This is a genomic window from Nocardia sp. NPDC050408 (genome assembly GCF_044458905.1).
In the GTDB taxonomy this organism is placed as follows: Bacteria; Actinomycetota; Actinomycetes; order Mycobacteriales; family Mycobacteriaceae; genus Nocardia.
The window spans coordinates 1-57671 of sequence record NZ_JBITIL010000002.1; the positions used below are offsets into that span (position 1 = coordinate 1).

A 57671-nucleotide genomic window follows, 5' to 3' on the forward strand; every position below is an offset into this window, starting at 1 on the left:
GGCATCACAGACTCCAGCCTGACAGGTTTGCTCGTCGTTCCGTGGCTCGAATGCCTACGATGCGGGCAGGTGCTGGATCGCGTCCATGCATTGGAACCGTGGGGCGATCTGCGGTACCTGGCTGCCTACTACACCGTCCGGCATCGTGCCGCGTCGGACGCTGCCCCCGAGATCTTCGACGGGGCGGACCTACACAGCGCGTTCGAGTTGCTACTGACCTGTAGCTGACCGCGCCAATGACCTCGATTCGGCTACCGCGTGTTCGACAAACCCACGCCGATCGCAGATGCGAGAGTTCCCCAGCGCAGCCACGCGAATAGCGCACGGTCCATGAAGGGCTCTTTGGTGCACGCGAATGTCTTACGCCCTTGGTCCCATCTCGACGTGCCGGGAGCCCACGTCACCCGACTGTCAGTCGCGATGTAGATCGAAACTGTTCTGCGCGAATCTACACCGGCCCATACGACTACGGACGTCATGCACCTACCGTGACATTCGGGACCGATGGACCGCACTCTTGCCGGGCAACTCCTGGGACCGGTCCAAGCCGATACGAGGTGTCCCTGCGGAGGAGTTTCACCTCCGCACCCAGGTCATCGGGTGGCCGGATTACATAATCCGGCCACCTCTCCTCCGATGTGATCGGACCACGCGAGCGCTATCGGACATCGACCGAACGATGGCTCACGAGAACCGATCTCGGACCGCTCGACGCGCTACACGGCCCTACTGCGCCGCCCGTGTAGGGACTCTCGCGGTCGTGGACCGCCCATCAGGCCCGCGAGGTCCTGGAGCGCGTCGACGCTGTTCGGTCGGGTCATCGACGGCGATCCAGGCAAGCATCGCAACGGTGATTCGGTGCAGGGCCAGGCCCGTGGTCGAGGACAGGCCAGTTCGATCAGGGATTGAAGCGCGGTGGCTCCTACCTGACCGACGCCCCCGGCACCGAGCACGAAGGCCGGTCTGCCGCCGGTGTAGCCCGGCGCCGCGCGTCGCGATGCGCACTATCGGGTGCAGCAGACTCCACACCGACTCCCTATGCCAGCGCGCGAGCGCACCAGTGGCAGTGGCGATCCGTTCTCATTGAGGTACGCGGCGATCCTCCGACAAGACAGCCCACGTTCGTGCAGGACCAGCAAAAGTTCCAGCAGGCAGTCACCGACAGTGATCATCGAATCGGCCGATAGCGCACCACCGCTGATCGCGCCTGTTGGCTCCGCGAGTCCACAGACCGATCGCTGCGTGGCGCGGGGTACCGAGTCCGAAGAAGTCGCCGATCACGTCGGCGCATCGATGCCGCCGTCAGAATGTGGCGATCGGGTTGACCGGGCTGCCGGACGTACCGGCGAAGCGGATCGGCGCGACTGCGAGGTGGAAGTCCCACTGGCCGAGCTCGGCGGCCGTCGTCGCACACGCCTCCAGGTCGCAGTTGTCGAGCAGCCACAGACCCATCGCGACGAGACCCACGGTGTGAACCGGCATCGCCATGTCGTCATACCCTGACGGCTGAACGTCCTGGGGGGTGTCAGCGCCGATCAGCGCGACCTCCCGTTCATGCAGCCACGGCAGACAGGACGCGTGCCACCCGGCCTGCGTGAAACCGCGGGTCGCACCGGCCTCGTGCCGGACGCGGCCATAGCCGGTCCGCAGCAGTACCGCATCGCCGGCTCGTACCCGCACCCCTTGGAGACGCTCGGCCTCCTCGAGATCTTCGGGAAACACTCCCTGCCCCGGTTCCAACCACGGCACATCGCGGACCTTCGCAATGTCCAGCAGGACACCACGCGTGACGATCCCGTTCGCCGCCGCCGTGACGGCCGCCCACGCCGATCCCGTTACGGCGTCGACCAACGAGTGCGACCGCCCGTTGTACATCGTGCCGTCCCAGAAGATGTGGCACGGCGAGTCGACGTGGGTAATGGTGTTGCCGTGGAACAGGATTCCGAGCCGTTCGTTCGAATAGCCCCAGTGCCGGTCGTTGCGGAATCCGGGCAGCGGCATGTTCTCGGCACCTGGCATGTCGGCGGCGCACGGGCACGTCGTGGTAGACCGCTCCATCTCCTCCGGCACGGCAACCTCCCATGCGCACGACACGCTCCTGCCGTGGCGCACGGCCCGAACCGCCGCTAGCCGGACGTCGTCGGTGATGTGGTTGAGCGTGCCGAGCTCGTCGTCGTTACCCCACCGTCCCCAGTTCGACAGCGTGTTGAAGTACCCGAGCACGTCGTCCTGTGTGGGCATCGGCCGCCCTGCCGTCATCCACCATCAACTCCTCCGGTCACGCGGTTCGCGGCGCTGCGGGCGGGGTATCCCACCTTCCCTCTCGACATATCAAGGCCGCTGAACTGACATGACACTAGATCAGTGGGCCGGGACTGCAAATCCATGACTCTTCCTAATTCGGTGATGGTGATCGAATCTCGTTTCGCCCCAGCAGATTTCGGCGCAAGTAACCCAAATCGACCCCGAACTCGGAACGGTTCGGAGGACATGCGGGTTTGCTGCAAATGAGTATCAATCCGTACCGCTGCAGCCCGGCCGCAAAAGTACCAATTGGTTCGCACGGTTCCGGTCATTCCTCGGACGTCTGCCATAACCTTCGGCTGGGTGCGCGTCGCCGCGAGACGCGGGCTCAGCCATGGTGGGGTCCTTGGTTCATCTCGTAGGCGCCGGACAGCGCGGCGACACGCTGCCAGATGAGGTCGAACCGCTCCGCGTCAACGACGGGTCTGCCGATTGCTGCCAGAATGAGCTGCTGCTGGGCCTCGGTTGTGGAGGGTTTGTCGTGCAATCCGACTGCCGCAGCGTTGAAGTCGCGGACCAGTACGTCGAAAATCTGGTCCACCAGGTCGGCGTCGACGCCGACGATCTCGGCTTGTTCCAGGATCAGCTGCCCGTACACGACCAGCGTGAACAGTTCGGTCAGGGCGAGCCCGAAGTCGAGATCGCCCTGCTGGGCGGCATTCGGGGCGGCCTCGCTGAGCAAAGTGACCAGGTGTTCGGCCTGTGCAGTGAAGCGGGCCACGTTCGGGATAGCGGCCGATGCGGCGTATACCGCGCGCCAGTCGTGGAACCGGACCGTCGCCAGTCCGCGAGCGGGTCCCTGGCGAAACAGGAACTCGTCGTCGGCGGCATCGAGCCGGGTGGGCACTGGCGGGTAGGGCTGTGGGTCGAACAGGTAGGCGGGCATGAACTTCGCGATCAGCGCCAGGTTCACCGCGACGGTTCCCTCGAGCTTGGGCAGCCCGTCAACGTCTATCTTCGCGAGCAGCAGATACTGGTCCTTCTCGAAACCCTTGGCGGCCACGATCTCTGATAGCAGCGCGACCACCTTCTGCGCCTCGCTGGTCACCTTCATCTTGGTGATCGGGTTGAACAGCAGGTACCGGCGATCGTCGGGGTTCGCGGTGCGGAAGTAGTCCACCGCGCGGTCGGCGAACAGCCGCATCCCGATGAGTCGGGCGTAGGCGTCGATGAACTGGCGGCGTACGTGCGGGAAGTCGGTGACGGGGTGCCCGTACAGAATCCGGTTGTGCGCGTGGGTGATCGTCTCGTACAGCGCGTGGGTCGCCGTGCCGATACCGCCGAAGCACAGGTTGAACTTGCCGATGTTAACGGTGTTCAGCGCCGCGTTGAACGCATCCTGGCCGGTGTGCAGGATGTCCTGCGCGGTGACCGGGTAGTCGTGCAGGGTGAACTCGGCGACGAACATCTGCGCCGAGACGATGTTCTTGTCCACGTGGAAGTTCGGGTGCCCGGAGTCGGCGTAGAAGAACACGTATTGATCGGGGCCCTCGATTCCGGCCAGGCGCCCGAACACCGACACGATGCTGGCGCAGTTACCGTTGCCGATGTAGTACTTCGACCCGCTTGCGCGGTACCCCCCGGCACCGTCGGGGGTCAAGACCATGTCTGTGGAGTAGATGTCGGCGCCATGTTCCTTCTCGGAGAGGCCGAACGCGGCGACACCGCCATCGGCAAGGGCGCGCGCCGCCCGGGCGCGGGCCGCGTCGTTGCCGCTCTGCCACACCGGGCCCAACCCGAGCACGGTGACCTGCCACGGATACCAGTAGTTGAAACCGTAGAAGCCCAGGATCTCCGAGAGGGCCGCTACCCGCGCGGTGTCCCACCGCTTGTCCGGATCGCCGGCGCCGTCCCGCGCGGGGGTCAGGAACGTCGCGAACAGGCTCTCCTTGTCGACGAACTCCAGAAAATCGGCAAAGAAGACCTTGTCGTGATAATCCTGGGTCAGCCGCTGCTTGCCGCGGTGTTCGAACCAGTCGATCGTCGCGCGCAGCAGCCGCCGCGTCTCTGGATCGAAATGCTCCGGGGCGTACTTCACCGGATTGAGCAACAACTCGTCGCATGCTGACATCATCAGTGTGTCCTTTCTGTCGAGTCCTGGATTGTCCGCACATCGCATGCGGTCACGGTGGGTCGGGTGGGTAGGCCGGTGATCATCGGAGCCAGGGCGCGGCGCAGGCAGTCGCTGGTCGATTCGTCGGTGTTCAGGTCGATGGCGTAGCGCGGGGAGGAGTACGCATGCGGCGAACAGGCGTACTACGCTCTCGCGGCCCGGTCGGGATCTGTGGCGCGCGGTGCAGTCGGCCTTCGCCTTGCACACCGTCGGCGACCAGCGTGCTGCCCAGCCGCAGCAGTGCCGCGTCGTCGGCCAGACCTGCGGCGATCAACTCGCCAGACTCCAGCAGAGTGCGGGAGAGGACGGTTCGTGCGATGCGGATCGCACTGGCGAACGCCTCGACGATCTGCTCGGTGGGGGGCTGGGCACTGGCCATGGACTCCGTGACACGCGCGATAATGCGGCGGCCTTCGCGCGCCATCTTCGCGGTCACCAGAGCGTGGCGGTCCCAGAAGCGGCGGTAGCCCGTGACCCGGCTGACTTTCGCCCGGCGGGCCACCCGCTCAGTGGTCAACGTCGAACTCCTCGGTCGCGCTTCGGGATGAGATGCCAACCTACAAACGGCCAGTGTCGGTCAACAAGGCCTTCCCAGCCCTGCGCGATGTGCTGCGAGCACATCCAGTGCGCTTGGGCTACTGATCAGTGGGGCGATGAATCGGGCAACACCGAGGGCCCAGCATGTCGCACACAAGTAGAGCGGCGTGCAGTCCGACTTTGATCGTTGCGGGCCTGCCCGGCACGACGCACCCTTTGACCTGCACCGCCGATCACGGCGACGCCGTGCGGATACCGCGCCGCTCGACTCGCCGCCGCGGGGAGCGAGGTCAGCTTCCTGGCTCGCGGTCGGCGGGAACCTTGCCGAAAGGTGCTGTCGCATTCGGGAGTTGCTCCTCGGACCCAAGCGCTTCAACGAACTCGGTGCGAAGCTGCAGGCCGCCGGACGAACCGCCTGACGAGTCGCTCCGTCGGCTCCAGGGGGTCGGCGTCGTGGCGAAGGCATCCAGCGGTGCCTACATGTTGACCGAGTTCGGTGAGGGGCTGCGGGCGCCCGTCATCGGCTTCGGTCTGTGGGGACTCGGTCTGATGTCAGAGGGAATCGAGCCGGAAACTGCCCGACCCGACATGGTCGCGCTCTGTATGACGGGAGCGGTCTCCCCGAATCTGCTGTCGGGCCTGAACCTCGAGTGCGTTGTACACACTCCCGAGGTCTCCACGATGAGCGTTCGCGAGTCTGCGCTGTCGGTGGCGTCCGGGGAATCACAGTCGGAGTCGCCGATCAGGCTCCACTGTTCGTCCGCAACCTTCATCGCGTTGACCATGGGCACGCTCACCTTGGCGCAAGCTCGGCTGGGCCGGTGACGCCCGCGTGCTGGGCAAGGGCGCAGGCCTTCCCAAGTTGTTCACGGCATTCGCGGCCACCACCTGGGAGTTCAAAGCAGCTCTCTGAGCCTGATCTTGCATGCGAGTCCTCGGTGGTTTCGCCACAATGGTTGGCACACCGGACTTTTCCCACGCTCTGGCCGACGAACAGCTCGCCGATGCGGTACTCGAACAAGGCATCAACGATGTGTTCATCGGAATCTGCGCCGGCGCTCTGCGTCGTTATCTCAGCGAATTCCATGAGGTGCCGCAGGAGAGCCTCGTGGCCGGAACGCCGGTCTCGGTTCGTCGCGCGGGGGACGGTCGCGGTAACGCGGTCGCTATGGTCATTGCGAAACTGTTCACCGATATTGCCGACCCGATCGACCGGATCAAACTGGTCAGCCGGTCGACCACGCTCGCCAAGCAGAAGTTCTATGATCTGCCGCAGGTGGTCGGCGATTACTACGGAGTGTTGACGAACGGCCCCTTCATCCTGCAGAACATCATCGGAATTGCGGGCCGCTCCCGGCCACCCTTCAATCTGGTGATGTCCAATGTCCCAGGTCCGCTGGAACCGCTGTATCTGTGCGGTGCACGGGTGCAGGAGACCTATCCGATTTCGTTGCTGGCGCACGGACAGGCGCTCAACATCACCGTGCTCTCCAGTGCCGGGCGGTTCAACGTCGGGTTCGTCGGCTGCCGAGATCGGCTACCGCACATGCAAAGACTCGCGGTCTACACAGGCGAGGCGTTGGATGAAATTGAGGCCATGCTCGGACTCGTCGTGCCGGAACTCCAGGAAGCGAAGTAGTCCGTTGAGACGGGACGCTGCCCGGCCACAGATCGGGCAGCGTCCTCTACTGGGAGGGCCTATTGCCCGAGGAATTTCAGGGCCACGGTGACCAACACTTCGCGATTCTGGAGGATGGCGCCATGTCCGGCGTCGGCGTACAGCTCGGTTGGGCGCACGAACTCTGCTCCGCGATTTATGCACCCGCCTGCACCTCTCGGCTGTCAAGCAAGTTCGGTCAGGACGGATCTGCCGAGCCAGTGGCAGGCCCGCAGTGCGATTTCGATGTCCAGCCGGTGTAATTCGATACGGCGGCAGATTTCCTCCTCGGCTCGGCGAACCCGGTAGAGCACCGAATTGCGGTGGAGGGCGAGTTGCTGGGCCGTGGCGGTATAGCTGCTTCCGCTCAGGAGGAATGCGCGCAACGTTTCCCGAAGACGGGCGTGCGATGGGTCATCGAGCGCGAGCCGGCCCAGCGTCTCTGCAACCCACGCCTTTGTGGCTGGGAGATCGTCGCAGAGCGGAGCGATGGCGCCGATCTCGGAGAAGGTTGCCACCATGGGCACGTCGTCCGCCGCGGCGAGCATGACCTTGTATGCCTGACGCGCCTGCTGATGGCTCCGGCGGAATGCGGAGATACCAATGCCTGCTTCTCCCGCCGCGACTGAGATTCCCGCCGCGAGCTTTTGCACCGCTTCCATCAGATTCCCACGGGTCGGGGTGTGTGCGAGAGGTAGCCAGGCCCAGCCGGTTCCTTGATCACGTGGCAGGAACAAAGGGCGCTGGGCGCAGCCGAGCTCGTCGGCGAGGTCGTTGGTGAATCGGGCGAGGTTGGCGACATACGTGCCTGCCTGCTCGGCGAGTGGGGACCAGACAATCAGGGATAGGTGTCTGCGGTGTGACAAGCGGTAGCGGAGTGTGGTTTCGACGCCGGCGAGGTCATCGGGCTCGGAGTCGAGCAATTGGAGGATGAGCGCCTCGCGCGTCGCGTTGCGGTCCTGCAGCCACCGATCGCGTTCCTCTTCATAGGCTTCGAGAACCTGTTCGGTCACGCTGTCGATGTAGGCGAAGTTCGCCGTGGCGAGCCGGCGGGCGACGGCGGCAACCAGTTGCGGGTCACTGACCTTGGTCTCGACGATTGCCAAGGCATGCTGCAGAGCCGTGTCCTGGGCAAGCCGGTACGCACGGACGAGCGCCCGAACCGGAATGCCGTGCTGGGCAAGACGACGGGCGTACTCGGTGGCTGCGGGCGGGGCCTCCGCAGCGCCGATGTCGGCACCGTACTGAAGAAAAGGCAGCACGGTTTCGACGTTGCCCTCGATGCTCGCGATCAACAGTTTGTCGAGACCCGCATCGCCGCGCAATTCCATGATCTCGCGCGAAAGCCGTTGGTAGAGCTTGCGAACCAAGGTTCCACGGCCGTGGCTGAGCTCCTCGCCGACCGCTGCCACGCAAGTTGCGGTCAGTGCCTCTAGGTCCAGCGATCCGTTTTGCATCAACTGATCAGCGCTCGGCCGACTGGTAGGCGATGACGGCCGGCGGCATATCTTTCCTTTCAGAGGGTGATTTCGCGCTTGAGGATTTTCCCGGTCGGACCCTTCGGAAGTGTGTCTACGATGTGGACCTGGCGCGGGTATTTGTATGCGGCAACGCGCTCCTTGACGAAGTCGCGCAATTCTTCAGCGGTAACAGTGGCACCGGGTTTGAGGGCGACGGCGGCACCGACTTCCTCGCCGAGTTCGCCATGGGCCACACCGAGCACCGCCGCCTCGGCGATATCGGGGTGCTCGTAGAGCACCTCTTCGATTTCACGTGGATACACGTTGTAGCCGCCGCGAATGATCATGTCCTTCTTGCGGTCGACGATGAAGTAGTTGCCGTTCTCGTCTACTCGACCGAGATCGCCGGTGTGGAACCAGCCGTCGATGATGGTCTCGGCTGTCTCCTCGGGCTTGTTCCAATAACCCTTCATGATGTTGTCGCCACGGATCACGATCTCACCGATGGCACCGTCTGCTACGGCGCGGCCATCGTTGTCGACCACCTTCAACTCGACACCTCGGACCGGAGTTCCGATGGAACCGGGGACACGGGTCCTGTCGGGGTGAGCGAAACAAGCGGCGGGCGAAGTCTCCGACAGCCCGTATCCTTCGAGCAGAACACACCCGAACTGCTTCTCGAATGCGTGCAAAACCTCAACCGGCAGTGCGGATCCGCCGCTGACACAGACGCGCAGCGCGCCGAGATCGACGTCGGCCGCGCCCGGTTGGTTCAGCAACGCCGAGTACATCGTCGGCACTCCCCCGAAGATCGTCACCCCATCCCGGACCAGAATTTCCAGAACTTTGGCCGGGTCGAACCTCGGCAGCAGTGTCAGCGTCGCGCCCACCCGCACAGCGACGTTCAACCCACATGTCTGCCCGAACACGTGGAACAGCGGTAGCCCACCGAAAATCACGTCCTCGGAACGCGCGTGAATCAGTGTCTCGGCGCACACGTCTACATTGCCCGCGAGATTGGAGTGAGTCAGCTCCGCTCCCTTCGGCTGACCGGTGGTGCCCGAGGTGTACAGGATTACCGCGGTGTCATCGGGTTGGCGATCGACCATGATGTCGCGCGGCTCGGTGGCCATCACCCGATCGAGAAACGCAATCGGATCAACCGTGATCACGCTAGCGCCCGTCCGCTCGGCACCTGCGGAGGCTTCGGCGTCGAAGCCCTGCCAGACAAAAATGATCTTGGCACCGGAATCGCGCAGATAGTAGGCGACTTCACGCTCTTTGAGCAATGGGTTCATCGGCACGACGATTGCCCCGGCGCGCAGGATGCCGTAGTAGAGAGCGGCGAACTGCGGGACGTTCGGGAGCATGATCGCGACCCGATCCCCCACCGCGACATCGTATTCGGCCAGTATCCCGGAGACCCGCTGACTGAGCGCTTCCAGTTGCGCGTACGAGATGGTTACTTCATCGAGTCGAATCGCGATTTGAGCCGAGTGGTTGCGCGCGGTGATCACGAGATTTTCAGCAAGGTTCATCAGCTATTTCCTTCTTCGGATATCAGACGGGCGTGATGTCGGAGATCAGCCATTGGCCGTCGACCTTGGTCATGCCGACTCGAATTCGGCTGCCATCCAGGCGAGGTCCTTGGTATTTGGTGCTCGAGGTCTCTTGGTTGAGAAATAGCAGCACTGTGACTTTGTCGGCGGCCGCGGTGACGATCGACGATTCGACAACCTTCGCCGTGGTGATGATCGAATCTCGGTGGGCGATGGGGATGATCACCTTCGAACTGAGTTCGGCGAAATCACTCCGGAACTTGCCGGTCAGATTGTCTGTGCCCCTAGGGAATTCGGTGTCGATCGTATTGAAGTTGTACGACAGCACGGTGGAGATCTTCGATCGCGCCGATTCCTGAGCGGACTGCGCGGCGGCCGTTGTCGCTTTGTGCTGCGAAACGCTGCGTCCGAAGACAACCGTCGTGGTGGTCGCCGCGCCCAGCAGCAGCACCAGTACGACAAAGGTGGTGATCGTCGTCCGCTTGTTCATCGTCGACAGGCGCCGGAACCAGCGTTGTGGGAGGCGCTGTCGCGACCCGCCCGCCTGTGCCGAGGACTCGGCATTGTCGAGTTCTTCCAGGTCGAGTTCTTCTACATCGACATCGACCGCGTTGTCGGTGGCGCCGGCGGTCATGCGACGAACTCCACGTTCGAGACGAGCCATCGGCCGCCGGTGTGGTCGAGAGTCATCTTCATGCGGTAGACCCGCTGCTGTCCCTCGGGGGCTTCGGTGTTCTTAACCGTGGAAGTAACCGCTGTCAGCACGGTGGCCTGGCTGTCATTGATCGCGACGATCCCGGCTTCCTTGACCTCCCCGGTGGATTCGACGTTGCCGTTGCGCAGCACCGTGACGAAATTGCCGGAGATCTTGTCCCATTGGTCACGGAACGATCCGGTCGAATCGGCGGCGATCGCCCCGAGATTCTTTTCTGCCGAGGCATGATCGAGCGTGATCAACTGGACGGCAATGCGGCGGGCAGTGTCGAGTACGGCATGGTCGCGGCTGTCGTCCTGTTGGTTGTGCCGGACATCGAGCCACAGCTGCATGCTGACGCCACCCAACGCCACCACGGCCGCGGCGAGAACGGCGATAGCCCATACCCGCCATGACGGACCCGGACGTGACCGCGGTTCCCCCACTCCGGAGTCGGACGCGACCTCGGCCACGTCTACTTGATCAGCAGTGATTGCCATCCCTGGTACTCCTTTGCTTGGGTGACCGATTGGGCCGAGTGCCCAAGGACATAGGTGATCCCGTCCGGTCCACGGAAAGTCCCGTCGTATTCCGCATACGGGGTGGTGATCGCCGCCGGGGTGGAAGGGGGTGGCATCGGGGCGGGAACGGCCGGCGCGGCTTTGCCGGGATCGGAGAGTTGCGGAGCCGCGCCCGGTGCGGGATCACCGGGATGGGCGAGCATCCCCGGCCAGGTCGAGGGCAGTCCGCCTGGGCAATTCGCCACCTCGGCGGTACGGACCGTGGGATCGCTGGCGCATGGAAGGTTTCGGGCGCCGCGGACCACCTTCGGGTTATCGGGGGAAATGCGGCAATAGTTGTTGGCGGACACCTCGGCGGGACCTGTATCCGAGGGGTCGCGGCGGACGGTGCCCTGGTAGCCCTCCGTGCACGGTGGTGAGTTCTCGGTGTTTCCCAGTTTGACGTCCAGTGGGATCTGCGCGCCCATGGTGTCACCGTTCGTCTGGAACCCACCGCCGACGAAGCTGGAGTTCAACGCTGTTGCCAGCGCCGGATATACGACGAGGATCTGCCGAACACCCGCGATATCGACCCGCAGCACCTGTCCCAAGGTTTGCAGGTCGGCCAGCAGCACCGGGAGCGGCGTCGTGAGGTCGGCGAGCGTACCGGAGATGGTATCGGCGGTGGCGGGGCCTTGCTCCAGTACCTCCCGCACTTGCTCGTCGCTCTGCGCCAACTGCTCGGTGAACCCGGCCAAATCCCGAGTCGCGGAATGGATTTCGGTCCGGACCGAGGTTCCGGTGCGCAGCAGCGGCTCGGCGTCGGACAGCAGGGTGAGGGTGGGATCGATATCGGCTTGCGCGAGGGCGAGCAGATCGGCGGAAGAGTCGATCAGTGTCGCCAGGGCGGGGCCGGTGCCGTTGACGGCCTGGAAGGTTTCGTCTATCGCGGTTCGCAGCGAGTCGGTGGATACGCTCTTCAGCAGCGTCTGTGTTTGGTCGAGCACTCGCGCGGTGGGTATCGGCACACTGGTCTTCGACCGCGGGATGGCGCTGCCGTCCCGGAGGTAAGGGCCTTTGTCGTCGGAAGGAATCAGATCCACATACTGTTCACCGATCGCCGACATGCTCTTGATGGCTGCTCCCGCCGAGGCCGGGATTCGGTAGTCGTTGCGCAGTTGCATGCGCACACGCACGAGATCGCCCTCGAGATCTATTCCGGCGACGCGGCCGACCTCCACCCCGCGATAGGTGACCGCACCGGATTCGTACACCCCGCTCCCGTTCTCGAAATCCGCTGTCACCGTGTATGTTCCGAGTCCGGTGAGCCGCTGGATGCCCACGTAGTTGACCAGGCCGTAGAGCAGACTCACCACGGCGAGCAGCGTGAAAGCCATGAGCTGGCCCTTGACGAGACGGGTCTTCATCGCGGTCCCCCATTCGGGTCGGCTGCCGGCGCCATCCCATCGGCAGACGCCGGCAGGGTCGGTGCGATGAGCGGATTCACGGCGCGATTGGACATGGGGACCAGGCGGTTGAACGGAATACTGCCGAGGACCTTGTTCTGGATGCCTTCAACGGTGAGGTCGAGAGTGAGGAACAGGTTGAGGTAGTCGCCCTTGATGGCCCGCTCGGCCACCGTGACCGGGAACGGGAAGCTGAGGGCGAGCAGCAGTGCCCCGCTGAGATCGGAACCGGCCGCGGCGAGCTGGGTCAGTGTGGGCTGCAAGTTGTGCAGGTCGGCGCTGAGGTTGTCGCGGCTGTCGTGCAGCACCGCCGCGGCTTGCGCGCCGAATTTCCCGGTACTGTCGAGCATGGTCGTGAGCTGTGCCTTCTGCTCGTCGAGCACGGCCAACGCCGGTTGGATCTGCTCGATGCCGGTGCCGAGTGTGTCCTTCTGCGCGGCAAGCTCTTTCGCCAGCGCGTCGAGGCTGTCGATGGCGCGCACAATATTGTCGCGCTGAGTGTCCAGCCCGTTGGCGAAGGTCGCGAGCCGTTCGAAGGATCGGTTGATCGCCTCCTCCCGGCCGCCGAATGCCTGGTTCAGTTCGGCCAGGATGGTCCGGATCTGTTCCAGCCCACTGCCATTGAGCACCAGCGACAGGGCCGCGAGTACGTTCTCGGTCGCCGGGTACTCCGAGGTCGCCGCCAGCGGAATCACGTCGCCGTCACGCAGCAACCGGTCCGACTTACTCTGCGACGGCGAGATCAGCTCGAGGTATTGGGCGCCGAGCACACTGGTCTGCGCCAACCGGGCGGTGGTGTTCGCGGGTAGCCGAACGCTCTTGTCGATCTCGAGGGTGATGTCGGCGTGGTAGTCACGGACGGTGATCGCGGTGATGGTGCCGACGGTGACGTCGTCGGCCTTGACGAAGGAATTGGCGATCAGGTTCTGGGTATCGCGCAGCTGAACTTGAATGGTGTATGAGCCGTGATGAATCGTATTGCCCGGCAACGGGATTGAATTGGCGCCGTCGAAACGGCAGCCGGCGGTCAGCAGTGCCGCGATCAGCAGCACTCCACCGGCGCTCAGTCGTGCAGAAGCTTTCATCAGCGGGCTCCGGGGACTAGGAGATCGGACAGTCCGGGGATGACCGGCTGCGCGGACGGGCCGGGGGTGGGGACGGGTGATGAGCCCGCGCCCGTGGCGGCGCGTACGGCGGCGCCGAAGAGATCACCGAATTGCGCACTGGCGCGCGAACATTCGGCCGGTGGGGCGTCGACTGTGGTGAGCAGCGCGCAGATCAGCGACATCGGATCCGGGAAGTCCGGGATATTGGCGTTGGCGGTGGCCGATTTCGAGGACGGGTCGTAGATGTTGTAGAGGTCGTCGATGGTGGTCGGCGCGGCATGGAGGATCTGGGCGAGGTCGTCCTCACGGTCGATCAGCAGCGAGGTGATCCGGGTCAGTGAGGTGACATCGGATTTCAGTGCGTCGCGATTCTCGGCGACGAGGGTACGGATCTCGGGCAGCATCGCCTGAACCGCGTGCAGCGCCGCGTTGAGTTGAGTCCGGTTGTCGTTCAACAGATTCGACACTCCGGCCAGCTGGTCGACGAAAGTACGGACCTGTCCGTCGTTCGCGGCGAGCGCCGAGATCACGGTTTGCAGGTTCCGCACGGTAGCGAACAGGTCGGGGCCGCCATCGGCGAGCGTTTGCATCGCCTTGGACAGGTTGACCAGTGTGTCGTTCAGCGTTGCGCCATTGCCTCGTAGCGCGCTCGCGGTGGCGTCGGTGAATCGGGCCAGCGGGCCGATCGGGTCGCCGGATTCCGGTCCGAGCTGGGTGGCCAGGTCGGTGACCTGCTTCTTGATCTCGTCGAACGGTACCGGGACGGCGGTGCGTTCGAGTGGAATCACCGCGCCGTCTTGAAGTTCGGGCTCCGAACCGCGTTTCGGAATGAGCTGGATGTAGCGGCCCGATACCAGGGTGGGGGCCACGATCACGGCGTGGGTGTCGGCGCTCACCGGGTGTGCCGAGTCGAAATGCAGGGTGACACGGACGCGATCACCCGCGGGCGTGATGTCGTCGACCGCGCCGATCGGCACACCGCGCAGCGTGACGCGGTCTCCGGTATACAGACCGGCCGAGTTGCCGAAGTACGCGGTGACGCGGACGGTCGCGTTCCGAGTGAGCCCGAAGGTGACACCGGTACTGATCAGCGCCGCGACGAGCAGCGCGGCGAGAATCCGTCCGGGCGTGGGGATGCGGGACCAGCCCGCGCGCAGTGTGGTCATCATCGGCCTCCTCCCGGGCTGCCGGGCTGCTGTCCATTGAGGTTCGCGGGCGTGATGTTGTGCAGGAGCACACCGAAGAACGGTCCGCTGCCGACGACCTCACCCATTTGGGTCACGTACGGCCGCAAACCGGAGATCGCGGAGTTGATGTTGTCGTAGTTGGAGTTCAGCAGCGCAAGGACTCGATCGAGGTTGGCCAGCATGGGCGCGAGTGCCTGCTTGTTGTCCTGAGCCAGCCCATGCAGTTCGGTGCTGACATCGCGAACATCGACCAGCAGTGCGCGGATCGTGGCGGCACGGTCGTTGAGTGCCGCGAACAGTGAACCGCCATCGGTGACCAGAGTCGTGAGGTTCTGATTGCGTTGGGCGAGAATCCCGGTCACGCTGCCGGTGTGGTCGAGGAGATCGCGCAATGCGCCGTCGCGGGACGCGATCGTTTGCGATAGCCGCGACACCCCGTCCAGTGCGGGGCGCAGGTTCGCGGGCAACGCGGCGAGCACCTTCGAGACACTGTCCACGGCATCGGCCAGCTGGGCCTTGTCGGTGTCGGCCAACTTCGACGTGAGCTGATTCAGCGATTCGGTGAGGTCGTAGCCGGAGGTTGTGTGGTCCAACGGAATTCGATCACCGATGGTGCCGTCGCCGTCCGGCCGCAACTCGACATAGCGGCGGCCGAGCGCCGTTTCGACCTTGATCGCGGCGGTCGTGCGAGTACCCAGACGCTGATCATGGGTGTCCACGCGCAGGGCGATATCGACGTGGTCGCCGCCCAGCGTGATGCGGTCGACCGTACCTACCTTGATGCCCGAAATCTGCACGGCGTCACCGGCGTTCAGGCCGCTGGCATCGGCGAACTCGGCCACCATCGTCTGATGTCCCGGCAGCCCGGGGATGCGCTGGTAATTGAACGCGCCGACGAGCAGGGCAACGGCAATGCCAGTGCCCACCAAGCCCATTCGTACGGGGTTACGTTCGGAGAAGGGTTTCATTGCGGCGTCACTTGCACCTTTCGGCCGGGACGGTGAACGTCGGCGAGTCCTGGTAGCCGGAGCCACCGATCGCCGGGTACCGGATCGTGAGACCACAGAGAAAGAAATTGACGAAACTGCCGTAACTGCTGGCCCGCCCCGCCAGGCGATAGGTGATGGGCAGCTTCGCGAGCAACAGCGACAGCGAGTCGGAATTGGCATCGAGGTTGCCCGCCAGCTGTTGCAGCTGTGCGACGTCACCGGCGATGGCGGGGCGGTCGTCGCGCAGTAGTCCGGCGATTTCGGCGGTGCCCGAGTCGATGCCGGTCAGACCTGCGGTTATGGTGTCCCGATCCGCGTTGAGACCGCTGACGACCTGTTGCAAGTCGACGACCAGTGTGTCGAATTGCTTGCCGCGCTGATCGATTACCGCAAGCGCCGCGCCGAGATTGTCGATCGTCGATCCGATGACCTGGTCGCGATCGGCCAGCGTATTGCCCAGTGAGCCGATCTGCTCCACGAACGCGGCGATATTCTGCTCCTGGCCGTTGAGCACCGCGATCAACGATCCCGACAGCCTGTTGGCCTGGTCCGGGTCCAATCCCTGTAGGAGCGGCTTGAAACCATTGACGAGACTGTCGATGTCGAGCGCCGGAGCAGTCTGGGTAACGGGAATGGGATCCTGCTCGGAACGCACGCCTGAACCGTCGGGTTCGACGGTCAACTCCAGGTAGCGATCGCCGACCAGATTCTTGTATCTGATCGCGGCACGCGAACTGATATGGACTTCGATGTCCCGGTCGACGGTGAAGGCCACCTGCACGAGCCGATCGTGAGCGAATTCGACGGATTTCACCTTGCCGACCGGCACTCCGGCGAGCTTGACGTCATCGCCGGATTTCATGCCCGAGGCCGAGGTGAACAGCGCACGGTAGGTGTGGGTCGGCACGAAACGCAATTCGCCGACGACCACGACGAGCATGGCCGAGATGACCGTAGTGATCACCAGGAAGATAATCAGCTTGAGTCCGGCGTGGCGGGCGATCATCGTGTCAGTCCATATATCAGTGCGGCGAACGGGTTACCCAGCAGATCCTCCGGACCGCGAATCGGCCCGTATACCGTTGTGCCGGTGTCGAAGTCGATATGGCCCGCAGCTGGGCTCTCCTTCGTGTAGGGGTATCCATAACAGGAGGGAGCGCCGTTGGCACCGTTCACGGGCAGATCCTTGTCATAGCGGTAGGGCGCGTCACCCAGCAAGAGGCTGCTCAGGATGTTCAAACCGGGCCGCCCACCGCCGAGCGCGTTCTCGAGGAACCCGCGATCGTGATCGAGAGCCGACAGCAAGCAGGTGAACGACGGAGACTGTTCCGCGAGCACCCCGGTGGTCGGTTCCAGTGCGTCGGCGGCACCGATCAACGGCGCGGACGAAGCGCTCGTGAATGCGGCTCCGGTATTGCCGAATTGGGTGAACGAGAGCAGGAAGGCGCTCAGGCTCGCCTGCTTCTCGACGAGGGTGGTGCTGGTCGTCGACAGATTCTTCAGCGTGGCCATGACATCCGGTGTGACCGCTGCCAAGGTGTCGAGATTGTCGGCCAGCAGTGGCACGTCGCGCCGCAATGTCGGTATCGCCTCGTTGAACTGCCCGAGGTAGCGATCGGTGGACACCAGTAGGTCGCCGAACCGCGCGCCGTGCCCGTCCAGGGCGGTGCCGAGCGCGGCCAGTGTCGCGTTAACCTTTTGCGGCTCAACGGTTTTCAGTAGGGCGAGCAGTGTGTCGAACACGTCGTTCACTTCGACGCTGACCTTCGACCCATCGATCGTCGAGCCCGCACCGAGTGTCGTCGCCGCCGGTTGATCCGGCCAGACCAGGGTGACGAATTTGCGCCCGAACAGGGTGGTCGGGGCGATCTCGGCGCCGACGTTCGCCGGAATCCGCCGCGCCTGGCCGGGATTCAGGTCCAAGGTCAGCTTCGCCCGATCGTTGTCGACTTCGACGGCGCTGACCCGCCCGATGACCACGCCGCGCACCTTCACATCGGATCCGGGCCCCATCAGCAGCCCGGCCCGGTCGGCGAGCAGGTAGACGCGAGTGCTGGCGACGAATTCGCCACTGCAGGAGGCGATTGCGCCGGTCCAGGCAAGTACGAAGGCGGCGATGGCGCTGATGCCGAGCAGCAGGGCGCGGCGCCGGGAGACTTCCAGGGTCATCCGGACACCCGAACGGTCGAGTGGACGCCGCCGTAGACGGCGACTCCGATGATCAGGTCGATGATCATGATCGCGATCAACGAGGTGCGCACCGCCCGGCCCACCGCCACCCCGACACCCGCGGGGCCGCCCGCGGCGTGATAGCCGTGATAGCAGTGCACCGACATGATGACCACCGAGAACACGATGACTTTCAACAGCGACCACAGCACGTCGGTCGGCACGAGGAAGAGATTGAAGTAGTGGTCGTAGGTGCCCGGTGACTGTCCGGACAGCACGATGCTGACAAATTGGGTCGAGGCGTAGCCCATGAACAGCGCGATGCCATAGAGCGGGATAATCGCGAGCAGCCCGGCCAGGATGCGGGTCGTCACCAGATACGGAACCGAGGGAATCGACATCACCTCGAGTGCGTCGATCTCCTCGCTCACCCGCATCGCACCCAACTGCGCGGTGAACCCAGCGCCCACGGTCGCGGTCAACGCGACACCGGCCACCACCGGAATGGCCTCACGCGTATTGAAGAATGCGGAAATGAATCCGGACATCGCTTCGACGCCGACGCGCCCGAGCGAGGTGGCTCCCTGCTGGCCGACCTCGTAACCGGCGGCGGCGGTGAGGAATCCGATGACAACAACGGTGCCGCCGATCACCGCGAGCGCACCGGATCCCAGACTGACCTCGGCGATCAAGCGGACCACCTCACCGCGATAGCGGCGCAGTGTGCGTGGAATCCAACCGATTCCGTGCAAGTGAAACGACAGTTGGTGGCCGAGGCCGCCGACGGCGTCGCCGGGGCGCGCAGCGGCGGCGGTTACGCTGCGCCCCCACGACTTCCGTCGTAGCAGCTCGGCCGCGGACGGCTGTTGGCTGGTGATGGTCATATCGGTCCGTTCATTGCAGCCACAGGGTGGTGATGATGGAGTTGGCCAGGAATAACAAGACGAAGCTGAAAACGACGGTCTGATTGACGGCGTCCCCGACCCCTTTCGGGCCGCCCTTCGCATGTAGACCCAGATGGCATGCGACCAGCGCGGCCAACAGCCCGAATATCCCGGCTTTGAGCTCGCTGACCAGCAGATCCGGTATCCCGGTCAAAAGCGGAATCGCGGTAATGAACTGGCCGGGTGTCGCGCCCTGGAGATAGACCGCGTAGAGGTAGCCACCGGCCAGGCCGACTGCGGTGACCAGTCCGTTCAAGAACAGCGCGACGACCGTGGAGGCGAGCACCCGAGGCACGACGAGCCGATGTATCGGGTCGATGCCCAGCACCCGCATCGCGTCGATCTCCTCGCGGATGGTCCGTGCGCCCAAGTCCGCACAGATCGCCGTCGCGCCTGCACCGGCCACCACCAAAACGGTTGCTACCGGACCGATCTCGCGAATCACGGCGATTCCGGCGCCAGCGCCGGACAGGTCGATGGCTCCGATCTCGTTGAGCAGCACATTGATCTGAAAGATCACCATGACGCAGAACGGGATCGCGATCAGCAAGGTCGGCATAATCGATACACTGGCGATGAACCAGGCCTGATGAACGAACTCCCGAAATTGGAAGGGCCGCCGGGGCAGCGTCCGCAGGGTATCCAGCGTGGTGCCGAAAAACTCTCCCACCGCACGTGGGACGACCTCCGCGGCGGACCGTGTTCTGTCCCAGCGGGCAGGCGAGGAGATCTCGCCGGATTCCACCATCGTTGAACCTTTCAGAAATCTGAAACCGATTAACCGGCCCGCGATCACACCGCGCTGAAGTCGCTGTCCATATCCGCCCGCCGCGAACCGCAGCGGCCGGGTCGCCGCACCGGACAACTCACCGAACCGATGACCCAGAAAACCGCTGATTCAGCGGCCTCCTAGAAGATCTTTCGTAGGATCTGCAGCGCCCGTTTGCCGTACGGGGATAGATCAGCTGCAGATCCGGCGTCGAGGTCGCCCTCCTCGAATTCGGTGGGCCGGATTTTCAACATCGAAGATCTATTTCTGTCCGCACGGCACGGACGGTCTCAGCGGCCCGGTCGGTGATCGCAGCGGCGGATCGAAGCGACGTCCTCACCGGTGAATCTCCTTGTCGGAACATGCAGTCCAGTTCGATGGCCGGGCCGGGCTGTCGTCCAGTACCGGCCCTGGTCGGCCCTGCAGCTTCCTACCGGAATTGCTAGTGGTGGCGGCACCGAACGCTGCATCCGGCCAGTCGGCCCGACCATCGGTGTCTCCGTTGGTGATGCCGACGATGGGCAGCCGGAGGGCGGCCGGCGCGGCCGGCGGCACTACCGGGTGCGCGGGCGCGATCGGCGCGACCCGCTGGTACGCCGCACCCGGTGCGGGGCGCGGATCGGCGTGACCGCGGTTGGGCCATAACGACATCGCACGTTCAGCCAGTGCGGTAATGGTGAGCGAGGGGTTCACGCCCAGATTCGCCGAGATGGTCGATCCGTCGACGACGTGCAGGCCGGGATAACCGAACAGCCGGTGGTAGGGGTCGACGACGCCGGTCTCTGCGCTGTCGCCGATAGCGCAGCCGCCGATGAAGTGCCCGGTCATCGGAATGTTGAAGACGCTGCTGCTGGTGGCCGCCGCGGGGACACCGTCGATCTTCTCGGCCAGCCGCCGCGCGACCTCGTGGCCGGCCGGGATCCAGGCCGGATTCGGTTGTCCCTCACCCTGTTTGGTGGTCATGCGTCGGCCGAACAGGCCGCGCCGGGTGTAGGAGGTGAGCGAGTTGTCCGCCGACTGCATCACCAGCAGGCCGATCGTCTGTTCCGACCAGCGACGCGGATTGTGGATCCGGACCAGATCCCGGCGGCTCCGGCCGAGTTCACGCAGCCAGTCCAGTCCGCGCGGGCCGTCGCCGCTGACCATCACGGTGGTCAACAGTGATATGACGTTGCTGCCCTTGCCGTATCGCAACGGTTCCACGTGCGTGTCCGGATCCGGGTGGACGGAGGAGGTGATCGCGATGCCCTTGGAGAAGTCGCGGGACTTGTCTCGGCTGCGAACCGCCAGCAGCTCCTCGGAATTGGTCCGGGTCAAATACCCGAGCCGGGCGGACAGGTCGGGGAGCGAGCCCCGGTCGCGCAGCCGGTGCAGCAGCTGCTGCGTGCCCAGCGCAGCGGCGGCGAACACGACCTGCTCGGCGGTGAATCGCTGCCGCCGCTTGCGCATCCACCGGCCGGTGCGGGCCGTGGTGACCTGGTAACCGCCGTCCGGCAGTGGGCGGACATCGGTCACTGTCGTCAGCGGATGCACGGTGGCGCCGGCCTGCTCGGCCAGATAGAGGTAGTTCTTCACCAGTGTGTTCTTGGCGTTGTGCCGGCAGCCGGTCATACATTCGCCGCAGTGGGTGCAGGCGCGCCGGTCCGGCCCGGCGCCGCCGAAGAACGGGTCGGGAACATCCTCGCCCGGCCGGCGCCCGGGCCCGCCGAAGAACACACCCACCGGTGTGCGCTGGTAGGTGTCGGCGATTCCCATGTCCTGCGCGACCTCCGCGATGACGCGGTCCGCAGGCGTGATCGCCGGATTGACAGTGACACCCAGCATGCGCTTCGCCTGGTCGTAATGCGCGGCCAGCTCGGCCTTCCAGTCGGTAATACGCGCCCACTGGCCGTCGGCAAAGAAGGTATCCGGCGGCTCGTACAGGGTGTTTGCGTATACCAGGGAGCCGCCGCCCACCCCGGCTCCGGCCAGCACAAAAGTGTCCTTGAGTAGCGTCATCCGCTGAATTCCGTAGCATCCCAGCGCCGGTGCCCATAGGTAGCGCCGGATACGCCACGAGGTTTGCGGGAACTCGTCGTCGGCGAACCGGCGGCCGGCCTCGAAAACACCGACGCGGTAACCTTTCTCGGTCAGGCGCAGCGCGCTCACGCTGCCACCGAAGCCCGAGCCGACGACTATGACGTCGTAATCGAAAGTCATGGGCACTTTACCTTTCAGGATCGCGTTCAGGCGAGGCGAGGTCATCCGGAAGTCGGAGGGATTCGAACCGCTGGTCTCGCGACGGTAGGCGGTCACGGTTCTTTCACTTGTAGCCTGTCCCGCCCACACCCAGCGATTTCTACCGCTGTGGGTATCAGGAGCGGGGACAGGATCAGCCCGAACAGCGGCACGAGGATTGTCGGTTTGGGTTCCGGTCATCGGCGGGAGTCTTCGGAATCTCAGAGATCCCTTCGCAGGGCGAATTTTCGGGGGCAAGTAGCTAGAAGATCTTTCGTAGGATTTGCAGCGCCCGTTTGCTGTACGGGGGATAGATCAGCTGCAGATCCGGGTGGAAGGTCTTGCGCAACACCGATTTCCGGTGACTGAGTGCTTCGAACCCCCAGCGGCCGTGGTAGGCGCCCATGCCACTGGCGCCGACACCTCCGAACGGAAGCTGCGGCACCAGGCAGTGCATGGCAACATGGTTGATCACCGCACCGCCGGACGGGATCTCGTCCACCAGGCGCTCGCCCACCGCCGCCGATTTCGTGAAGTAGTACCCGGCAAGCGGTTTCGGCCGGGAGTTCACGAACGAGATCGCATCGTCGAGGCTTTCGTACGACAGCACCGGCAGGATAGGTCCGAAGATCTCCTCCTGCATGACCGCATCGTCGGGATCCGGGTCGACGATCACGGTCGGCTCGATCGACAACGACGCCTCGGTGACCCGCCCGCCCAGCGCGATCGTGCCGCGCGTCCGCGCGAGATAGGTAGCCAGTCGGGCGAATTGGCGCTCGTTGACGATCCGGCGGCCGACTGCGCCCCCCTCCCCCTCGAATTGCTCGATCGCCGCTACGATCTCGTCCACCAGCCGATCCCGGATACGGTGATCGGCCAGCACGTAGTCCGGCGCGATGCAGGTCTGTCCCGAGTTCACGCACTTGACCCAGGCGATCCGGCGGGCCGCGATAGCGAGGTCGGCGTCGGCGGTCACGATTACCGGGCTTTTACCGCCGAGCTCCAAGGTCACCGGAGTCAGCGTCGCCGCGGCCGCGGCCATGATCTTCCTTCCGATTTGGTCGCCGCCGGTGAACAGTACGTGGTCGAAACCCTGCGCCAGCAGCTCCTGGGTGACCGGGGCGTCGCCCTCGACCACGACGACCGCCTCGGAGTCCAGGTATTCCGGAACCAGCCGAGCCAGTAGGGCCGAGGTGGCCGGCGCCAACTCGGACGGCTTGAGCACCGCGCAGTTCCCCGCGGCGAGCGCGGCCACCAGCGGCGAAAGAGTCAGGTACACCGGGTAATTCCACGGGCCGATGACCAGAACGACGCCGAGCGGCTCGTACTGCACCCAGGCCGAACCCGGATACTGCACCAGCGACAGCGGCTGCCGCCGCCGACGCATCCACCGGCGCAGGTGTTTCAGGGCGAACACGGCCTCACCCCTGGTGGACGATATATCGCCCAACCAGGCTTCGGCCCGGCTGCGTCCAAGATCACTAGCCAGCGCGGCTACGATCTGATCCTCCTGCTCATCAAGCAGCCGGATCACGTTCCGCAACTGCTCCGCACGCCAAGTGCGGTCTCGGGTCCGGCCCGAGGCGAACTCGCGGCGAACCCGTGCCATCGCATCGGGGATGTCGGGCAAATTGGAGACCGCTGTTGCGGTAGTCGGTATAGACATCTTCGTTACCTCTGAGGAGTTCCGTCACGCCTTCGGCGACGGAATCAGGCCGTGTTCGAGAAGTAGTTCCGTGCCCGCGACGCTGGCACGAAAGTGTTTGTCGTGCAGGGTGCGTCGTTGACCGGAATGAGTGAGGTCCCTCAGCTGTCGTAGTCGACTGCGACCGTTGGGGTGGTGGGATGAGATTGACAGGTCAGTACGAAGCCGGCGTCGACCTCGGCTGGGGTAAGCGCAAAATTTTGCTCCATCGATACCGCTCCTGTTGTGATTCTGGCTTTGCACGTGCCACACGCGCCGCCAAGACAGGCATACGGCGCATCGATATTGTTTTTCAGCGCGGATTCGAGGACGGTCTCGCCCGCGGCGAGTTCCACGGTGTGATGCGCGCCGGACAGAGTGATGGTCACTTCGGACTCGCGGAAGGCATCGACGTGTGTGGATCGGTTCGTGCCGCGGAACAGTTCGAGGTGTATCCGCTCGGTCGGCACTCCTTCGGATGCGAGGTCCTCGCGCATTGTCGTGACGAGATCGTTCGGGCCGCACAGGTACCACCGGTCGATCGAAGTGACGTCGGTGGCGAGCAACTGTTGAACCATCGCCAGGTCGATACGGCCACGAACAGCGGCGGGGTGGTGCGCCTCGCCTGAGCGGATGTGGAATATGCGTAACCGGTCTGCATATCGAGATTCGAGCTCATCGAGTTCGGAGGCGAACATGGTCGACTCTGCGGTTCTGTTGCCGTAGAAGAGGATGAAGCGACTCTCGGTCTCGATCTCCATCGTGGTGCGCATGATGGACAGGATGGGCGTGATGCCGCTCCCTGCCGCCACCGCGACATAGTCGCGCCGAGCGAGTGGATCAAGGGGTGCGCCGAAGCTACCCGTGGGCGTCATCAGCTCCAGGACGTCACCGACTCGCAGCGTTTCGACCGCGAAGGTCGAGAACATCCCGCCCGCGATGTGCCGTACTCCGATCGCCAGTTCTCCCGATGTGGCCGAGGTGCAGATCGAGTAGTTTCGCCGCAGCTCCCGCCCACCGATGCGGTGTCGAACGGTCAGGTGTTGGCCCGCCTGGAATTGGAACTGGTCGCGCAGGTGATCGGGAACGTCGAAAGTGACTTTGACGCTGTCCGGAGTCAGGGGCTCGACGCTTGTGACGGGGATCGGGTGGGCGCTGGCATGGCGTGCCGCGGAGGAACGCGGCATTCGGACCGGGAGCAGTGCGGCTAGTTTGCCGTTGAGGCGTTTCCACTCGCGGTACTGCGTGGCGTCGAGCTGCTGCCCGAAGACGGTGCCTATTGCCGAGTCGCGCTCGAGGTAGGCGGCCTCATTGCGTCGCCAGACCGCGACGTAGCGGTAGAAGGGAATGGAGGGATGCAAGTGGTGGACCAGGTGGTAGTTCTGCGACAAGAGCAGGGGAGTCAGGATCCACTCCGAGCCGACGCGGTTTCGGGTCGCGCGATAGCGGTTCTCGCGCTGAGTGTCTTCCAGGTCGTGGTGGGGTAGCCAGTCGAACCACCACGCGAGCACGAACATCGCCACCCGCCCGGGAATCAGGCAGATCACCGCGAGCGTCCACAGCTGTCCGGCGAAAGCCGCCGCCACGATCACCGTCACCGAAAAGGTCATCAACGCCGCCGTTTCCAGGACCTCGGCGCGTGGGCGCCGGCGCAGGTGACGCACCAAGAAACCGATATACGGCAGGTCCATTGCCGGGAAACGGATCGGCAGCTGCCACCAGGGCGCCGCGCTGACGAAGTGATCGGGATCGAACTCACCGTCATTGGTATTGCGGTGGTGCTCGATATGGATGAACGCGAACGACTTGAATGAGATCAGCGGCGAGACGAAGAACATTGCCACGCGACCGAAGGCGACGTTGACCCAGCGATGGGAGCTGATCGAGTAATGCGAGGCGTCGTGCAACACGGTGAACAGGACGAAGATTGCCGCGGAGCTCGCGGCGATGGTGGCGATCGCAGGCAAAGCGTCGGTGAGCGCGGCCCAGGTCGAGGCGCCGAAGAGCGCAAGCGCACATGTGAAGATGCCGACTATCGGCCAGGACAGCGTAGGAACTTGCTCGCCCGGATCAGGCAAAGCGTGCTGCGAGGCGGCTGCTGGGGGTTGGGGGTGTCGAGTCGTAGTCGACATCTGACTCCTCCTTCGCGCTTCGGGATGAGATGCCTCACAACGTACAAACGGCTGGTATTGGTCAACAAGGCCATCTCAGCCCTCTCCGGTGTGCTGCGAGCACATCCCGACGCACTCGGGCTTCCGTCAGTACGGCTATGACTCCCGCAAAACCGAGGCCCCCAGCACGTCGCAGACGAGGAGGGCGGCGTGCAGTTCGGCGATCTTGACAGTTGCGGGCCGGCCCCTGCGCTCTTCGGCACGACGCACCCTCTGCAGGACCGTGTTCCGGTGGATTCCCAAGGTGCGTGCCGCGATCACCAGACTCCCTTGCGCGTCGAGCACAGCCAGGAGTGCGGCGCGCTCGCCGCGCTCTTTCGCGTCGTCGCGTGCGAGAGCGCCGAGCTGAGCGGCGACGAAGGCTCGCGCCGCATCCAGGTCACGCGAGATGGCATCCACCAACGCGACATCGCTGAACTGAGTAATCGATGGCGCCACGCGACCGGACAGTTCGATGACCCGGCGAGTGCGTAGAGCCTCCAGGTGGGAGGTACGGAAGCCGGCAGCCCCCGGATAGGGCGAGCCCACCGCGATGTGAACGTTTTTACTTTCGCCGGGAAACTCCGTCGCCATGCCCGTGAGCGAAGTCCTCACCTCCCCCGTGATCGATGCCCATCCCCACACCGCGAGTGGACCGTCCGCCATGACGAGCGAGTGACCCGCCCCAAGGAACCTTCCAACCTGCCGAGCGAATCCCTCGAGGTCGACGCCACGGTCGTCGACCCAGCACACGAAGGCGATCTGCCGACCGGTGAGCCGGTGGCCGAGCACACGTTCGGCCCGGGCGATGTCGACACGTTCCCCAGCGAGCAAGGCGCGCACGACATCGGCGCGCTCGGCCCTTGCCTGGTTCTGGCGTCGGTCGAGCTCGGCGACGTACTCGTCAGCCACAAGAGTGGAGATGCGGTCGATGTATCGAAACCCGTACCGCTCGAGATCGACAAACGTCCGCAACGCGATGGCGGGGTCGTCGATCCGTTCAGTGAGCGATTCGGAAAGCTTCTCGGTGAAGTACTCATGTCCCAACCGATAGAACCGCAGCATCACATCGACGCTGTGCCCCCGTGATGCCATTGCTCGCGCGTGTTCGAGCGCCGTTACCGGCGCCTCCGCCGCCGCTACATCGATCCCATGGCGAACCATCGAAAGTACCGCTTCGAGATTCGACGAGCACGATCCCAAGGTCAGGCCGCGAAGCTCAGCATCCCCAGCGACCTCCGGTATCCGCTCGACTATGTACCTCTGCATGTCGTCGGCCAGGCTGGACACATTCGCCAGCAAATACGCAGCAATACCCCTTCCAGCCTCCACACCGTGAGCCGGCTCCAGCGCCTCCATATCTGCACACTAACCTCGACCGAACTGCTACAGCCGACCGTTCACGATCGACCCAGCAACGGAGTTGTTGCGTGGCTGAGACGCGAGGACCTGTCTGCTGGTCCGGCCGGAACCCCTCATCGAGAAACCGCGCCACTGATCGGATACGCGCACTGCCGCGACACATCCATCTCGGCAGCCACATGAGCGGGTCCATGACCACCCACCAAGATCCGATCGACCAACAATCGCCGGCCATCTACCCCGGTCACGAAATCTCCGGTATTCAGGTTCGTCTCGGTAGCCAAACCCTCTACTGGCGACCTCACCCATTCCCGCTCACCGGCCACGTCCGCACCGGCATGAGCCGCGGCTACATAGGACACTCTGTTGCACTGGTTTGCCAACGTCGAACTGCTCCGAGCGCTGCCGCTACGGCCGCTCGCACCGCCTCTTCTGAAGGGGTGGGCATTCCCATGGCAGTGGCCATCTCCGCGATGGAGGTCATCGTCACCTCGGGCAGCCCGCAGGCGGTGAATGCCGAAAACGCGGTCAGGTCTGGCGCGATATTCAGAGCAAACCCATGGCTCGTCACGCCGCCGCGAATCCGCATACCGATCGAGGCAACCTTCTTGTGCTCCAACGTCCAGACTCCGACCAGGCTCTGAGCCATGGCCGGCGTGTCACGCCGAACAGCCCGCAGGCCAAGCGAATCCAAGGCGCTGATCAAGCCTTGTTCCAGCCAGCGCACGATATCCCCGGGGCCGCGCTGACGGAGATCGACCACCAGATAACCCATCAGCTGCCCCGGTCCGTGGTAGGTCGCTTGACCCCCTCTGTTCACCTCGACCAGAGGAATCTCGGTCTGCAGCGGCAATTCATGACGGGGGGTCCGGACACCATAGGTGATCACTGCGGGATGAGTGAGCAATACCAGCCGATCCGCAATCAGCCCCTCTCGCCGCTCTCGAACCCAGGTTTCCATCTGCGCAACGGCCTCGAGATACGGGACCTCGCCCAGATCAACCCACTCCAGCTCACCCTCGCTCACACTCGGCCCTCTCTGTGCTACATGCATACCCGACCGACAGACGGGATTGCGGCTCATAAGCATGTCAGGAGGCAGCAGACTCGGGACCGGTGTGCTCGCTCGCTTCTACGGCAAGTGCGGCACCAAGCAGCACTTCCGCGGCCACGCGTGCCAGCGGTCATGAGGCGATTCCGAAGAGCTTTGTCGTGGGGTTATGCCGCATTCGCAATGGACCGTGCTCGCAGTGTGCTGATCCCCTGCCGCCCACGAATCCCACCGCGACCGTCGACGGCGAATGCCTGTGCGTCTCGTGTGTCGATGAGCTGTCGGTGTGCGTCGAATGCGGTGGGCACACCCGCAGCCCGCGCCTCCCCAGCGAAGAGACTCTGCTGTGCGCGCGGTGTGTGTCCGTATGGGAGCGGTGCGTGGACTGCCAGAACTACAGCCGCGCCACCACGACGGCGGTCGGTGCCCGCGAGATCTGTGGCAACTGCGTCCGCGAATACCAATCCTGCGACGACTGCGCCCGGCTGTGCACCGACACCTACGGCGTCCAAGACGGAAACCGGGTGTGCGACACCTGCCTCGATGAGGTACCGCGAATGCGCTGCGTGCTTCGATCTCATCCCCTACGACGAGACCTACCGCCGGGACTGCGCCCGTCCCGGCCATCCTGTGGTCTACGGCTACGACTACAAACCCGTCCACGCTTCCACGGCGACGGCCCACTGTTCCTGGGGCTCGAACTCGAAATCAAAACCACCCCCGCCACTTTCGACAATCCCGTCGACACCGTGCTGGCCCACGCCGGTGACCTCGCCTACCTGAAGGAGGATTCCTCGATCAGCCCGTGTGGCTTCGAGCTGGTCACCCACCCCGTGTCGTATGAGTACGCGCCTGAATTGCGTTAACGCAGCCGAAGTCAAACCAGTTCCCCAACAGTTACCCAAGGTAGGCGTCGGTCACGACTACCCAAGACGGACCGTTCATCTTCGGCAACCATGAATGGTGGCGCCACCACCAAGAATAAGGTTTCATGGGTGAGGGAGAATCAGCACGCGGGTTGCGCAGTCAGGCAACCGCATGCTTACAGTAACCCCAGTCCCATTCTCCCCACCACTGTCCCGAAGCCGAAACGCGATACGCCAGTTGGACAGTCACCACCCACTATCGGCAACAAGCGGGCACGTCAGCAGCGAGCAACCGTTGACCGACAACGTCGAGGACGGCCGCGAGTGGACCGCCGAAGAACCGGCCTACCTCGACAAGATCCAAGAACAACTGGCTGCGCCCCTTACGGAACGACAACTCGCCATACTTCGCCGCTGCTGGCACGGAAGCTACACATCAGACCAATGAGCGCCTGTGCCGACTGTGCCCGCTCCGCCACAACGATGATCCTCCGTGCCCCTCCGGACCATCACCTCGACACCATTGTCCACCGCAGCTCACCCAACGAGCCCCCCGCTAACCCGCGGCAGCATGATATTGCTCGCGATGCTCGATCCAAGGCCGTTGGCGCTCTTCCTCACTCATCGCCAACAACTCACGCAACTTCCCCCACGCCACCTCATCGACCGGGGTATAGATCTGCATCCACGCATGCGGAAGCGAGGGCAGAGACATGCTCGTCAAGAACATCTCCAACTCCCCCACCGCCAAATTACGGATCTGCTTCGTCCGACTCGCCGGAACCGCCACATCATTACGAGCCCACAACGACGCGAAAGCCTCACTCTCAGCACACAACTCAGAGATGAAACCCTCCCACCCCGGATCACCGAGATTCTTCGCATACGAACCCCGCAGGTAACCGACCATGCGCCGCAAGTCATCCCAATTATGGTGATAGGTGTTGCAACACTCCGGGGTCAGAAACACCCGACGGGCCACATTACGCTCGCCCTTGACGAAACCCGGGCACAGCGCCTCATACGACTTATTGTGCGCCAGCACGTCATAACGCGGGCTGAGCACCACACCTGGCAAAGGTTCCAGATGATCGAGAATCACCTGAAGTTCTTCTGGCAGAGCGGTGCCCGCGTGCGCGGTCGGCACCGTCGGCACATCCGCAAGTCGATAAAGATGCGCCTTCTCCGCCGCATCCAACGACAACGTCCGCGCAACCGAATTCAACACCTGAACACTGACATTGATCTCGCGACCTTGTTCTAGCCAGGTGTACCAAGTGATGCCTATTCCGGCGAGTTGTGCGACTTCCTCGCGGCGCAGGCCAGGGGTTCGGCGGCGGGGGCCGGGTGGCAGGCCGACGTCGTCGGGGGTGATCCGGGCGCGGCGCGACTTCAGGAAGGCGCCCAATTCGGCGCGGCGCGCCTTGCGTATCGCACGAACGTCGACAACATCAGCCATAGAGTGATCATCCCGGATCCCGCTAGCGGTATCCAGGTGCTGCCAGTAATAGTTTCAGTGTGAGCGCATGTCGCGCAGGGCGTCCCGTGCTCGGTCGAATACGGCCAGCGGCGGGCTCGTGACGAGGTTCGCCAAGCCGCTCTCGCCGGCATGCGGATGCGGCCGGGTCGGGGCGAGCCGCTCGGCGGTGCGCACCATTCCCGCCCAGCGTTCGAGCTGGTTCACCGAGAACTGCTTGAGCAGGAAGGGGAATTCCTCGATCTCCTCGTGTGCGGCATGTTCGGTGACCTTATCGGCGAACGCGGCGAGCTTGGCATCGAAATCGGGATGGTCGATGCCCATGTCGTACAGTTCGGCCAGTGCGCGCTTCACCGCGTTTTCCTCGGCCAATCTGGGCCCGATAATGTCGTCGGCGCCGAAGGCCGCGCGCCGCGCCACCGCGTGCACGACCTCCTCCTCGGCGGTTTCGTGTACCGCGAGTAGGCGCACCAGCTCGGTGAACAGTTCCCGCTTATCGTCCTGGCCCGATTTCAGCTTCTCGAGCAGGCGCCGGATCTGCTCGTGCTGGGCAGTCAGCAGATCGATCACGTTCTGATCCAGCTTTCCCATCGTGCACCTCATTTCTGCGGCGGGGTATTACACATCTTCCTCCGAAGGCCGGCCAGCGCGCCACGGGCAAACTCACCACCGAGCCGTTTGCTACCTGCGCCGCTGGGTAGGTCGGCCATATGGATCATGCCGTAGCTCCTTTACTCGATGCCCTTGCTGAATACCGTGAGCTGGGACGATACGGTTTTACCCCGCCCGGCCACCGACAGGGCCGCGGCGCTGACGAGCGCGTGCGGCGCATCCTCGGCGCCGATACCTTCGGTTCGGATGTCCTTGGCAACAGCGGGCTCGACGACCGCAAGGCAAGTGGTGGCTATCTGGCGCGGGCCGAGGAGTTGATGGCCGACGCGGTCGGCGCCGATTACGCGTTCTTCTCGACCTGTGGCAGTTCACTGTCGGTCAAGGCGGCGATGATGGCGGTCGCGGGCGGCTCACCGGGCCTGTTGGTGGCGCGCGACAGCCACAAGTCGATCGTCGCCGGTTTGATCTTCTCGGGTGTGCAACCGCGCTGGGTCACCCCGCGCTGGGATGCCGAGCAGCACCTGTCCCATCCGCCGTCACCCGAGCAGATCCGCGAAACCTGGGAGCGCTATCCGGATGCGGCGGGGGCGTTGATCGTCAGCCCGAGTCCGTACGGGACCTGCGCCGATATCCGGGGTATCGCCGAGGTGTGCCATGAGCGCGGCAAACCGCTCATCGTCGATGAGGCGTGGGGTGCACATCTGCCGTTCCATGAGGAATTGCCAACGTGGGCAATGGATGCCGGTGCGGATGTCTGTGTGGTCAGCGTGCACAAGATGGGCAGTGGATTCGAGCAGGGTTCGGTCTTCCATATGCAGGGCGACCTCGTCGAGCGCGAGCGCCTCTCGGCATGCGCAGATCTGTTGATGACCACCAGCCCGAATGTCATGGTGTATGCGGCGTTGGACGGTTGGCGACGCCAGATGGTCGAGCACGGTCACGAATTGCTCGGCGCCGCACTGAAATTGGCCCGGCAGTTGCGTGCGGATATCGAGGATATTCCGGGATTGCACGTACTGGAAGACGAACTGCTCGGCGCCGAAGCCTCGCACGACCTGGACCGCATGCAGGTCCTCATCGATGTCAGCGAACTCGGATTGTCCGGCTATCAGTGCGCCGACTGGCTGCGCGAGAACGCGCGCATCGACGTCGGACTCAGCGATCATCGCCGCATCATGGCGACACTGTCGATGGCCGATGACGAGTCCACCACCAGGCGGTTGCTCGACGCGCTGCTGTCGCTGAGCGCGGCGGCATCGGAAATCCGAGCGCCGGAACAGATTCGACTCCCCGCTCCGCAAGAACTCGAACTCGACACCACAATGCTTCCACGCGACGCGTTCTTCGGATCGGTCGATACGATCGAGATGAAGTCGGCCGCCGGACGGATTGTCGCCGAGCAGCTCACGCCGTATCCGCCCGGTATTCCGGTCGCGGTGCCCGGTGAGCGGCTGAACGAGGCGGTGATCGACTACCTGGTCACCGGTGTGCACGCCGGAATGGTGGTGCCGGATGCCGCCGACAGTTCGATGCGGACGGTTCGCGTGGTCGCCGAGTGACGCGCGGCATCAATTCGGCTCTGCCCGGCGCAACAGCGTGAGCGTCGCAGGACGGCTGGTGAAGGTGAAGTCGTCGCCGCGGTAGTCGACCTCGCCATCGGCGGCAAGGGCGACCGGGCCGTCCTCGACGCGCACGGTCAGCCGGTCGGCGTGGCGGTTGACGTAGGTCGCGGAACGGTCGAGGGTGCCGGTGAGGGTCGCCCAGATCAGTCGGGTTCGGGAAAATGGCAGGTCCGCGCGCAGATAGCGGATATCGAGGGTGCCGTGGCGCAATGCGGGGCGCGACATCGGGATCTGGTGAGCGGGGTGGTAGTGGCCGTTGCCGACGAACAGCATCCAGATGGCTGTGCGGGTGCCGTCGATGGTCGTCGGCAGCGGCTGGGCCCGCAGCAGTACCCGCAGCATGGCGATTCCCGCGGCGGGCCATTTGCCGAGCCGCGGCTCCCAGTGTTCACGGAAGCGGACGAAGTCGGGATAGCCGCCGAGACTGGCGGTATTGACGAAGGTTCGTGGCTCGAGTCCGTCGGATCGCACTTCGGCGGTATCGGTTCGGACCGCGTCGCCCGATTCCAACGCGGCCACCGTGTCCTCGAGGCATTCCACCCCGGTATCGCGGGCGAAATGATTGAGGGTGCCACCGGCGAATACCGCCAGTGGCAGCCGATGCTGGACCGCTGCGGCGGCGACGGCCGAAACCGTCCCGTCGCCACCGAATACGCCGAGTGCGGCGATTTTGTCGCGGCCGACTCGTTTGTCGAGCTGGGTGGTGAGATCATCGGTGACCGTCAAAACCTCCGCGGCGGGCAGGCTTTCGTGTAGTAACCGCAGTTGTTCGGAGCCGGCGCCAACACCCGCACCCGGATTGATCACCAGCAGAAGCCCGAATCCGTTGCGCATCGGGGTGATTCGTTCATGCGCGCCCAGTTCGGCGGGCTCATCGTCGCGCTGCGCCCACCAGCGCCGGGTGCCGAGTGCGATCGCAGCGCCCAATGCCCCGCCTGCGATCACATCGGAGGGCCAATGGACACCGATGTGCACGCGCGAATAGCCGACGGCCACTGCTATCGGCGCGATAATGACCGCGGCAGTGGGAGATTCGAGGGCAACGCCGGTTGCGAAGGCCGCCGCGGAGGCGGAGTGACCGGAGGGGAACGAGGAGGACACCGGCGGTTTCACCAGCCGTCGCACGAAGGGCACCGATTCATCCGGTGGTCGGCGGCGCGGAAACAGCGGCTTCGCGATGCCGTTCGCCACCGAGCTGGCCAGCGCGATCGAGACCAGCCCGCGCACGGCCGCCCGTCGCGGTGCTCGACCACTCATCGACATCAGCGCCGCCACCACCAGCCACAACCGACTGTGGTCGGCGCTCATACTCAGCGTCCGCAGGAACCGATCGGCGGCGGTCGGGCGTACCCGCGCACCGCGCGCCACGAGCCACGCGTCCACGTGGCTCGCGGCCTTCGGTGACTGCCTACGCATCTCCACAGGCTATCCGTCCACGCGCGGTCCGCTTCGGCACCCGGGCGATGCGATCCAGAGCTGACCCGTTGACCTGCGATAACACCGCTCAGCCTTGACACCCGGAGCAAAGTAGAGGAATCATCTGATTCCATTGGAATCGACCGATTCCCATGAGCTCGGGCGCGTACTCGTCCGGAGGAGTGCAAGATGGATCAGCCGACGACACCACCCGACCACGTGCCGATCGTTGTGATCGGGGCCGGGTTCGCCGGTATCGGGTTGGCGGTGAAGCTGCGTGAGGCCGGGTTCCGCGACTTCGTCATCCTCGAACGCGGCTCCGATCTCGGCGGTACCTGGAGCGCCAACACCTACCCGGGCTGTGCGTGCGACGTGCCTTCGATGCTGTATTCGTATTCCTTCGCCCCGAACCCGAATTGGTCCCGCCGCTACGGCACCCAGCCGGAGATCCTCGACTATTTGCGCGGCGTCGCAATCGAATATGCTGTGCCACAACACGTTCGATACGACACAGAAGTACTCGACGCGATTTGGGACGAAGGTGCTGGAAGGTGGCGCATCCGCACCGGACAGGGGACATTGACCGCCGATGTGCTGGTCTCGGCGATCGGACCGTTCAGCGAGGCACAGATCCCCAGTCTGCCCGGTATGCCGAATTTCACCGGCACCCAATTCCATTCCCTGCACTGGGATCACGACCACGATCTGACCGGTGAGCGGGTCGCGGTCATCGGCACCGGCGCGTCCGCGGTGCAGTTCATTCCGGAGATCCAGCCCATCGTGGATCGACTGACGGTGTTCCAGCGTTCGGCGCCGTGGATCGTGCCGCGCATGGATTGGGCGACCAGCACCGTCGAGCGCCTGCTCTTGCGCCGGATGCCCATGCTGGGCAAGACGATCCGCGCCGCGTACTTCACCGGCATCGAGGGGTTCGGCCTGGTCGGGTTCGTGGACAAACGGTTCCGTCATCCGTTCGAAGCACTGGGCCGATTGCAGCTGCGTCGGCAGGTTCCCGATCCGCGACTGCGCCGCAAGCTCACGCCCGACTACATGATCGGCTGCAAACGCGCGATCTTCTCCGACGCCTACTACCCCGCGCTGTCCAAGCCCAATGTCGAGGTGGAGACCGCCGGAATCGCCGAGATCCGGCCGCGATCGATCGTCACCGTGGACGGCACCGAACACCAGGTCGACACGATCATCTGGGGCACCGGATTCGGTGTGCCACCACGGATATTCGAGGCCATCCACGACACCGCGGGGCGCACACTCGCACAGCTGTATCGCGAACGTCCACGCAGCTATCTCGGTACCAGCGTCACCGGATTTCCGAACTTCTTCACCACCCTCGGGCCGTTCGGCGCGGCCGGGAACCAGTCGGCGATCTTCATGATCGAGGCCCAGATCCGCTATATCGTGGACGCGGTAAAGAATATGCGCGACAACGGACTTCGCCGCATCGAGGTCCGACCGCAGGTGCAGCGGAACTTCGTCGATGAGATGGAGCAGCGCAGCCGCGATACGGTGTGGGTCACCGGCGGCTGCCGTAGCTACTACCAGACCGCCGACGGCCATCACAATGCCGGGTTGTATCCGAACTGGAGTTTCGAATATGCCAGGCGCACCAAGCGATTCGATTCCGACGACTACCTGATCGAGGCATCATGAACCTGCTGCGGCTGTTGCCGACCAATGACACCTTCGACATTGCCGACAAGGTCGTGGTGATCACCGGCGCCGGACGCGGCATCGGTGCCGAACTGGCGAAGATCCTGCACCGCCGCCGCGCGCGGGTCGTCATGCTCGACCTGGACGAGGCCAAGGTCGGCATTGTCGCATCGCGATTGGGGTCACGGGCGATCCCGCTGCGCGCCGATGTCGCCGACCGCGACAGTATGATCGCCGCCATGACCACGGTCCGTGATCGTTTCGGCCGCATCGATCTCGTGATCGCCAATGCCGGTATAACCCCGACGCCCGCCACACTGCGCACGATGGATCCCGCCGATTTCGACCGCGTCATCGGCGTCAATCTGACCGGTGTGTTCAACACCGTCCGACCCGCCCTCGACGATATCGTCGCCACCCGCGGCCACGTCGTGGTGGTCTCCTCCTGTGCGGCATTCGCGCCCGGTATGGGCGGGTCCGCGTACATGATCAGCAAGGCCGGTGTGGAACAGTTGGGTCGCGCGCTGCGGGTCGAACTCGCCGCCTCCGGCGCCACCGCCGGGGTCGCCTATTTCGGCATCGTCGACACCGCCATGACCCACCACACGCTCGACGACGACGAATTCGGCCGCGCGGCCGATGCCATGCTGCCCTGGCCGCTCAACCAGCGCATCAGCGCCGCTCAGGCCGCTTTGGCCGTCGCCGACGGCATTGCCCACCGAGCCCCGCGCACCATCGCACCCCGCGTCTGGGAGCCCTATTCCCTGCTGCGTGGTGCGATCAACGTGCTGATGGACCAGTACCTCAGCACTGACGAACAGTTGCGGATCCTGCTCCGCAAGCTGGAACAACGCGAGTCCAGCGACGCATGACATGATCCAACCCGTGACTTCGTCAGCATCTACCTGGCGCGGCAGCACCATGGCCAGCCGCGCCGCCGAGCGCCGCGAACAACTCGTGCGCGCGGGTTACGCGCTGCTCGGCGGCGAGGGCGCGGGGGCGACCACCATGCGGGCGGTGTGTCGTGAGGCGGGCCTGAGCCTGCGCTATTTCTACGAGAACTTCGCTGATCGCGAAGCCCTGCTGATCGAGATCTACGACCAGACCGCACATGGGCTCGTCGATGCCGTCACAACCCGGCTGGTCGACGCGCCTTTCGACGAAACTGCCCGCGCCCGAGCGGCTTTCGACGCGGCGGCACAGTATTTCGCGGACGATCCACGCCGCGGACGGATCATGTTCCGCGAAACCCTCGCCGATGACACGCTGCGCGCCCACGGCGCCGACGCACTCCCCGCCTTCGTCACGCTCGTCGCCACCCAACTCGCACCGGAGCAGGCCGCGCGTCTGACCTCCGCACCGGGCCGGATTCCGCTGCCGGTCAGCGCGATATCCGGCGCGCTCGTCGCGCTGTTCCTCGATTGGCTCGACGGCGACGTCGAGGCCAATCGCGACGAGGTCGTCGACTACGCCACCCGGCTCACCATCACCATTCTCGGGCTTACCTGATTACAGCAGTCCACGCAATCGCAGATCGCTGACGTACTTGTCGATGAGCCGGGGCGTCAGATGCGGAATATCGTGGTCGGCACCGACTTTCGCGGCTTGCACGGCAGCGGTGAACCCTTTTGCCGGGATGGCGGCACCATGGACCGGCCGACCGGGTCGGCTATAGGCGTGCAGCAGCGGTAGCAGCGAGGCCTGCCGCTGTTTCTCGGGAAGACCGCGCAGCGCGGTTTCGAATCGGCTCAACCATTCCTGATAGTCATCGATCCGCCGGATCGGGTGGCCGGATTCGATGAGCCATTCCACGAATTCGTCGAGCGAGATGCCGTCGTCGTGTGGATTGAGGACGTCGAAGGTGTGGAAATCGGTGCGCGCCCGGGCGCCGATGGTGGCGATCGCTTCGGCGGTGAAGTCGACGGGCAGGCCGTCGTAGTGGGCGCGTTGGCGCTTGCCGTCGGCATCGGTTTCGTAGAAGGAGTACGGGGCGATGCCGGTGGCCACCAGGCTCAGCAGCAGTCGGGTGAACATGTCCGGAACGTTGAGCTGGCCGTCGAATCGGCTGTGCGCCAGGATCATATCGGAGCGGAAGACCGCGACCGGAAGTCCGCACAGATCGTGCGCTTCGCGCAGCAGGACCTCCCCCGCCCATTTGCTGTTGCCGTAGCCGTTGGCGTAGCTGTCGTCGATGGCACGCGTGGGGCTGATTTCGCGGATATCGCCGTCCTCCACGAAGGACAACGGCTGTACCTGGGCGGCGACGGCCACGGTGGACAGATAGGTGACGGGCTTGATCCGCGAGGTGATGGCCAGGCGGATGAGTTCGGCGGTGCCGACGACATTGGGACCGAACAGCTGGTCGTAGGGCAGAACATGGTTGACCAGCGCGGCCGGGTGCACGATCAGGTCGACGGTGTCGGCCAGCCGACGCCACGTCGCGTCATCCAGGCCGAGATTCGGCTCGCCGATATCACCGGGCAGCACTTCGAGGCGGCGGCCGGCCAGCTCGCGGTAGTGCCGCAGCAGCTCCGGATCACCGCTGTCGAAGGCCTCGTCGAGCCGTTTCCGCGCTGCCGCAGCGTCTTTGCCGCGAATGATGCAGATGAGTGCGCCGTCCGTCTTGTCCAGTCGCTCCAGCCATTCCAGGCACAGGAAGCGGCCGAGATAGCCGTTGGCACCTGTCAGCAACACCGTCTGCGTCTCGGTCGTATGTGGGAGATTCGTTGCTGCGGACAGTGTTTGCGCATCGATGAACTTGTCCAGCGTCAGTTCATCGGCACGCGCGAGGCCGCCGTGCGGGTGAACCGCGGCAAAGGTGGGACGGATCGAGCCGGACCTCTGCGCCGATTCGACATACTCCGCCAACTCGCGCAAACCGTTGGCCGGGCTGACGATAACGCCCACCGGCACCTCGACGGCGAAGATATCGCGGAGCAGATTCGAAAACGACAGCGCGGACAGGGAATCGCCACCCAAATCGGTGAATTGCGCATCCGGGTGCAGATCGGTTGTCGCACAACCGAGCAATGCTCGCGCGGCTCGGCTCACGGTTTCCAGAACCGGCAGGTCGGCGGCTTCGCGGCGAAGTACGTGCAGTTCGTTCGCCTGACCTTCGGCCAGTTCGGCATAGAGCTGCCGCAGCCGCTCGCCGTAGCGCTCGATCAGTTTGGGACGCAATAATTTACCGATACCGGAGAGCAGACCGTTTTCGGTGGTGAAGGGTTCGGTTTCGATGAGGAAATCGCGCGGGATCTCATACGATTCGAGATCTGCCGCCTTTGCGATGCGCTGCAGTGAATCACTCAGTGCCGCTTTGGGATCAGCGCTGCGCAGCGTCTCCTCGGTCGGGACGATCACCGCGAGCAGGTAGGCGCGTTCACTGCTGCCGTAGACGAAGATCTGCTCGAGCATCGGGCTGCTGGCATATACGGATTCCAGGTGTGCGACCGCGACGAATTCGCCCTGGGAAAGCTTCAGTACATTATTGCGACGGTCGAGGTAGACGAGTTCATCGGGTCCGAGTTCGGCCACGATGTCACCGGTCCGGTAGAAACCGTCCGCATCGAAGATCTCCGCGGTGACCTCGGGACGCTTGTAGTACCCGGGAATCATGGTGGTGGTCTTCAGCAGCAGCTCACCGCGCGGATGCGGCTGGTCGGTACCGAAATATCCCAGCTCCGGCACATCCACCAGCTTGTAGTCGAGCACCGGTGGGCGGTGGATCACATTGTCGACCATGATGGCGCCGCCCGCCTCGGTCGAACCGTAGCCATCGTGCAGATCCATATCGATGACCGATTCCATGAATGTCTTCATCTCGGCGGCCAGTGGCGCACTGCCGACGATGGGCGATAGGAATCGGCCGCCCAGGAAGTCCTCGCGCAGTTCGGTTTTCACCGCACGGTCGAGTTCGGCGCGGTCGATGCCGGGTTCGGCGCGACGTTCCATTTCGCTCTGATAGCGCTGGAAAACCATATCGCACACGCGTGGCACAAAGAACATCTCGGTCGGCCGGACGAGGCCGATATCCTCGAAAAGCGTCGATATATCGCTCTTGGCCGTGAAATACGCGGTGCCGCCGCGAGCCAGCACGCCGTAGAGCGACATGCGTCCGGCCATATGGCTCATCGGCATATAGTTCAGGCCGATCCCGGCGACCTCCGGCTGGGCCAACCACATCGCGGTTACCAAACGGCTGGTGTACATTGCGCCCTTGGGGGTTCCGGTACTGCCGGAGGTGTAGATCAGCAGCTCCAAAGCGTCGTCATCGGGTACGAACAGAGGCGCGGGCGGCAGGGTGCGGCCGCGTTCGAGTACCGACTCCAGCGATTCCACCACTATCGGAGTGTTCGCCAGGCGATCGCAGGCGGATTCGAATGCGCCGCGCTGATTATCGTCCTCGGGGTGGTAATCGAAGACCACAAGGCGTTCCGGCGTCGGGCCCGCCAGCACGCATTCCACTGCGGTAGTGAGGGTTTCGACGGTCGCGGCGAGGATACGTGGTTCGGTCTCGGCAATGATCGCCGACAATTGCCTCGGCGCCGCACCGGCCTGCAACGGCACGGCAACCGCGCCGAGATACAGACAGGCCAGATCGAGCGTGGTGTAGTCGCTGCTGGTGAAGCCTAGCGTGGCAATGAAGTCGCCTGCTTCGATGGGGTTGTCGGGATTGTGATGCCAGGCTGCGGCGATCGCACCGACGCGCGCCCACAACTCGCCGTAAGTGATGGTGCCGAATTCGGGCAGCGGTCGCAGCGTGCGCCGCCCGGACTCGTCCGTGGTGAGTTCGAGGACCCGGTGCCCGAGCGCGGGGCGATCGGCGTAGGCCGCCATGACCGTCGCCACGATCTGTGATGGCCGCATTCCGGGTTCTCGGATCGCGGCGAAAGTGTCCGGCATCGGTCGCGCGTTGCGAATGTCCGGATAGGTGGCATACAGGTCGGCGATGCGATTCATGACCTGTTCCATCCGCGTATCAATAATCATGGCCAGCCTCCTTCGGTCGCATGCCGACCGTCGGTTGTTCTGTTCAGATTGAAGACGCCTGTATCCAGTAACACGTTAGCCTGGCTAAATATTCCAGGGCGGTCCATATTCGGCAACGGGCCTGGCCATATCATTGCGCCGCGCGGCGCTTTGCGATGCTGAAACCATGACGATCCCGCTTCCCGATCTTGTCGAGACGCTGCTCGGTGGTCCACTCTCCATTGTTACCGCGGGCGATCCGGTGCTGCGAACGCCCGCCGCACGCTACGCCGGCCAGCTGACGCAGACGCAATTGGATCGCTTGGTGCGGGCTATGCGGGAGACGATGCATGCCGCCCCTGGTGTCGGACTGGCCGCCCCGCAGGTCGGGATACCGCTGCGGCTGGCCGTGCTGGAGGATCCGGCCGAAGTGACCGACGATGTGCGCGCGGTCCGCGGACGGGTCCCGCTACCGTTCCGAGTTCTGGTCAACCCGACCTACGAACCCATCGGCGACGCCCGCGCCGCATTCTTCGAGGGGTGCCTGAGCGTTCCGGGCTGGCAGGCCGTCGTCGCGCGCCACGCCCACGTGCGCCTGCGCGGACAGGACGAGCGCGGCCGCGAACTGGACGAGGAAGTCTCCGGCTGGCCCGCCCGTATCGTCCAACACGAAACCGACCACCTCGACGGCACCCTCTACATCGATCGCGCCATCACCCGCTCCCTGACCTCCACCCAAACCCTCACCGACCGCTGGTCCCAGCCGACCCCCGCCGCCGCAGCCGACGCCCTGGGCTTCGACCTCCCCTGAACTCGGCTCGTCGACGGGGTCATCCCTCGTAGCGCGGCGGGAGTCGCATGAGCTGCACGGGCCGCACGAGCCGATACCGTGACGTCCAGTCCCGCCACACGAAAACTATTGCGCTGGTAAATCTCCGGGCCGATGAAACGGCGCAGGCCGGTCTCGGTCGTTCGGCTCATCGGGGACTACACGATCGATCTCGGCTGTCACTGGAACCGCCCGCCAGTGCCTCAGACCGCTGCCAATTGCCGATTCGGGTGATGATCACAGCCGCGCAGGCCCCGGCAACCACCATCAACAGCGCCACGACAGCGGCCCGCACCGGCGATAGAAAGTCGGAATCGACTGGCCAGAAAAGCACGGTCCATGTGGCCAGCCACGCCGACCACCACACGCCGACCAACAACCCGCCCGGACGCCCGCGGAGGTCCGGCGCATCCTTCGGTGTCCGCGGATCACTGGCGCGCAGGACGTCGGTCAGGATCGTCGCGGGAAACCACAGGTTGACCACGGGGCAGAACCAGCCGCCGACCACCCACCCGATCGGTAGCCGATGCCGCGCCGCACACAGCGCATCGGCGTTGCTCCTGGCCTGCCGCAGCCACACCAGGAACACGATCCCCGTGCCGAGCAAAGCCACGAACATGATGATCACGGCCGGACCGACGATCATAGACCAGTCATGAAACTCAGTGCGGGCCTGGATATTCGGGTACTCCCCGTGATATCTGTCGAGTGCACGATGGCCCATCGCCTCGGTGTTCACGAAGACGAGCAGTGCAGCTGTGGTGCAGCCGATCAAACCGATCGACCAATGCCCGAGCGCGTCGATCGGCCGGACAGCTCGCAGCGGGCCGCGCACTGCACCGGGGGTGGCCGACGGAGACACCCGGCTCTGATTCTGCTCGAGTGCGGTCTGGAGGCTCGCCGAGTTCCGTGAGTCGTCGCAATCGAGCCACCGCGTCGTGGCGGTGGACACGGTCAATCCGATCGTGATGACCGGGAAGATGACCCCGACCGTCACCAGCACCGGACTGCCGATCGAGATCAGATCGTCGTTACTCGCGGCAACCGCCTTAACGATCGCGAATTCGATTATCCCGTAAGCAATGTCGGCCACGCATGCGGCGACGACGAACGCACGGCCCAGCCGACTCCTGCGGAGCAGCTGAATGCCGCCGAGGAGCAGCAGCGCGCCGATCACCAGGAAGATCGGGGCTGAGATCAGCATGGTCGTCCGCATCGGGCGATCCGCCTCGCGAAGCAGCTCACTGCCGGTGTCGAGGAACATGTACAGGCCGACCGCAAGCACTGCGCTCAGCAGCCGATGAGCCGCGCCGAGCAAGGCGAGCACACCCGCCGCGATCGCGGTCCCGCCATTTGGTCGGTCTCCGTGATGGAGATTCGGGCTGCTATCGGGTTGCGGTTGAAATATCATCTCTCGTCCGTCCCAAGAGGCGGGGGATTGTCGAAGACCTGCGGAGGTGTTGCGGGATACGGTTTCATGCATCCCTCAACCTGGTGACGGGGCAAACGGTTGCCCACGTTTCGTGCCCAACTTTTTCGGGCACCGACCTGTTGTAGTTCGGTAAGGACACAGAAAGGCGGTTCGGATGAGCACGACAGACAACGGCGATTGGGTTCGTGACGTTGCGCTCATCTCGCTGCTCGGCGCGGTGCTGCAGGACTGTGCGCGGGAACCGCTGTTATTGCTCGCCAGCGCTCCTGAGACGTCGGTGATTCGGATTGGGCGTGGCGGCGCCGATTCGGCGCGGGCGTTCGACGACTTGCTGATCGAGGCGTACGAATCGACCAAGGACAGGCTGCTGGCCTCGGTCACGAAACAGGTCGGGAGCCGCACCGACGCGGAAGATATCGTCCAGACCGCGTTCATGCGCGTCTACGCCGCGCGCCCCGACATCACCGACGCCGAGGAATTGCGCCGCTACATCTGGACCGCCGCGAAGAACCTGACCCGCGATACCTGGCGGCGGGCCGCCAACGATCGCGACCGCCTCGATCCCGACGGCGAGACGCGGATCGCACAGCTCGCAGACAGCGCCGGACTCGCCTTCGACGATGTGATCGCGTTGCGGCACATGCTGGTTGCCGCGCTCAACGCCGTCCCCGCCCGCGAGCGCGAGGCAGTAGTGGTACGCGCGTTCGAGGGAAACACCTATGCCGAAACAGCCGCGATCATGGGCGTGGGCGACGGGACTGTGAAGGCTTACGTACACGCCGCGCTCAAACGGCTCCGCGCGAACATCGAAGCCGCCTGATACACAATCGAATTCAACGCTCGAGCATCAGCCGCGGGCACATGGCGGCTTGCTGTCGACGCCGCGCGGGAGCTTGTCGCGTTCGGCGTCGATGTAGTCACGATTGCTGATCAGGCACAGCCGTTTCTGAATATCGTTGCGGTCGAGATTGATTCGGATCAATCCGACGTCCGACAGACCGATGAGCGTCGTTCCGACGAGCTTCCAAACCGTGATGGATCCAGGCACGGTGAATTTCGTGCTGGTGCCTGCTCGGGTGTCCCAGACCTCGACTTCGGACTTGTTGCCGAGCACGACAAGACCGTCTGGTGACCAGCCGGCGACAACGGAGTCGTGCGGTACCGGCGGCATGTCCATCTTCGCCGTTTCACCAGTGGCGGCATTCCAGCGGAACAGCGCTCCTGAGTCATCCTGAACCAGCACCTCGGTGTTCCCGGGATTCATATGGACATTCGCCACACCTACACCCGGCAGTTCGAACGAGCGAACCAGTGCACCGCTGTCGAGATTCCACAGCTGCAGCGACTTGCCGGCGATATTGACAACTACCGAGTCTGTCGACGCGTAACCGACGAGGGTCGCCGCTTTTGCGGTAGTCCGCAAATCGTCGAGATTCTGGCTGAGCAAGACCTGACCTCCGATCTGTCGACCGTCGCCGATGTGCCAGCGCGTGATGGCTCCCGCGTGCAGCGCGGCCGCTTCGTCGTCGTTGCGGATGGCGAAGGTGACGAACGATAGATCCGCCGAATTCAAGCCCGAGGGCGTCGGGAGTGGTATTCGACCTACCTCGTCGAAGGCCGGCATCAGCACAACGGCAACCCGCGAAGTGCCGGTCCACATCAGGGCGTGCCGCCCATCTGGAGTGAAGGCGAGCATCGCGTGTGGCCAGACACGAAGCGTGAAACCAGGCAGGCTGAAGAGGAGACGCATCGACTGCATGTCGATGACTTCGAAGGTTTCGCCACGAGAGCCAGCGACATAGCGGCCGTTGGGACTCCACAAGGCCGTGACGTCGTCGGGCGTGATCTCGGCCCAATCAGAATTGGACTCCGCCGCCGCCCCGTATCGCTCGATGCCGTTACTCGCCGCATAGATCAACACCGGACCAGCCGAGGTGAGGTGTACCGCAGGAGCGATCGCGTCGGAGCTGTGTCGAACCTGGACCTGATAAACACGTCCAGTCGCTATGTGGACGAGCTTCGCGATCTCGAACGCATCCCTGTTCTCGCCGGAATATTCGATCGCGAATTGTCCTGTGCTGTCGAGTCGCAACGATCCGCAGGTGCCGAGACCGACCCGGCGAAGTTCGGCACCGTCGGCGCCGCGAATAATCAGCGTCTTCGAGTCATCCGCGCATTCGACGGTCAGCCCGTCCGGTGTGACGTCACGCCCCGGCCAATCACGAACTGGCCGACCGCTTTTCAGGTCGTAAATGACCTGGTGAACTTTGAGATCGACATCCGTTTCCGAAAGCCACAGGGTCTCGTTCGCGGAGTCGACCCGTGCGATGGTCCGGGTCGGCATGCCATCGGCAGGAATGTCGGGCAACCGATGAGGCGGTCCGGACAGGTCATATCGTTCGATCACATCGGGATCGCCGAGATAGGTCCCATGGCCCCGCTTCGGGTCGACAGAAATGAACAGTTGCCTGCCATCCTGGGAGAACTTTGCGACGAGCGCCGTTCTTCCCACGACATCCGCACCGTCGGGACGAACGGTGACGGGACCGGATCGAGTCGCCACGTCCCACAGCGCAATGCCGCCACGATTGTTCAGGATCGCCAGTTTGCCGCCCTCGGGGCTCAGGCGTGCGCCGACAACATTCGGCACCGTCGCCACCCGCCACGGCGACGGCGGTCCGGTGAGAAATCCTGTCCAGACTGTGATCTGGCCATTCGATTGGGCAGTTGCCAACACCGACGCATCCGCGCTGAAGCCGGCTGTCAGCACATCGGACCAAAGATCGTTGTACGCGGCCTCTAATGCGCCGAGCCGAATCTGCGCGAGCAGCTGCTCCGCTCGCACATCCGCATTGTTCGGAGCGAATCTTCCTGCGGCTTGGGCGAGTTGGAGAGCCGCCGACGGATCGGTATTGCCGAGCGCCTCCGATTGCTGGGCGAGGTTTATTCCCGCCTGCTCGCGTAACTGTGCTGTCCGGGCCTGACTGGTGCGGTAGGCGACGATCGCGGTGCCGGAGGCGACCAGGGCGAGGACGGTGACAACCGCAGTGACGGTCCACAAGCGCCGCACCTCGCGGCGGCGGAGTCGACGAGAAGCCGCGATGTATAGCCGGTGAGCCGCAGGGACTTCGGGTTTGCGCCTATCGACCCATTCGAGCGCATCCTCCAGCGCCCTACCGTGTAGCAGCGCGCCGTTGTCGTGCTCGGACAGCTCCCATTTCTGGCGGTCCTGCTCGAGTTGCTGCTGCCAGGCGCGGAAGTCGCGGTCGTCCTGCAGCCAGGCGCGCAGCCGCGACCAGTTGTCGATGAGGGCCTGGTGGGCCAGTTCGACGGTGTCGGTTCCATGTGCGTCTCGGCCCACGACGACCAGCCGATCACGCGCCAATCGTCCAGCGACACTGCGCAGTTCAGGGAAATCACCCATCGACACCACGGACCGGACGAAACCGCCTCCGCTCGAAGCGGGAGCGGCGAGCAACTTCAGCAAGCGCTGCACGCCGAACGCTTCGATCGGATCGGTGAACTGGGCCAGCACACGGTCGGCGCGGTCGGTGAAGAAACCTATTGCGCGGCCCGCTCTTTCGTAGTCATCGACGGTGATCGAAGCAGCGGCCCGTCGATCCCACAGTTGCGTCAGAGTCGACTCGAGCAGCGGCAGCGCGCCCGGCTCGCCCACCGTGTCATCCACGAGACGCTCGACGAGGGCCGGGTGTAGATCGGCTCCGGGCGCACGGGCGGCGGGCCGCTGGATGGCGTCGCGGAGTTGGTCACGACCCATCGGTGCCACCGCCACCGTGGCTCCGTCGAGAAAGCTGGCGAGGTCCGCGTCGATCAGGTTGTTCAGCGCATCCCACCGCAACGTGAGCAGAATTCGGATGCGTCCCTCGGTATCGGCGCGGGCGAGCTCCATCAGCCATTGCAGCACCGCACGCGCCCGCTCCGGCGCGGTCGCAGCCAGATCCTCGAACTGATCCGCGAACAGCACCAAGCCCTCCGGCGGCACGCGTTCGAGCAGGCGCGCCACCGAATCATCGACAGTCCCCGGCTCAGGCGCCGCCTGCTGCGCCAGCAGTGTCGAAAGCTGGCCGCCGTCCGGAAAATCGAATCGTGGAGTCATCGCTCGGACGACCGGCGTGGCCGCATCGCCCGGCGACACCTCGCCGGCAAGCCGGAAGGTCGCGATCTGGCGCCCCTGTGCGCGGAGCCGGGGGATCACCCCCGCGCGGATGAGCGACGATTTGCCGATGCCCGACGGTCCGGCCACCGCGACGAGCGGTCGCTTCCGCAGCGCCGCCAACGCGCGATCGACGTCGTCGTCTCGACCGTAGAAGTAGTCCGCGTGTTCCTCGTCGAACGGCTCCAGCCCACGATAGGGGTTGGGGACGAACGAGGGGTCCATGCCGAGTATTTCGGCGATCGGGATCATGAAAGCGGTTCCAGTGTACCCACGCGGGTCGGCGACTGCCGCCATCCCCACTACCGCGTCTGTTCCGCTGTCCCACACCGGCGCACCGCTGAACCCCCGCGTGATCGGCTGACCGCCGACTCGCTGCAGTTGCAACCAACCGGTGCCCTGCCGTTCCCGGAACTCACCCGACGCCCAGACACCGTCGGGCAACTCCGCCGGAAAGCCGAACATCCGGAACTCGCGCCCCCACGGGTCATTGGCACGCCAAAACGGCGGCGGAACAACCGGATCGCCCACGGCGTCGTCCAGTTCCAGAATCGCGATATCACCCCGACCGTCCCCCGCGATCGGGGTCCACCGGCGCACCCGCGCACGCCACGTCCCGACCGACGGCAGCAACGGAAACTCCACCGCCACAATCGAATCCGGCGGCTGCACAGCATTTGGATCGGTACCGGCCGCGAACGCGATCACGTGCGCGCACGTCGCGACGATGTTCGGGCCGACCAGGAATCCTGCGCCGACGACCTGACCTGTGGTCGTGCAGATCCGCGCATGCGCCGAGCCGAACCGAGCGACAGCGCTCGAACCACCTGCAGTCATGGTCCCTCTCCCTGTGTACCCGACCGAACATATCGCGGCACAACGGGGCTCGAGATCGAAAGGCGATATCGTAGGTGATCATCTGTCCGCGGTTCCACGGCACTCGCCGCGTCCACCGGTCGGTATCCAGGTGTTGCCAGTACCAGTGTTATCGGACTCCTGTTACTGGTGTCGGATCGGTTGCAAGCTCATCACATGACTCAGACCTTGCAGCCGGGAACCGCTGCGGCCACGTCGGCCGCTGCGGAGCCGGCAGTTCAACCCGCCGAGTTCGGTGCCCGGCGGACCATCGCGGTGCTCGCGGTATTGCTCACGGGGCAGTTCATGGCGGTGCTCGATGCCTCGATCGTGAATGTCGCCATTCCTTCTATTCGTACTTCGTTGCATACCAGTGGATCCGCGTTGCAGTTGATCGTCGCGGGGTATGTGATCGCCTATGCCGTATTGCTCGTGACCGGTGCCCGGTTGGGTGATCGGTTCACACAGCGCCGCACCTTCATTACCGGGCTCGCGGTGTTCACCGTTGCCTCGCTGGCCTGCGGTTTGGCGTGGAATGAGTTCTCGCTCATCGTATTCCGGTTCCTACAGGGTGCCGGTGCCGCGGCGATGATTCCGCAGATCATGACCATGATCCAGCGGAATTTCACCGGCAATGCCAGGGCCAAGGCGCTCAGCGCGTACTCGGCGATCATCTCCGGCGGTATGGTCGTCGGCCAGGTGGCGGGTGGATTGATCGTCAACGCCGACCTGTTCGGCAGCAGCTGGCGCGGTGTATTCCTGGTGAATGTTCCGATCGGTGCGGTGCTGCTGCTGATTGCGCCGCGGGTATTGCCCACGGCCACCGCACGATTCGATCGGAAGCTGGATCTCGCGGGTCTGACCATGCTCACCATCTCGGTACTGCTGCTTGTGCTGCCGCTGGTATTGGGACATGAGCAGGACTGGCCGCTGTGGACGTGGATCACTCTGGGCGCCAGCGTGATAGGTGTCGGATTGTTCGTTGCGATCGAGCGGGCCGTTGCGGCTCGCGATGGTGAACCGCTGTTCGCACAGCGGGTGCTGACGTCACCGGGTCTGGCGCTCACCGCGGGCACACTGTTCACGATCATGGCGACCTTCGGCGGCTGGATGTTCGTCATGGCGATACACCTGCAGAGCACTCTCGGCTACACCGCACTGCACGCGGGTCTGCTGTTCATTCCGATGGGCGTGACGTTCGCGCTGGCCAGTTTGAACTGGGAGCGCATCCCACATCGCCTGCACGCCACCATGATTCCGTTCGGCCTGACGGTCGGCGCGACCACAATGGTGACGCTGGGCATGATGCTCCGTAACGGCGCCGACTTCGGACCGCTGCCGCTGGCCGTCTTCGGTATCCAGGGCATCGGCTTCGGCCTCGCCTTCAGCCCGCTGATGACCCGTACCCTGGCCAGGATTCCGATGGCCCTCGCCGCCGATGCCAGTGGCATTCTGGTGACCAGTGTGCAGCTCGGTGTCGTAGTCGGGATCGCGTGCTTCGGGTCGGTTTTCCTCGGGCTCGCGGGCAGTACAGTGCTGTCGGCCGCACATGCGCTGGGCGGCACCGCGATTGCGGAGGGCGTAACGGTATTGGTTGCGGCGGCACTGTCCGCGCGCGCCGCACGGTAGGTGCGACAACCGATCCCGGATTCGCTTGTTGGCGCATCCGGGATCACCGGACTCTCGGCGGGTTCGGATCATCGCGAGGCAAATAATGGCGGAGCCGGACAAGTTTGACGATCGTCATACCAATGAGCGGAAATGTCTTCGCGGTGGGCATCGAATTGGATGGCGAGGGATACCACCCGGCCGCGTGGCGGCGGGCCGCACATGCGCCCGATCAGTTGCTCACCGGCAATACGCTGCGCAAACGCGTGAGCGCGGCCGAGAATGCTGGTTTCAAGCTCGCCACCTTCGACGATTCGATCCTGCCGCCCGCCCAGCATCCAGCCGGGCGGATCGACGGGGTGACGCGGGCTTCGTTCGTCGCGGCGACAACCAGCACCATCGGGCTGGTTGCCACGGTCGCGACCACCTACGCGGAGCCGTTCCATACCTCGTCACAACTGGCCACGCTCGATTACGCCTCGCGTGGCCGCGGCGGGTGGATCGCGACGACCGATCCCGCGGCCGCCACGGCCTGGGGACGGCCGCCGCGCATTACCGACGCGGAACTCGCACGCGAACAACGGGATTCGATCGAGGTCGCGCGTCAGCTGTGGGATTCCTGGGAAGACGATGCCGTGGTGCGCGACTATGCGGCGAGCCGATTCCTCGATCGAGACAAGCTGCACTACATCGACTTCAGCGGCGAAACGTTCTCGGTGAAGGGTCCGGCCATCGTGCCTCGACCGCCGCAGGGGCAGGTGGTCGTCTTCGCGTACGACGCCGGCGATGCTGACGTCATCCTGGTCACCGGAAGCGATCTCGCTCAGACGCTCGCCGCCGCCGACCGGGCGCGGGCCAGCGGTGCACTGGTGTTCGTCGAACTCGATGTCGCCCTGGACATTCCGGATGCCACGGCCGCCGAGCGCCTCGCCGAACTAGATGCATACACGACCGCGAATCGTACTGAGCGCCTGACGTTCTCAGGTTCCCCCACCGAACTCGTGCGCCTCATCACCCAACTCGCTGACCACGTCGAAGGCGTACGTCTGCATCCGGCCGTCATCGACGAAGATCTCCCGGCGCTGGCGCGCTACGTCCTGCCCGCACTGTTGCGCGCCGGTGTGACCCACCGTCCGGTGCCGGGTTCGACCCTGCGCGCCAATCTCGGCCTGCAGCGGCCGATCAACCGTTATGCGAAGGATCAGCACTGATGTCCGAGGTTCCGTTCCCCGACGCACAGGTCCATTTCGGCGTTTTCTTCCAGGGCGTCAACCACAGCACCATTTGGTCGGATCCGAGCAGCGGCTCGCAGATCGACTTCGAAACCTTCCGGCATATCGTCACCACCGCCGAACGTGGACTGTTCGACGCATTCTTCCTCGGTGAGGGCCTTCGCCTGCGCGAGCAGAACGGACAGCTGCTCGATACCGACATCGCCGGACGTCCCGACGCCGTTGCCCAGCTGGCGGCGCTGGCCGGGATCACCAGCCGGATCGGTCTGGTCGCCACCCAGAACACCACCTATAACGAACCGGCCGATCTCGCCCGGCGGCTCGCGGGTCTGGATCTGCTGTCCGGTGGACGCGCGGGCTGGAATGCGGTCACCACCGATAATGCCTGGACCGGTGCGAATTTCCGGCGCGGCGGCTTCCTCGACCACGCGCAGCGCTACGAGCGCGCGGGCGAATTCATCCGCACGGCCCGCGAGATCTGGGATGCCTGGTCCGACAATGCGATCGCGACCTCGCGCCGCGATATAGATTGGGCCGCATCGGATTCGGTGCGGCTGGTAACTCGCGACAACGAGCACTTCCGAGTCTCGATTACGCCGACCCTGCCGCGCAGCGCCCAGGGACATCCGGTGATCTTCCAAGCGGGTGATTCACCCGCGGGCCGCGATTTCGCTGCGACCCACGCCGAGGTCATCTTCTCCAGGCACGGAACACATTTCGACGCCGCGCTCGACTTCGCGAACGATATTCGGACACGCCTGGAACGCGCGGGCCGACCGGCCGATGACATCAAGATCCTGCCCGGTACCCAGATCGTATTGGCGGAGCGGGAATCCGAGGTCGAGGAGAAGGCGCGCTGGGTGCTGGAGGGTCAATTCACCGGTCAGACCGCACTGTCCCTGGTCGGGCAGGTGTGGGGTCGTGACCTGTCGGATCTCGATCCGGACGGTCCGCTGCCGGCGGATGATCCACAGCCCCGAGTGATTTCGGGTGAGCGCGGCGCACAGCGCGACGGTCAGGATCCGGTGGCGATCGCCCGGGAGTGGCGGGCGCTGGCCGAGGCCAAGAATCTGTCGCTGCGCCAAGTCGCCATCGAGACCTCGCAGCGGTCCGGATTCGCCGGGACACCGAGCCGGGTCGCCGACGAACTGACCCGCTGGGTCCGCCACGGCGCGACCCACGGGTTCAATATCTCGCCGTATCTGGCGCCCACCGGACTCGACGAGATCGTCGACTGGCTGGTTCCGGAATTGCAGGAGCGCGGCTCGTACCGCACCCAGTACACCGGCACCACTCTGCGCGAACACCTCGGACTGCGACCGCCGCTGACCAGGCGCTGAAAACCAGTCCGATCCGCGAAAGATGGCCGGTTTGCCTGGAAACCGAACCCGAGACCGCGTCTTACTCGTATGTTTGCCATACGCAGTGCAGATCGGAGTGGGACAGTGCAAGCAGGGGTTAGCGCGGATTATGTGATCGTCGGCTCCGGGTCGGCCGGCGCGGTCCTGGCCAACCGGCTCAGCGTCGATCCGAATGTGTCGGTGGTGGTGCTCGAGGCCGGAGGGCCGGATAAGAACAAGTTCGCCCATATCCCGGCGGCGTTCGCCAAGCTGTTCCGTTCGGAGGTGGATTGGGATTACCTCACCGAACCGCAACCCGAGCTGAAGAATCGGCAGATCTACTGGCCGCGCGGCAAAATGTTCGGCGGATCGTCATCGATGAACGCGATGATGTGGGTGCGCGGATTCCGTGCCGACTACGACGAGTGGGCATTGCTGGCCGGGGACGAATGGGGGTTCTCGGCGGCGGTCGAGCAGTTCCGCAAAATCGAGACCGTCGAGGATGCCTCGTATCCGGATGAGGGCGCGACCGGGCCGCTGCGTATTTCGCGGCAGCGCAGTCCGCGTGCGCTGACCGCGGCGTATCTGGCCGCGGTCAAGGAATCCGGATTCACTGTGGAGCCGCCGAACCGGCCCCAGCCGGAGGGGTTCAGCGAGACCATGGTCACTCAGCATGGTGGCAAACGGTGGAGCACGGCCGACGGTTATCTGAAACCGGCGATGCGCCGTCCGAATCTCACCGTATATGCCGAGGCGCTCGCGTCGCGGATCATCTTCGCAACCTCGCCGAATGGACGACCGCGCGCTACCGGTGTGGAGTATTACAAGGACGGCATCACCCAGACGGTGGCAGCACGGCGCGAGGTGATCCTCTGCGGTGGGGCGATCAATAGCCCACAGTTGCTTATGCTCTCGGGTGTCGGCGATGAGGACGAACTGTCACGTCATCACATCCCGCTTGTGCACCATGCTCCGGAGGTGGGCGCCAATCTGCAGGACCACCTGGTGGCGGCGCTCGGCTACGGCGTCGAATCCGATTCGCTGTTCACCGCGGAAAAGCCACGTCAGCTGCTCGATTATCTGATCCGGCACCGCGGCATGCTCACCTCCAATGTCGGTGAGGCCTATGGCTTCATCCGCAGCCGGTCCGATCTCGAATTGCCGGATCTGGAGCTGATTTTCGCGCCTGCGCCGTTCTTTTACGAGGGTCTCGAGGATCCCACGGAGCACGGGGTCGTGCTGGCGACGGTGCTGTTGCGGCCGCACAGTCGCGGTCGGATCTCGCTTGGTTCTGCTGATCCCGCGGCCAAACCGGTCATCGACCCGCGGTACCTCTCCGATAGCGGCGGTGCGGACCGAACTGCGATCATGTCCGGTCTGCGGGTATGCGCCGAGCTGGCCGCGGCTCCGGCTTTGAAGGCCGTACTCGGGCCGCTGATCTACCCTCCGCAGGCTCCGGTCGATCTCGAGGGCGCGATCGAGTTGACGCTGAACGGCTATTCGCACACCCTGTATCACCCGGTCGGCACCTGCCGGATGGGCACCGACGCGAGCAGTGTTGTCACCCCGCGCCTGGAAGTGCGTGGGGTGCAAGGACTCCGTGTTGCGGACGCGTCGGTGATGCCGTTGCTGATCCGCGGGCACACACATGCGCCGAGTGTGTTCATCGGTGAGCAGGCGGCTCAGTTCATCCTGCGTGCTTAGTGCGCTGCAGTAGGCGAATGCTCGATCAGCCGCGTTGCCGGGCTGGATCCTCAGGACTCTGTGTCTCCACGGGAATGCGCCGGGCGGACAACGAAATCCGTGGTTCTGGGGATCTCCGTCGCGAATAGGCTCGAAATGGCATGCAGTGCAATATCGCATTGCATGCATGTGCGCATAACGTGCTGTGCCGCATCGGATGTCAAAGCGCCCGGCCTGCCCGACCGGTGTGACGCCGCTGTGCTCGCCTCGTCGATGCGAATCATCTGGTCGCTGCCCAAAGGAGGTGCGTGGACACACCGAGTCACGCGTAGGCGAACAGGGCCAGGGAGCCTGCGGACAGGATCAGGTAGGGCATGGGATAAGCGATGTCGGCGTACCACTTGGCTCGGATAATGGTGATTTCCGCGCCGAGAAAGTAGAGGACCAGGCAGAGGGCGGCGATGAGGCCGAGTGGCGGGAACGCCAGGCCGATCAAGAGACCGAGGCCGCCGAGTGCTTTCAGGATGGCCAGTGGGTTGAGGGTCCATTGCGGGAGGCCGTAGCCGCGCATGGTCTCGCGCACCTGATCCGCCTTGACGATATCGAAGCCGGTGGCGCCGAAGGCGGCTACGGCGGCGAGGATGGTGACGACGACATATGCGATAGACATGGGAACTACCCTCCGGGTATCTCGGTTCTGTGGGTCTGCGATCGTGGGTGGGACACCTGATCGCCTATTCACGTGACGGATGCCGACCGCGAAAGGTGACCGATGCACGCACAGGAATTGCTGGCGCGACGATTCGAGACGCACCGCGATCACCTGCACGCGGTCGCCTACCGGATGCTCGGATCGGCCAGCGAAGCCGAGGATGCGGTGCAGGAGGCGTGGCTACGGCTGGATCGCTCCGATACGAGCGATGTCGAGAATCTTGCGGGGTGGTTGACCACGGTGGTCTCCCGGATCTGCCTCGATATGCTGCGCTCGCGAACCGCCCGACGCGAGGATCCGATCGATCGGCTCGTCGAACTCGGCGATACCGCCTATGACCGCGATCCGGAAAGCGAAGCGGTGCTGATCGATTCGGTCGGACGCGCGCTACTGGTGGTGCTGGATACGCTCGGTCCCGATGAGCGGGTGGCGTTCGTGCTGCACGATATGTTCGCCGTGCCCTTCGATCAGATCGCGCCGATCATCGGACGAACCAGCACCGCCACCAAGAAGCTCGCCAGCCGGGCCCGCGCGCGGGCGCACGGCGGCGCGACCGCATCCACTTCCGAACTCGCGCAGCAGCGCCATGTCGTGGATGCCTTCCTCGCCGCCGCCCGCAGCGGTGATCTCGACGCACTGCTCGCTGTACTGGCACCCGACGTGGTGCGTACGGCCGATCCGGCCGCACTGACCTCGGGTATGGCGCAGGTCGCGCGTGGGGCACGGGCGGTGGCCCGCGAGACCGTCATCCTGCGCCGCCGCTCCCAGGTCGCCACGCTCGCGCTCGTCGATGGCGCGGTCGGGATCATTGTCGCGCCGCGCGGCAAACTGCTGCTCGCGCTCGCGGTTACGGTCCTGGACGACCGAATCGCGGCCTACGAGGTGATCGCCGATCCGACCCGACTGCGGCAACTCGACTTGGCCGTGCTCCCTGAATTGCTCTGAGCCAGAGGAGGTCCAGGCCGTCGAACATCAGCCGTTGCGCATGATAGGACTCCCCTCGGCGGTCTATCGGGCCATCAGCCAGCAGACTCTTACTTCAGTCGCAGACGGCACCGAACGATGCTGAGCCCACCAACTTCGAATACTTGGCGAGTACGCCGCGGGTGTAGCGCGGCGGCAGCGGTTTCCAGCCTTCACCGCGCCGGTCGAGTTCTTCCAGGTCGATGAGAAGGTCGAGGGTGCCCGCGGCGACGTCGAGGCGGATCTGGTCACCATCGTGGACGAAGGCGATCGGTCCGCCATCGACCGCCTCGGGGGCGACGTGGCCGACGCAGAGACCGGTGGTGCCGCCGGAGAAACGTCCGTCGGTGAGCAGCAGCACGTCCTTTCCGAGGCCCGCGCCCTTGATGGCCGCGGTGATCGCGAGCATCTCACGCATACCGGGACCGCCCTTGGGCCCCTCGTAGCGGATGACCACCACATCGCCCGCGGTGATCGTGCCGTCCTCGAGCGCGTCCATCGCTGCCCGTTCGCGGTCGAAAACCCGTGCCGTACCGGTGAATACATCGGAATCGAAGCCTGCCGACTTGACCACCGCACCGCCGGGTGCGAGCGATCCGGCGAGAATGGTGATGCCGCCGGTCGGGTGGATGGGAGATGCCATGGCCCGCACCACTTTTCCGTCCGGATCCGGCGGCGCGATGGTAGCCAGGTTTTCCGCGACCGTGCGTCCGGTGACGGTCAGGCAGTCGCCGTGCAGCAGCCCGGCATCCAGCAGCGCTTTCATCATCACCGGCACGCCCCCGATCCGGTCCACATCGGTCATCACATGTCGCCCGAAGGGTTTCACATCGGCGAGGTGCGGCACCCGGCGGCCGATGCGCGCGAAATCCTCGAGTGACAGATCGACCTTCGCGTCGTGGGCGATCGCCAACAGATGCAGTACCGCATTGGTGGAGCCGCCGAATGCCATCACCACCGCGATCGCGTTCTCGAAGGCCTCCTTGGTGAGAATGTCGGCCGTCGTGATTCCCCGACGCAGCAATTCCACCACCGCCTCACCGCTGCGCCGCGCGTAGCTGTCGCGACGTCGATCGGTCGCGGGCGGTGCCGCACTGCCGGGCAGCGACATACCCAATGCCTCGGCCGCGCTGGCCATGGTGTTGGCGGTGTACATGCCGCCGCAGGCACCCTCACCCGGGCAGATGGCCCGTTCGATGGCATCCACATCCTCGCGGCTCATCAGACCGCGCGAGCAGGCGCCGACCGCCTCGAACGCATCGATGATCGTCACTTCGCGCTCGCTGCCGTCACTGAGTTTCGCGATACCGGGCAGGATCGAGCCCGCGTACAGAAACACACTCGCCAGGTTCAGCCGCGCCGCCGCCATCAGCATGCCGGGTAAGGATTTATCGCATCCGGCCAGCAGCACAGAACCGTCGAGCCGCTCGGCCTGCATCACGGTTTCCACGCTGTCGGCGATCACCTCGCGCGATACCAGCGAGAAATGCATGCCCTCATGTCCCATGGAGATGCCGTCGGAGACCGAAATTGTCCCGAATTCCATCGGATACCCGCCGCCCGCGAACACTCCCTCCTTGCACGCCTTGGCGAGCCGGTCCAGCGACAGATTGCACGGCGTGATCTCATTCCACGAGGAGGCCACACCGATCTGCGACTTTCCCCAGTCGCCGTCGTCCATGCCGACCGCCCGGAGCATCCCGCGGGCGGCCGTCTTCTCCAGACCATCGGTGACATCGCGACTACGCGGCTTGATATCGGGACCGTTCGGATCATTCGCCATGGCCACATCATTCCCCGCCCGTATCTCCACCGCTGCCGACCACGCCGATCGGCCCCGCGATTCGACCGCTGTCAGCAGGCTCAGTTGGCGGCCCAGCGTCTCGACGATCAACGATGGCGGCCCAGCCGAATGGGGCGCTACCCCCTGACGCTCGCGAATCCCATGGGCGGCGTGGGAGACGGGCCCGTGCGCAGCACCGGGCGGAAGTCGGGAAGTGCGGGCAGCACATCGGCATTGCGGGCGGCGTAGCAGCGCACGCGTGGGAGCGCTCGGGTGACCTCGGCTCGTTCCACCGGCTCGGCATCGATGAACCCGACGGTGTCCAGTTCCAAGCCGAGAGTGTGCGCGATCCGCAATAGCGACGCGGATTTGCGGCCCCAGCCGATCTCGATGGCCGAGAACATGTCGTAGAGCCCGTGTCGATAGAGCTTTTTGAGGGTGAGGTCGCGGTCACTACGGCTGGCTACGGCATGCCAGATGCCGCGCTCGCTCAGCTTCAGCAGCGTGCGCAGG

General features: G+C 64.5%; 45 protein-coding genes (1 of these 45 running past the window's edge). 16 read left to right on the forward strand and 29 right to left on the reverse strand.

Going from position 1 to position 57671, the window contains the following annotated elements:
• On the forward strand, positions 1-228 hold a 228-nt coding region (locus tag ACIBJI_RS04820; RefSeq protein WP_397083091.1), incomplete at its 5' end, for a hypothetical protein.
• Between the two features lie 1074 nt (positions 229-1302).
• Here the strand turns inward: ACIBJI_RS04820 and ACIBJI_RS04825 are convergent.
• From ACIBJI_RS04825 to ACIBJI_RS04835, 3 genes are all read right to left on the reverse strand, one after another.
• Positions 1303-2259, reverse strand: coding sequence for a cyclase family protein (locus tag ACIBJI_RS04825; RefSeq protein WP_364360221.1), 957 nt, complete (start codon positions 2257-2259; stop codon positions 1303-1305).
• 373 nt (positions 2260-2632) lie between these two features.
• Positions 2633-4375, reverse strand: coding sequence for an acyl-CoA dehydrogenase (locus ACIBJI_RS04830; protein ID WP_397083719.1), 1743 nt, complete (start codon positions 4373-4375; stop codon positions 2633-2635).
• Positions 4376-4508: 133 nt separating this feature from the next.
• A complete protein-coding gene (locus ACIBJI_RS04835; protein WP_397083093.1) occupies positions 4509-4934 on the reverse strand; it encodes a hypothetical protein in 426 nt (141 codons plus the stop codon).
• A 473-nt stretch (positions 4935-5407) separates the two neighbouring features.
• Between ACIBJI_RS04835 and ACIBJI_RS04840 the strand changes: the two genes are divergently transcribed.
• Together ACIBJI_RS04840 and ACIBJI_RS04845 are read left to right on the forward strand one after the other, a co-directional pair.
• Positions 5408-5779, forward strand: a complete 372-nt coding sequence (locus ACIBJI_RS04840; RefSeq protein WP_397083095.1) for a hypothetical protein — start codon at positions 5408-5410, stop codon at positions 5777-5779.
• A gap of 127 nt (positions 5780-5906) precedes the next feature.
• Positions 5907-6593, forward strand: coding sequence for a WS/DGAT domain-containing protein (locus tag ACIBJI_RS04845; RefSeq protein WP_364359526.1), 687 nt, complete (start codon positions 5907-5909; stop codon positions 6591-6593).
• A 203-nt stretch (positions 6594-6796) separates the two neighbouring features.
• Here the strand turns inward: ACIBJI_RS04845 and ACIBJI_RS04850 are convergent, their stop codons facing one another.
• From ACIBJI_RS04850 to lipB, 17 genes are all read right to left on the reverse strand, one after another.
• The gene (locus tag ACIBJI_RS04850) at positions 6797-8023 is read right to left on the reverse strand and encodes a helix-turn-helix domain-containing protein (RefSeq protein ID WP_364359523.1); all 1227 of its coding nucleotides are present in this window, start codon (positions 8021-8023) and stop codon (positions 6797-6799) included.
• 104 nt (positions 8024-8127) lie between these two features.
• Positions 8128-9612: a long-chain fatty acid--CoA ligase gene (locus ACIBJI_RS04855; RefSeq protein WP_364359532.1), complete on the reverse strand. Its 1485-nt coding sequence runs from the start codon at positions 9610-9612 to the stop codon at positions 8128-8130.
• 19 nt (positions 9613-9631) lie between these two features.
• On the reverse strand, positions 9632-10264 hold the full coding sequence (locus ACIBJI_RS04860; protein ID WP_364359520.1) for a hypothetical protein: 633 nt from the start codon (positions 10262-10264) through the stop codon (positions 9632-9634).
• Positions 10261-10824, reverse strand: coding sequence for a hypothetical protein (locus tag ACIBJI_RS04865; RefSeq protein WP_364359517.1), 564 nt, complete (start codon positions 10822-10824; stop codon positions 10261-10263). Before ACIBJI_RS04865 ends, ACIBJI_RS04860 begins: the two co-directional genes overlap by 4 nt.
• Positions 10800-12251 carry an MlaD family protein gene (locus tag ACIBJI_RS04870; protein WP_364359514.1) on the reverse strand — a complete coding sequence of 484 codons (1452 nt, stop codon included), beginning with the start codon at positions 12249-12251 and terminating at the stop codon, positions 10800-10802. Before ACIBJI_RS04870 ends, ACIBJI_RS04865 begins: the two co-directional genes overlap by 25 nt.
• Entirely contained in the window at positions 12248-13375 is a 1128-nt protein-coding gene (locus ACIBJI_RS04875) for an MCE family protein (protein WP_364359511.1), read from the reverse strand. Before ACIBJI_RS04875 ends, ACIBJI_RS04870 begins: the two co-directional genes overlap by 4 nt.
• Positions 13375-14562 (reverse strand): MCE family protein, encoded by a 1188-nt coding sequence (locus tag ACIBJI_RS04880; RefSeq protein ID WP_364359508.1) that lies wholly within the window; start codon positions 14560-14562, stop codon positions 13375-13377. The genes ACIBJI_RS04875 and ACIBJI_RS04880 overlap by 1 nt, the downstream gene beginning before the upstream one ends.
• On the reverse strand, positions 14562-15518 hold the full coding sequence (locus ACIBJI_RS04885; protein ID WP_364359529.1) for an MCE family protein: 957 nt from the start codon (positions 15516-15518) through the stop codon (positions 14562-14564). The genes ACIBJI_RS04880 and ACIBJI_RS04885 overlap by 1 nt, the downstream gene beginning before the upstream one ends.
• Positions 15519-15558: 40 nt before the next feature.
• On the reverse strand, positions 15559-16578 hold the full coding sequence (locus tag ACIBJI_RS04890) for an MCE family protein (protein WP_364359505.1): 1020 nt from the start codon (positions 16576-16578) through the stop codon (positions 15559-15561).
• Complete coding sequence (locus ACIBJI_RS04895; protein WP_364359502.1) at positions 16575-17741, reverse strand: MCE family protein; 1167 nt, start codon at positions 17739-17741, stop codon at positions 16575-16577. The genes ACIBJI_RS04890 and ACIBJI_RS04895 overlap by 4 nt, the downstream gene beginning before the upstream one ends.
• The gene (locus tag ACIBJI_RS04900; RefSeq protein WP_364359499.1) at positions 17738-18625 is read right to left on the reverse strand and encodes an ABC transporter permease; all 888 of its coding nucleotides are present in this window, start codon (positions 18623-18625) and stop codon (positions 17738-17740) included. Before ACIBJI_RS04900 ends, ACIBJI_RS04895 begins: the two co-directional genes overlap by 4 nt.
• Positions 18626-18635: 10 nt before the next feature.
• On the reverse strand, positions 18636-19433 hold the full coding sequence (locus ACIBJI_RS04905) for an ABC transporter permease (RefSeq protein WP_364359496.1): 798 nt from the start codon (positions 19431-19433) through the stop codon (positions 18636-18638).
• A 357-nt stretch (positions 19434-19790) separates the two neighbouring features.
• Entirely contained in the window at positions 19791-21653 is a 1863-nt protein-coding gene (locus ACIBJI_RS04910) for a GMC family oxidoreductase (RefSeq protein WP_364359493.1), read from the reverse strand.
• Between the two features lie 280 nt (positions 21654-21933).
• Entirely contained in the window at positions 21934-23280 is a 1347-nt protein-coding gene (locus tag ACIBJI_RS04915; RefSeq protein WP_396955263.1) for an aldehyde dehydrogenase family protein, read from the reverse strand.
• 197 nt (positions 23281-23477) lie between these two features.
• Positions 23478-25487 carry a fatty acid desaturase gene (locus ACIBJI_RS04920; RefSeq protein WP_364359487.1) on the reverse strand — a complete coding sequence of 670 codons (2010 nt, stop codon included), beginning with the start codon at positions 25485-25487 and terminating at the stop codon, positions 23478-23480.
• A gap of 135 nt (positions 25488-25622) precedes the next feature.
• Positions 25623-26864, reverse strand: coding sequence for a helix-turn-helix domain-containing protein (locus ACIBJI_RS04925; RefSeq protein WP_364359483.1), 1242 nt, complete (start codon positions 26862-26864; stop codon positions 25623-25625).
• A 352-nt stretch (positions 26865-27216) separates the two neighbouring features.
• Complete coding sequence (lipB, locus tag ACIBJI_RS04930) at positions 27217-27894, reverse strand: lipoyl(octanoyl) transferase LipB (RefSeq protein WP_364359480.1); 678 nt, start codon at positions 27892-27894, stop codon at positions 27217-27219.
• A gap of 404 nt (positions 27895-28298) precedes the next feature.
• Here lipB and ACIBJI_RS04935 point away from each other — a divergent pair, with 404 nt between their 5' ends.
• On the forward strand, positions 28299-28784 hold the full coding sequence (locus ACIBJI_RS04935; RefSeq protein WP_364359477.1) for a hypothetical protein: 486 nt from the start codon (positions 28299-28301) through the stop codon (positions 28782-28784).
• 556 nt (positions 28785-29340) lie between these two features.
• On the opposite strand, the gene ACIBJI_RS04940 is transcribed toward ACIBJI_RS04935, so the two are convergent.
• Complete coding sequence (locus tag ACIBJI_RS04940) at positions 29341-30243, reverse strand: helix-turn-helix transcriptional regulator (protein ID WP_396955181.1); 903 nt, start codon at positions 30241-30243, stop codon at positions 29341-29343.
• A 54-nt stretch (positions 30244-30297) separates the two neighbouring features.
• Entirely contained in the window at positions 30298-30852 is a 555-nt protein-coding gene (locus tag ACIBJI_RS04945) for a hemerythrin domain-containing protein (protein ID WP_364340684.1), read from the reverse strand.
• Positions 30853-30971: 119 nt separating this feature from the next.
• Between ACIBJI_RS04945 and ACIBJI_RS04950 the strand changes: the two genes are divergently transcribed.
• A complete protein-coding gene (locus tag ACIBJI_RS04950) occupies positions 30972-32432 on the forward strand; it encodes an ornithine decarboxylase (RefSeq protein WP_364340682.1) in 1461 nt (486 codons plus the stop codon).
• 9 nt (positions 32433-32441) lie between these two features.
• Here ACIBJI_RS04950 and ACIBJI_RS04955 read toward each other — a convergent pair whose 3' ends face one another.
• Positions 32442-33911, reverse strand: a complete 1470-nt coding sequence (locus ACIBJI_RS04955; protein WP_397083101.1) for a bifunctional phosphatase PAP2/diacylglycerol kinase family protein — start codon at positions 33909-33911, stop codon at positions 32442-32444.
• Between the two features lie 189 nt (positions 33912-34100).
• Here ACIBJI_RS04955 and ACIBJI_RS04960 point away from each other — a divergent pair, with 189 nt between their 5' ends.
• From ACIBJI_RS04960 to ACIBJI_RS04970, 3 genes are read left to right on the forward strand one after another with little or no spacing between them, the layout of a single operon-like run.
• Positions 34101-35579 (forward strand): NAD(P)/FAD-dependent oxidoreductase, encoded by a 1479-nt coding sequence (locus ACIBJI_RS04960; protein ID WP_364340678.1) that lies wholly within the window; start codon positions 34101-34103, stop codon positions 35577-35579.
• Entirely contained in the window at positions 35576-36451 is an 876-nt protein-coding gene (locus tag ACIBJI_RS04965) for an SDR family oxidoreductase (RefSeq protein WP_364340676.1), read from the forward strand. The genes ACIBJI_RS04960 and ACIBJI_RS04965 overlap by 4 nt, the downstream gene beginning before the upstream one ends.
• Positions 36452-36464: 13 nt before the next feature.
• The gene (locus ACIBJI_RS04970; protein WP_364340674.1) at positions 36465-37088 is read left to right on the forward strand and encodes a TetR/AcrR family transcriptional regulator; all 624 of its coding nucleotides are present in this window, start codon (positions 36465-36467) and stop codon (positions 37086-37088) included.
• Here ACIBJI_RS04970 and car read toward each other — a convergent pair whose 3' ends face one another.
• Positions 37089-40568, reverse strand: coding sequence for a carboxylic acid reductase (gene car, locus ACIBJI_RS04975; RefSeq protein WP_364340672.1), 3480 nt, complete (start codon positions 40566-40568; stop codon positions 37089-37091).
• Positions 40569-40734: 166 nt separating this feature from the next.
• Here car and def point away from each other — a divergent pair, with 166 nt between their 5' ends.
• Positions 40735-41358 (forward strand): peptide deformylase, encoded by a 624-nt coding sequence (gene def, locus ACIBJI_RS04980; RefSeq protein WP_364340670.1) that lies wholly within the window; start codon positions 40735-40737, stop codon positions 41356-41358.
• 166 nt (positions 41359-41524) lie between these two features.
• Here def and ACIBJI_RS04985 read toward each other — a convergent pair whose 3' ends face one another.
• Positions 41525-42787 carry a DUF4328 domain-containing protein gene (locus ACIBJI_RS04985; RefSeq protein WP_397083104.1) on the reverse strand — a complete coding sequence of 421 codons (1263 nt, stop codon included), beginning with the start codon at positions 42785-42787 and terminating at the stop codon, positions 41525-41527.
• 175 nt (positions 42788-42962) lie between these two features.
• Here ACIBJI_RS04985 and ACIBJI_RS04990 point away from each other — a divergent pair, with 175 nt between their 5' ends.
• A complete protein-coding gene (locus ACIBJI_RS04990) occupies positions 42963-43628 on the forward strand; it encodes a sigma-70 family RNA polymerase sigma factor (protein WP_364340666.1) in 666 nt (221 codons plus the stop codon).
• 27 nt (positions 43629-43655) lie between these two features.
• Here the strand turns inward: ACIBJI_RS04990 and ACIBJI_RS04995 are convergent, their stop codons facing one another.
• Positions 43656-47819: a trypsin-like peptidase domain-containing protein gene (locus tag ACIBJI_RS04995; protein ID WP_397083107.1), complete on the reverse strand. Its 4164-nt coding sequence runs from the start codon at positions 47817-47819 to the stop codon at positions 43656-43658.
• 195 nt (positions 47820-48014) lie between these two features.
• On the opposite strand from ACIBJI_RS04995, the gene ACIBJI_RS05000 reads away from it, so the two are divergent.
• The 4 genes from ACIBJI_RS05000 (at position 48015) to ACIBJI_RS05015 (ending at position 53721) form a co-directional block, all read left to right on the forward strand.
• Complete coding sequence (locus tag ACIBJI_RS05000; RefSeq protein ID WP_364340662.1) at positions 48015-49466, forward strand: MFS transporter; 1452 nt, start codon at positions 48015-48017, stop codon at positions 49464-49466.
• Positions 49467-49588: 122 nt separating this feature from the next.
• Complete coding sequence (locus tag ACIBJI_RS05005; RefSeq protein ID WP_364340660.1) at positions 49589-50656, forward strand: LLM class flavin-dependent oxidoreductase; 1068 nt, start codon at positions 49589-49591, stop codon at positions 50654-50656.
• Complete coding sequence (locus ACIBJI_RS05010) at positions 50656-52017, forward strand: NtaA/DmoA family FMN-dependent monooxygenase (protein WP_397083109.1); 1362 nt, start codon at positions 50656-50658, stop codon at positions 52015-52017. The genes ACIBJI_RS05005 and ACIBJI_RS05010 overlap by 1 nt, the downstream gene beginning before the upstream one ends.
• 105 nt (positions 52018-52122) lie before the next feature.
• Positions 52123-53721 carry a GMC family oxidoreductase N-terminal domain-containing protein gene (locus tag ACIBJI_RS05015; protein WP_364340656.1) on the forward strand — a complete coding sequence of 533 codons (1599 nt, stop codon included), beginning with the start codon at positions 52123-52125 and terminating at the stop codon, positions 53719-53721.
• A gap of 301 nt (positions 53722-54022) precedes the next feature.
• Here ACIBJI_RS05015 and ACIBJI_RS05020 read toward each other — a convergent pair whose 3' ends face one another.
• Entirely contained in the window at positions 54023-54370 is a 348-nt protein-coding gene (locus tag ACIBJI_RS05020; protein ID WP_396955166.1) for a DoxX family protein, read from the reverse strand.
• Between the two features lie 102 nt (positions 54371-54472).
• Between ACIBJI_RS05020 and ACIBJI_RS05025 the strand changes: the two genes are divergently transcribed.
• Positions 54473-55357: a sigma-70 family RNA polymerase sigma factor gene (locus ACIBJI_RS05025; protein WP_397083112.1), complete on the forward strand. Its 885-nt coding sequence runs from the start codon at positions 54473-54475 to the stop codon at positions 55355-55357.
• 94 nt (positions 55358-55451) lie between these two features.
• Here ACIBJI_RS05025 and ilvD read toward each other — a convergent pair whose 3' ends face one another.
• Positions 55452-57158: a dihydroxy-acid dehydratase gene (ilvD, locus tag ACIBJI_RS05030; RefSeq protein WP_364340650.1), complete on the reverse strand. Its 1707-nt coding sequence runs from the start codon at positions 57156-57158 to the stop codon at positions 55452-55454.
• On the opposite strand from ilvD, the gene ACIBJI_RS05035 reads away from it, so the two are divergent.
• Positions 57157-57306, forward strand: coding sequence for a hypothetical protein (locus ACIBJI_RS05035; protein ID WP_397083114.1), 150 nt, complete (start codon positions 57157-57159; stop codon positions 57304-57306). The two genes, ilvD and ACIBJI_RS05035, sit on opposite strands and share 2 nt — an antisense overlap.
• On the opposite strand, the gene ACIBJI_RS05040 is transcribed toward ACIBJI_RS05035, so the two are convergent.
• Positions 57296-57671, reverse strand: the 3' portion of a protein-coding gene (locus tag ACIBJI_RS05040) for an HAD-IIIC family phosphatase (protein WP_364340648.1). Its footprint extends 98 nt past the window's final position; the window shows 376 of its 474 coding nt (coding positions 99-474); its start codon lies off the right edge, out of view; it ends in the stop codon at positions 57296-57298. The genes ACIBJI_RS05035 and ACIBJI_RS05040 overlap by 11 nt on opposite strands.

Excerpts from the sequence above, each read along its gene's own strand:
- ACIBJI_RS04825 (WP_364360221.1), bottom strand. The coding sequence starts at position 2,259 with ATGACGGCAGGGCGGCCGATGCCCACACAGGACGACGTGCTCGGGTAC.
- ACIBJI_RS05020 (WP_396955166.1), bottom strand. The coding sequence starts at position 54,370 with ATGTCTATCGCATATGTCGTCGTCACCATCCTCGCCGCCGTAGCCGCC.
- ACIBJI_RS04940 (WP_396955181.1), bottom strand. The coding sequence starts at position 30,243 with ATGGCTGATGTTGTCGACGTTCGTGCGATACGCAAGGCGCGCCGCGCC.
- ACIBJI_RS04830 (WP_397083719.1), bottom strand. The coding sequence starts at position 4,375 with ATGTCAGCATGCGACGAGTTGTTGCTCAATCCGGTGAAGTACGCCCCG.
- def (WP_364340670.1), top strand. The coding sequence starts at position 40,735 with ATGACGATCCCGCTTCCCGATCTTGTCGAGACGCTGCTCGGTGGTCCA.
- ACIBJI_RS04860 (WP_364359520.1), bottom strand. The coding sequence starts at position 10,264 with ATGACCGCCGGCGCCACCGACAACGCGGTCGATGTCGATGTAGAAGAA.
- ACIBJI_RS04925 (WP_364359483.1), bottom strand. The coding sequence starts at position 26,864 with ATGGAGGCGCTGGAGCCGGCTCACGGTGTGGAGGCTGGAAGGGGTATT.
- ACIBJI_RS04865 (WP_364359517.1), bottom strand. The coding sequence starts at position 10,824 with ATGGCAATCACTGCTGATCAAGTAGACGTGGCCGAGGTCGCGTCCGAC.
- ACIBJI_RS04955 (WP_397083101.1), bottom strand. The coding sequence starts at position 33,911 with ATGCGTAGGCAGTCACCGAAGGCCGCGAGCCACGTGGACGCGTGGCTC.
- ACIBJI_RS04845 (WP_364359526.1), top strand. The coding sequence starts at position 5,907 with ATGGTTGGCACACCGGACTTTTCCCACGCTCTGGCCGACGAACAGCTC.
- ACIBJI_RS04950 (WP_364340682.1), top strand. The coding sequence starts at position 30,972 with ATGGATCATGCCGTAGCTCCTTTACTCGATGCCCTTGCTGAATACCGT.
- ACIBJI_RS04885 (WP_364359529.1), bottom strand. The coding sequence starts at position 15,518 with ATGGGCTTGGTGGGCACTGGCATTGCCGTTGCCCTGCTCGTCGGCGCG.
- ACIBJI_RS04890 (WP_364359505.1), bottom strand. The coding sequence starts at position 16,578 with ATGATCGCCCGCCACGCCGGACTCAAGCTGATTATCTTCCTGGTGATC.
- ACIBJI_RS05005 (WP_364340660.1), top strand. The coding sequence starts at position 49,589 with ATGAGCGGAAATGTCTTCGCGGTGGGCATCGAATTGGATGGCGAGGGA.
- ACIBJI_RS05035 (WP_397083114.1), top strand. The coding sequence starts at position 57,157 with ATGGCCACATCATTCCCCGCCCGTATCTCCACCGCTGCCGACCACGCC.
- ACIBJI_RS05025 (WP_397083112.1), top strand. The coding sequence starts at position 54,473 with ATGCACGCACAGGAATTGCTGGCGCGACGATTCGAGACGCACCGCGAT.
- ACIBJI_RS04905 (WP_364359496.1), bottom strand. The coding sequence starts at position 19,433 with ATGGTGGAATCCGGCGAGATCTCCTCGCCTGCCCGCTGGGACAGAACA.
- ACIBJI_RS04880 (WP_364359508.1), bottom strand. The coding sequence starts at position 14,562 with ATGACCACACTGCGCGCGGGCTGGTCCCGCATCCCCACGCCCGGACGG.
- ACIBJI_RS04915 (WP_396955263.1), bottom strand. The coding sequence starts at position 23,280 with ATGGCACGGGTTCGCCGCGAGTTCGCCTCGGGCCGGACCCGAGACCGC.
- ACIBJI_RS04875 (WP_364359511.1), bottom strand. The coding sequence starts at position 13,375 with ATGAAAGCTTCTGCACGACTGAGCGCCGGTGGAGTGCTGCTGATCGCG.
- ACIBJI_RS04985 (WP_397083104.1), bottom strand. The coding sequence starts at position 42,787 with ATGATATTTCAACCGCAACCCGATAGCAGCCCGAATCTCCATCACGGA.
- ACIBJI_RS04920 (WP_364359487.1), bottom strand. The coding sequence starts at position 25,487 with ATGTCGACTACGACTCGACACCCCCAACCCCCAGCAGCCGCCTCGCAG.
- ACIBJI_RS04895 (WP_364359502.1), bottom strand. The coding sequence starts at position 17,741 with ATGACCCTGGAAGTCTCCCGGCGCCGCGCCCTGCTGCTCGGCATCAGC.
- ACIBJI_RS04990 (WP_364340666.1), top strand. The coding sequence starts at position 42,963 with ATGAGCACGACAGACAACGGCGATTGGGTTCGTGACGTTGCGCTCATC.
- ACIBJI_RS04870 (WP_364359514.1), bottom strand. The coding sequence starts at position 12,251 with ATGAAGACCCGTCTCGTCAAGGGCCAGCTCATGGCTTTCACGCTGCTC.
- ACIBJI_RS05000 (WP_364340662.1), top strand. The coding sequence starts at position 48,015 with ATGACTCAGACCTTGCAGCCGGGAACCGCTGCGGCCACGTCGGCCGCT.
- ilvD (WP_364340650.1), bottom strand. The coding sequence starts at position 57,158 with ATGGCGAATGATCCGAACGGTCCCGATATCAAGCCGCGTAGTCGCGAT.
- car (WP_364340672.1), bottom strand. The coding sequence starts at position 40,568 with ATGATTATTGATACGCGGATGGAACAGGTCATGAATCGCATCGCCGAC.
- ACIBJI_RS04960 (WP_364340678.1), top strand. The coding sequence starts at position 34,101 with ATGGATCAGCCGACGACACCACCCGACCACGTGCCGATCGTTGTGATC.
- ACIBJI_RS04965 (WP_364340676.1), top strand. The coding sequence starts at position 35,576 with ATGAACCTGCTGCGGCTGTTGCCGACCAATGACACCTTCGACATTGCC.
- ACIBJI_RS05010 (WP_397083109.1), top strand. The coding sequence starts at position 50,656 with ATGTCCGAGGTTCCGTTCCCCGACGCACAGGTCCATTTCGGCGTTTTC.
- ACIBJI_RS04945 (WP_364340684.1), bottom strand. The coding sequence starts at position 30,852 with ATGGGAAAGCTGGATCAGAACGTGATCGATCTGCTGACTGCCCAGCAC.
- ACIBJI_RS04995 (WP_397083107.1), bottom strand. The coding sequence starts at position 47,819 with ATGACTGCAGGTGGTTCGAGCGCTGTCGCTCGGTTCGGCTCGGCGCAT.
- ACIBJI_RS04900 (WP_364359499.1), bottom strand. The coding sequence starts at position 18,625 with ATGACCATCACCAGCCAACAGCCGTCCGCGGCCGAGCTGCTACGACGG.
- ACIBJI_RS04910 (WP_364359493.1), bottom strand. The coding sequence starts at position 21,653 with ATGACTTTCGATTACGACGTCATAGTCGTCGGCTCGGGCTTCGGTGGC.